Origin of the sequence: Humidesulfovibrio mexicanus (assembly GCF_900188225.1) — a bacterium.
GTDB classification, from domain to species: Bacteria; Desulfobacterota; Desulfovibrionia; order Desulfovibrionales; family Desulfovibrionaceae; genus Humidesulfovibrio; species Humidesulfovibrio mexicanus.
Genome location: NZ_FZOC01000006.1, coordinates 51,253 through 108,087, shown reverse-complemented (window position 1 = coordinate 108,087; position 56,835 = coordinate 51,253). Strand labels below are relative to the sequence as shown.

Below are 56,835 nucleotides of genomic sequence, written 5' to 3'. Positions count from 1 at the left end.
ACGGGGTGCGGCGCATTTGCGCCTACACTCTGCTGTCGGACCAGCCGGGCCGCGAGCTGTTTGTCCGGGTGGGCGTGCCGATGTCGGAGGCGCTCTCTCCGGCCAGGTCCAGCGCGCGGCGCAGCTACGTCGGCCTTGCGTTGGCCGGGCTGCTGGGGCTTGTCGGCGCGGCGCTTTTCGCCCGCCGCAGCATTGTGGCCCCGGCCCACGACATTCTTGAAGCCACCCGCCGCCTGGCCGAGGGCGAGCTTTCCCACCGCATCAACCGCCGCGGCTCCGACGAACTGGCCCTGCTGGCCCAGGGGGTGGACAGCATGGCCGCGTCCCTGGAGGCCTCCACCGAGGCCCTGCGCGAGGCGGGCCGCAAGGAGCGCCTGATCCTGGAGAACTCCGTGGCGGGATACTTCGTGACCACGGCGGCCGGGCGTTTTGTGGAGGCCAATGCCGCGCTGGCGCGCATGTTCGGTTACGAGAGCTTCGACCACATGCGCTCGGAGATCGGGGACATCGGCGGGCAAATTTACGCCCGCCCGGCGGAACGCGAGGCCCTTCTCGCCACGCTGGCGGAAAAGGGCCAGGTCAGCGGCATGGAGGTTGAGGGCGTTCGCCGGGACGGCAGCAGTTTCTGGACCACCATCGCGGCGCTGGCCCAGCGCGACGAGGCCGGGCGCATCGTGGGCATCCAGGGCTTCGCCGCGGAAATTACCGAGCGCAAACGGGCCGAACTCAATCTGGCCGAGGCCAACGAGCGCTTCCTGCGCGTGCTGGACAGCCAGCACGACCCGCTGTTCGTGGCCGATGCCGAGACCGACATCATTTTGTACGCCAACCGCGCCGCCCTTGAGCGCGTGGGGATGGACCTGGTGGGGCGGCCCTGCTGGGCGGCCATGCACGGTGGCAGGTCCAGGTGCGGCCAATGTCCGCGCAAGGCGTTGCTGGGGGAGGACGGCCGTCCTGCCGGGGTGTGCTCGCGCGAGATGCTCGAGCCCGCCACCGGGGGCTGGAGCCTGGTGCGTGTGCAGGCCATGCGCTGGGTGGACGGCCGCATGGTGCGCCTGGAAACCTCCGTGGACATCACCGAGATCAAACGCGCCCAGGAGGATCTGCGCGTCACCAGCGAGCATTTGCGCGGCATTCTGGACAACACGCCCCTGCACATCGCCATCCGCGACAGGGATGGCCGTTTTCTGGTGGCCAGCCGCCGCATGGCCGGGTCGGTCATCCCGCCCGAGGAGGCGCCCGGCCGCACCGTGGAGGAAATGTATCCCCCTGAGTTGGCCCGCACGGTGCGGGAAGAGGACGCCTCGATTCTGTCCAGCGGGCAGCCCATCAGCAAGGTGTCCAACCTGCCGCGCCCAGGCGGCGGCGTGCTGACCCTGCTGCTCAGCAAGTTCCCCCTGCGGGACTCCGCGGGCCGACCCGACCGGGTCTGCGTCATCGGCACGGACATTTCCGAGCGCGTGCGCCTGGAGCATGAGCTGCTCTCCGCCAAGCTCGCCGCGGAGAAGGCCAGCCAGGCCAAGAGCGAGTTCCTGGCCCGCATGAGCCACGAGATCCGCACCCCGCTCAACGCCATCCTCGGCTTTTCCGAACTGGCGGGCATGGCCGAATCCGATGCGGAGCGCCGACGCTTCCTGGTCTCGCTCAGGCAGTCCGGCCGGATGCTCCTGAGCCTGGTCAACGACTTGCTGGACCTCTCCCGCGTAGAATCCGGGCGGCTGGCGCTGGAGGAGATTCCCTTTTCACCGCGCGAACTGCTGGCCGGCATTCTGGAGCATCCCGGCCTGGAGGCCGCGTCCAGGGGCCTTCGGCTGGAGGCGCGCGTGGCCGATGATGTTCCGGCAGAATTGCTGGGCGACCCCACGCGCCTGGGGCAGATTCTCGCCAATCTGGTGGGCAACGCGCTGAAGTTCACGCACCAGGGCGGGGTGGACGTGGCCGTGGAGCGTGATCCCGAGGCGCCCCGCGCCCCTGGAGTCGCCGCGCTGCTGTTTTCCGTGCGGGACACGGGCATCGGCATTCCGCCCGAGGCGCAGCGCATCGTGTTCGAGAACTTCACCCAGGCGGACAGCTCCACCACGCGGCGCTATGGCGGCACGGGCCTTGGATTGGCCATTTGCCGCCAGCTTGCGCGCAGCATGGGCGGAGACATCCGGCTGGAAAGCGAGTCCGGCAAGGGCAGTTGTTTTGCCGTGGCCCTGCCCTTCCGTTTGTCTCTGGACGTTGGGACATCCTCCCCGGGAACGGAGGAGGGTTGGGAGGGAACCGCGTATTCCGGCGAACCGCTGCGCGTGCTCTTGGCCGAGGACACCCCGGCCAACGTGGTCATCGGCATGAATTTTCTTGCGCGCATGGGCCACCGCGCGCGCCATGCCGCCAACGGGACAGAGGCCCTGGCGCTGCTGGAAGCCGAGGACTTCGACGTTGTGCTCATGGACGTGGAGATGCCCGGCATGGACGGGCTGGAAGCCACGCGCAGGCTGCGCCAGGGGGAAGCCGGAGAGCGCAACCGCGCGGTTGCGGTGTTGGCCATGACGGCGCACGCCATGGACAGCTTCCGGGAGCAGTGCCGCGAGGCCGGGATGGACGGCTATCTGCCCAAGCCGGTGGGCTTTCGTGATTTGGCCGCCGCCCTGGCAGGGGCCTGCCGCCAGGGCCGGGGCGTGCGGTCCGGACCGGGGACGCACTGCGCCGGGGGGCAGGAGCAGGCAATGTTGGAGTCCTTGGTTGATTTGGATGCCGCCGCCGAGGCGCTGGGCGGGGACGAGGATTTGCTGCGCGAGGTGGTGGAGCTGTATTTGGCGGAGCTGCCGGAAAAACGCGCCGCCCTGTCCAGGGCCATGGCCGGAAGCGACATGGCCGGGCTGCGCCTGGCCGCGCATTCCCTCAAGGGAACCAGCGCCTCGGTTGGCGCCCTGGCCGCCAGCCAGGCGGCCAAGCGTCTGGAGGGGCTGGCCCGCGCGCTGCTGGAAGAGGCCCAGGAGGCGTGCGCTCCGCAGGAGTTGGCGCTGGCCCTGGCCGCCCTGGACGAGACGCTTGGCCGCACGGCCGAGGCCGTGGAGCGCGCCCTGAACGAACGCACCGCGCGGACATGACAAAGGCCCCGCCGCGCCGAAAGCTCCGGCGGCGCGCAGGGCCTTTGGTTGTGGCGGATGCGGGCGCTAGGACAGCGGCAGGCCCAGGGCGTCGGCGTTCAGCTCGCCGGAGAAGGTCAGCTCGGCCGCGCCCTTGAGGTACGTCCGGCCGCCCTCCAGGCTGGTGGTGAGCACCTCGCCGCCGGTGGTGGTGTTGGCCAGTTCGGCGTCCGCCATGCCAAGGGCGTGCAGCACCACCTGCACGGCGCAGGCCCCGGTGCCGCAGGCGTAGGTTTCGGCCTCCACGCCGCGCTCGTAGGTGCGCATACGCGTATGCGAGCGGTCCAGCACCTGCACGAAGTTCACGTTGGTCCCGGCGGGGGCGAAGCGCTCGTGGAAGCGCAGGGCCCGGCCCATGGCCGCCACGTCCTGCTCGTCCACGTCGTCCACCAGGACCACGGCGTGGGGCACCCCGGTGTTGACGCAATGCACCGTGGTTTCGTGTCCCAGCGCGCTGACCGTGATGCCCATGGCTAGGTCGCGGGGCGCGGTGAGCTGCACCTTCACCAGTCCGGCGGCCGGGTCCACGGCGATGGCCACCGGGCCGGCGTCGGTCAAAAGCACGTGCCGTTCGCCCGCCATGCCCAGGCTGTGGATGAGCCGACCCGCGCAACGGCTGGCGTTGCCGCACATCTCCGCGCGGGAACCGTCGGCGTTGTAGAAGTGCCAGCGGGCGTCCGCTCCGGACCCGGCGGGCGCGGGTTCGAGGAAGAACAGGCCGTCGGCCCCCACGCCGAAGGCGCGCGGGCATACCCGCCTGGCCCATTCGGCCATGCGTTCCTGGGGCAGCCGCAGCACGCGGTTGTCCATGGCCACGAAATCGTTGCCGCAGCCCTGCAGCTTGTAGAAGGGCACGCGCGCCCCGGACATTGTGCTCATACGTCGCTCCCTTTGGGCGGGTGTCGCCAGCGGCCACTAGAAGCCATGGCGGCCGGGTTCGTCAAGTGGTCCCTCTGCGGTCAGGTCGAAGGCCGGGTGGTGGGCCACCTCGCCTTCCGGCTCCGGCCCGGAGAGCGGCAGGCAGAGCACCACCTCCGGCGGCACGCCGGGATACACGAGTCGGCTGGCCTGGCGGAAGCCCCGGCGCGTGTAGTACTCCGGCGGGCCCACCAGCACGCAGCCCCGCGAGCCCAGGGCGCGCAAGGCGTCCAGTCCCGCGGCCGTGAGGGTCGAGCCCACGCCCCGGCGCTGCCATTCCGGCAGCACGGCCAGCGGGCCCAGCAGGTGCCAGCCCTGGTCGCGCCCGGCGATGCGCGCCGGGGAAAAGGCGATGTGCCCCACGGCCCGGCCGTCTTCCTCCGCCACCAGGGAGACGCTGAGCGCTCCGGCGCGGCGCAGGCCCTCCACGATGAACTGTTCGGTCTGCCTGCTCACCGGATGATCGGCGAAGGCGCGGATGTTGATGTCGCGGATGGCCGCGGCGTCAGCGGGGGTTTCCGGCCGTATGCGCATGGTGCTCCTTGGGCTGTGCAGGGGAAGGTTTTCGAAGCGCCTGACCGGGCCTGTGAAGGGAGTCAAGGCATGGCGGTGTGTCGGCCATGCCGAGACATTAGCCGAGCCATTCCTCCAGGGTGGGCGGCGGGCGCAGCTGGCTTGGAATCGTGGGCCACACCGGCGGCTTGGAGAGGTCCACGCCCTTTTGCACCACGGAAACCGGCCTGTCGCTGGAAACCACCACCACGATGAGCTCCGGGTGGGAGTGGGTGAAGCGCAGGGCCGAGTTGTAGCGCGCTCCGCGCGAGCGGTCCTCGCCGGGGAAGCTGGGTCCGTCCATGAGGCAGGCGAAGGCGCAGAGCTGGTTGCGCGCGGCAGAGAGGTGCAGGGCCCCGTCCACCCTGGCCAGCCCGGCCGCGAGCGCAAGGCGTTCCTCCCCGGCCAGGGGCATGGGCGTCTCCAGCGCGTGCCCGGAGAGCGACAGCAGCGGGGTGTAGGGGTCGATGATGAGCGCGCAGCCGTATTTCTGTTCCCCGGCATCGGTCACCAGCCGCGCCACCGAGGCGAACAGCGCGCCGCGCTGGGCATCGTCCAGCGGCCATTCCAGGAGCGCTTCCTCCAGCATCACCAGGTTGGGGCGGCGGTTGGTGGAGTGGAACGCGCCGTCGGAGAAGCTGCATACCGGGCCGCCGTCCAGGGAAAGCAGGCCGTGGCGGCCGTTGAACATGGCGCACAGGCTGCCCGGGGGCAGCTCCGAAAGGCCGGATTCTCCCGCGCCGCCCTGGGCCATGCCGATGATGCTTTCCCCGTCGCTCACCAGCAGGCGGCGGGAGCGTTCCACGCTTTGCAGCATCTTGCGCACGTGCTTGCCGTGGTCCAGGCGGGGGCGTTCGGACTTGGGCAGCTTGGCCAAGAAATGCACCTTGGGCAGTCGCGAGGGCTCCACAAAGGCCAGTCGGCCCCGCGCCCAGGCGCCTTCCTCCGGGGTCTTGGATATCTGGATGATGGCCGCGAGGATGTTGAACACGTGCAGCCGCGTGTCCGGCCCGATGGCCCGGGCTCGCTCGTCCACAATGTAATCGCGCACGGCCAGCGGCGCCATTTCCTGAAGCATGTTGGCCGTGGCGTCCAGGGAGACCACTTCATGGCTGCACAGGCTGGTGTTGAACTGGCGCAGGGCCAGTTCCAGCCAGCGGCGCGTGGGGCCGGGCGAGCACAGGTCCGGGTGCCGTTCGGTGAACCACATTTGGTAGGCCACGGTGTGCGACCGGCCGCCCAGGCTCACCAACCCTGCCAGCCCAAGGCGCCGGGCGTGGTACTGGTCGAAGAAGCGCACCAGCTCCGGCCGCGGCAGCCCCGCACGCCATTCGTCCGAGTCCAGGAAGTATTCCCGCAGGCGGGGTTCGTGCCCGCGCAGCAGGTTTTGCGGGTCCACCACGCGCAGGGGCTCGTCGGGGGTGTCGGCGTACACCAGCGCCGCGCGCGAAGGGCCGGAGAACTCGCACAGGCCCAGGCGCAGCCCCTCGTAGACCGTGTGCAGGCAGAGCAGGTGGTGGCGGTCCAGGCTCATGGGGCACGTCCTTGCGAGGGAGGCAGAGTAGATGGCGTACTACTATACGCAGTTTTCGCACGGCGCAACGGCAAAAGCAGCTTCGTGCGCGGCGCAGGCGAAGCACACCCCCGGCAGGGCGAGGTGCGGGTCAAAGTGCCGGGAGGGCGCCTGGAACATGGCGCGCCTACTTCTTGTCCAGGAACTCCAGGAATTTTTTGACTTCTTCGTGGTCCGGGTTCAGGCGCAGGGCCTCGCTCAGGTGCTCGCGGCACTTTTCCGTGTCGCCCTTTTCGAAATAGGCGCGGGCCACGTTGTAGTGCAGGTTCTCGTCCGTGGCTGTAAGGGCCAGCGCGCGCGTGTAGTACTCTATGGACTGGTCCACCATGCGGCTTTTGCGCAGGGAGATGCCGAACTCGTTGAACAGGTGCTTGTGCTCCGGGGCGAAGGCCGCCTCAAGCCCGACGATGCGCCCCAGGATGTCCTGGGCCTTGGCGGTCTCTCCGCGCTCCACGTAGGTGAGGCCCAGGCCGAAGTTGGCCCGCACGTTCTCCTCGTCGATGGACAGCGCGTTCTCGTATTCGAACTGGGCGCTGTAGAGCGCGCCGCGCTGGCGGCTTTCCTCTGCGCGGGTGACGGAGGAGGCCAGTTCCCGCATCTTGGGGAACACGGTTTTCAGGTACATTTCCGGCTCGGGGTTGTACTTGGCCAGAAAGTCGTCCAGGGGCACCTGGGTGCTGGGTCCGGCAGGAACCATGTTCTTGTTCAGCGCCTGCACGCCCACGGTGCCGTCGTCGCCCTGGACGCAGTACCAGTACATCTTGCTGATGGTCTTGCGCTGGGTGGTGCCGGTGCCGACCTTCTCCACGGTTTGGGTGGAGAAAAGCCCCTTGATGGTTTTGCCGCCCTCGGGCCGGTATACCTGGGCGTGCGGTTCCTGGGCGTGCGGTTCGCTCATGGTCTGCCCCTTGCGGGTGGGATTCTGTGTGGAATGTGATCCTTGCGCAAGGCTACACGCTTCCGTTCGGGCTGGCAAGGAGCGTTGGCCGCGGCGGGAGCAGCGGTCAAAGGGCTGTCGGCAGTCGACATTCGCGTAAGGATGGGGTAGTGTCCGCGCCACTCTGATGGTGGGCCGCGCAGGGCGGCGGAATGTCAACCGGGTGAACGAGGAGTGGACGGGGGCAGCATGGACAAGAGAGTGGGTGAGCGCATACGCGCGTTCCGTGAGAAGCAGAATTTGACCCTGGCCGACCTGGCCGGGCGCACCGGTCTGGACGAGAGTTTTCTCTCCGCAGTGGAGACCGAGGACCTGTACCCCTCCCTGGGGCCGTTGCTCAAGATCGCCCGCGCCCTGGGCGTGCGGCTGGGCACCTTCCTGGACGACCACGTGAGCCGCGACCCGCTCATTGTGCGTCTGGGCGAGCGCAAGGAAGAGTTCAGTATGCACCAGGACGGGGGCACCCCCGCCAGCCATACCTATTTCTCCCTGGGCAAGGGCAAGACCGACCGCCACATGGAGCCCTTCTTCATCATCATGAATCCGGAGCCGGCCAAGGAAAAGACGCTTTCGTCCCACGAGGGCGAGGAGTTCATCGTGGTGGTCTCCGGCGAGATCACCCTCACCTACGGCCGGGAGACCACCGTGCTCGGCCCCGGCGACAGCATCTACTACAACTCCGTGGTGCCGCACGACCTTTCCGCCACGGGCGACGGGCCGGCCAGCATCTACGCCGTGCTCTACTTCCCGGAGTAGGCCATGGTGCGCGAGAATCCCACCCGCGAGGCGACCCTGGGGCAACTGCTCGACGAGACCGTCGCCAAGTGGCCCAACCACGACGCCGTGGTCTACGTGGACCGCGATCTGCGGCTTTCCTGGCGGCAATTCTCCGATCTGGTGGACGAGGTGGCCATGGGTCTCATGGCCCTTGGCGTCAAGAAGGGTGAGAAGGTCGGCATTTGGGCCAACAACGTGCCCTACTGGGTGGTGCTCATGTTCGCCACGGCCAAGATCGGCGCCGTGCTCCTGACCGTGAACACCCACTACCGCAAGGCCGAGATCGAGTACCTGCTCAAGCAGAGCGACTGCGAGAACCTGGTGCTCATCGACGGCTTCCGCGACACGGACTACGTGGGCACCATGTATGAGCTGGCCCCGGAGCTCAAGACCATGGAGCGCGGCCGCCTCAAGTGCGAGCGCTTTCCGCACCTGAAGCGCGTCATCTTCCTTGGGGCCGAGAAGCACCGCGGCATGTACTCCATGCACGAGGTGCAGGCCATGAGCGTCATGACCGGCCCGGAGGAGTACGAGGCGCGGCAGAAGAGCCTTTCCCCGCACGACGTGGTGAACATGCAGTACACCAGCGGCACCACGGGCTTTCCCAAGGGCGTGCAGCTTACCCATTACAACATCGGCAACAACGGCTACTGGATCGGCGCGAACCAGCATTTTTCCGAGAAGGACCGGCTCTGCCTCACCGTGCCGCTGTTCCACTGCTTCGGCTGCGTGCTGGGCGTCATGGCCTGCATCAACCACGGCGTCGCCATGGTTTTGCTGGAGAACTTCGATCCGGTCATGGCCATGACGAGCATCGAGGAAGAGAAGTGCACCGCCGTGTACGGCGTGCCCACCATGTTCATCTCCATGCTGGAGCACAAGCTCTTCAAGCGCTTCGACTTCGGTTCGTTGCGCACCGGCATCATGGCCGGGTCGCCCTGCCCCATAGAGTTCATGAAGCGCGCCATGAACGAGATGAACATGCGCGAGATCACCATCTGCTACGGCCTGACCGAGGGCAGCCCGGTGATGACCCAGACCCGCATCGGCGACTCCATCCGCCAGATGACCGAGACGGTGGGCCGCGCCATGCCCGCCATCGAGGTCATGATAAAAGACCCGGAGACCGGCCAGGAGTCCCCGCGCAACGTCGTGGGCGAGATCTGCTGCCGGGGTTACAACGTCATGAAGGGCTACTACAACAATCCCGAGGCCACGGCCAAGGCCATCGACATGGACGGTTGGCTGCACTCCGGCGACCTGGGCGTCATGGACGAGGACGGCTACGTCACCGTCACCGGGCGGCTCAAGGACATGATCATCCGCGGCGGCGAGAACGTGTACCCGCGCGAGATCGAGGAGTACCTCTACCGCATGGAGGGCCTCCTGGACGTGCAGGTGGTGGGCGTGCCCAGCCGCAAGTTCGGCGAGGAAGTGGGCGCCTTCGTCATCCTCAAGCCGGATGTGCGCATGGAGCCGGAGGATGTGCAGGACTTTTGCCGGGGACAGATCGCCCGGTACAAGATTCCCAAGTACATCGCCTTTGTGGAGGCCTATCCCATGACCGCCAGCGGCAAGATCCAGAAGTACAAGCTGCGCGAACAGGCGGCCAAGATGTTCCCCGAGGCCATGCAGGAGCCCCCGAAGGTCTAAACGTTAAGGAGCGGAAGAGCGCTATGCACATGGAACAGGCACACAAGGACATCGCCCCGCGCTTGCGCGGCCTGCGCGACGCCCTGGACATGAGCGTTGAGGACCTGGCCGCCAAGACCGGCGTGACGCCGGAGCAGGCGGCCCTGTACGAGGCGGGCGAGACCGAGATCCCCGTGGGCTTTCTGATGAAGGTGGCGCAGGCCTGCCACGTGGACCTGACCGTGCTGATCAGCGGCGTGGAGCCGCACCTCAAGGGCTACTCCCTGGTGCGCCATGGCGAGGGTCTCTCCGTGGAGCGCCGCAAGGATTATGACTACAAGTCCCTGGCCTACCGCTTCTCCGGCCGCAAGATGGAGCCGTTTCTCATCACCGTGCCGCCCAAGAAGCCGGAGGACATGAACCTGGTGGTCCACTCCGGGCAGGAGTTCATCCACGTGCTGGAAGGCCGCCTGGAGCTGCGCCTGGGCGAGGACGTGTTGGCCCTGGATCCCGGCGACAGCCTCTACTTCGACTCGCAGACCCCACATGCCCTGCGCGGCCTGGACGACAAGCAGGCCGTGTTCCTCGACGTCATCCTCTGAACCGGGATGAGGAGCCGCACCATGACAGTGAAACGCTTCGACAAGATCCGCCCCGGCCGCTACCGCGACTTCATGAGCCAGTACCGGCTCGACGTGCCGGAAAAATACAACTTCGCCTACGATTTCCTTGATGTCCGCGCCGCGGAAGGCCCCGACGACCTCGCCCTCATCCATGTGGACAACGACCACGCGCGCCGCGAGCTCTCCTTCGGCTATTTTCGCCGCCAGTCCATGAAGCTCGCCAGCGCGCTGGCGGCCAAGGGCGTCAAGAAGGGCGACCGCGTCATGCTCATTCTTTACCGCCGCCTGGAATACTGGGTCACCATGCTGGCGCTCTCGCGCATCGGCGCGCTGCCCATTCCCTCGCCCTCGCTGTTGACCGCGCACGACATCGAGTTCCGCGTGAACTTCGCCAAGGTGTCCTGCGTCATCTGCGAGGACTCGCTCACCGCACGGGTGGAGGCCGCGGCGCACAAGTGCCCCACGCTGAAGCTGCTCGTCGACATCCCCTCCGGCACGGGACACGCCAAGGCCCCGGCCGGATGGGAGGACTTCGACGCCCTGCTGGAATCCGGCGCGGAGGATTTTCCCCGCACGGCGGAGACCCCCGGCGGCGACGACCCCATGTGCATCTTCTTCTCCAGCGGCACCACGGGGATGCCCAAGATGGTGCTGCACGCCCACACCTACCCCCTGGGCCATGTGACCACCGGCGTCTACTGGCACGACCTGGAGCCCGGCGACATCCACCTCACCGTGTCGGACACGGGCTGGGGCAAGAGCGTGTGGGGCAAGTTCTACGGCCAGTGGATCGCCGGGGGCGTCATCTTCGTGTGGGACTTCCGGGGCAAGTTCGAACCGGCGGAATTGCTGCGCGTCATGGCGGAGCACAAGATCACCACCTTTTGCGCCCCGCCCACCATCTACCGCTTCCTGGTGCGCGAGGACTTGAAAGCCTTCGACCTCTCCAACCTGCGGCACTGCACCACGGCGGGCGAGCTGCTGAACGACTCCGTGTTCCACGCCTGGCAGAAAACGCTCGGTCTGCCCATTTTCGAAGGCTACGGCCAGACGGAAACCGCCATGCAGGTGGGCACGCTGCCCTTCATGCAGCCCAAGCCCGGCTCCATCGGCAAGCCCATGCCCGGCTGGGACATCGTGCTTCTGAACGATGACGACCAGCCCTGCCCGCCGGGCGAGGAAGGGGAGATCTGCATCCGCCTGAAGGACGGCCAGACCACCAAGGGCGTGCCCGGCCTGTTCTGCGGCTACCTGGACGAGCCCGAGCGCACGGCCAAGGTGGTGCGCGGCGGGTTCTACCACACCGGAGACAAAGCCTGGGTGGACGAGGACGGCTACTTCTGGTTCCTGGGCCGCACCGACGACCTCATCAAGAGTTCGGGCTACCGCATCGGGCCTTTTGAGGTGGAAAGCGCGCTGGTGTCGCACGCGGCCGTGGTGGAGGCCGCCGTCACCGGCGTGCCCGACCCCGTGCGCGGCATGGCGGTCAAGGCCACGGTGGTGCTGGCCGCGGGCTTCACCCCGGGCGACGAACTGACCAAGGAGTTGCAGGACCACGTCAAGGCCGTGACCGCGCCGTACAAGTACCCGCGCATCATCGAGTACGTGGGCGAACTGCCCAAGACCATCAGCGGCAAGATCAAGCGCGCCGAGATCCGCGCTCGCGACCAGGAGCGCATGGACGTGTAGCCCCTTGCGGGTGTGGGAAAAAGAGACACAAGGCCCCGTCGGAGCGTTCCGGTGGGGCCTTTTTTCGTGCGCCTGGGCGCTACCTGCTTACCCAGAGGGCCGCGCCGGTGAGCTTGCGGAACAGGGCGTGGGTGACCGAGGTGGCGAAGAGCCGCGCCAGCGGCCCCTTGCGCATCCCTGTGCGGCCCACGGCCACGGCGGCGTATCTCCCCTCGTCGCTCTCGCGCATGATGGCCTCGGGCACGTCGTCCGCGACAACGAGCCGGGTGCGGATGAGCCGCGAGGGAAAGCCGTTTTCCTCCAGCAGGCCTATGGCGTCGCCGAAGAGCCCTTCGGGCCGGGCGTCGGCCTCTGCCTTCTTGACCACCCGCAGCAAGGTCACCGGGTGCGCGGTTTCCCCGCGCAGGATGAAGCCCACATGGTCGGCCATGCGGCGGAAGGCCTCGGAGTCGTCCACGCACAGAAGCACCCCGTGGCGCGTGTAGTCCACGTCGCGGCACAGCCACAGGGGAAAGGCGAACCTGGCCTCCAGCATCTCCTCGCTGGCGCTCTTGTCCAGAAAGTTCTCCAGCTTGAGCATGGCGCGTCGGCCAAAGACAACGGCATCGTACAGGCCGCTTTCGCCTTCTTTGATGATGTCGCCGATGCGGGAGAAGTTGCGCGCCACGATCTTGTCATCCACCTGGGCGGGGTTGAAGCCGCCGGTGACGAAAATCTCCCTGGCCTGAGACATGGCGCGTTTGCCGGAGCGGATTATGGCCTCGGCGTCGGCCTCGTTCTGGCGCAGGCTCTCGTAGCTGGCCTCCTCGCCCCAGACGGCCGGAGGCGCGGGAGCGGTGTTGAACAGGGTCAGGCGGACATCGTCCTTTTGCTTGAAAAAGGCGCACACGAAGCGCAGGCCGCGCTGGGCGCTGGAGTCTTCGGAGATGGTGACGAGCAGATGCTTGTTCATGCGCGGCTCCGGGAGCGTGGGATGAACGGCGGCCGCCGTTCCGGTGTTTTCGCGGCCGCCGTGGAGTGGGTGTCGGTCAGACGGCTTCCACGAGGCAGTTTTCCTCGTAGCTGGTGCTGACGCGGAAGTCCTTTCCGCCGGCGTTGACGATGAATTCGTTGCCCGGGAACAGCTGGCAGGCGGCGTTGAAGTCGTCGTTGAGCATGATGTCCTTGGCCTCTCCGCTGGTTTCGTAGCGGATGGTGGTGCCGTCGTCGAGCCGGACGAGATCCTCGGTGTGGATGTGGACCGGCAGGTCCTGCTGCGTGTACTCCGCCATGACTGGTCCTCCTGCGCGTTTAAAGGTGCCGGACGCCCGCCTCAGGACGCCCTGGTTTCTTTCGGTTTTTGCATACCGCAAAAACAGCAGGGTGTGAACCTGTTTGGCGAAGAATTTGGGAAAAAAAGCGCAAGGTCTACTTGGCGCCGGGCTCCTCCTCCAGGCCCTCCAGCACCAGGCTGGTGGACTGGTCGCCGCGCCGGGCTTTGAGGGTGTCGATCATCTGCCCCAGGCGCGAGCGGTCGCTGGCGGACAGAAGCGCCGTCTCCTCGGTGACGAGCCCGGCCTCGTAGAGCGTCAGGAAATGCTGGTCGAAGGTCTGCATCCCGAAGGCGGCCCCCTGTTCCAGCACGCCGTAGAAGGTCTTGTCGCCGCTCTCTCCCTGCAGGATGAGCTCCTTGATGCGCAGGGTGTTCTTCATCACCTCGAAGGCGGCCACGCGCCCGCCGCCCTCGCGGGGCAAAAGCCGTTGCGACACCACATAGCGCAGGCTCTCGGCCAGGCGCATCCGGACCAGGCGCTCCTCGGAGGGCGAAAAGAGCCCCAGGATGCGGTTCACCGTGGCGCCTGCGTCCGTGGTGTGCAGGGTGGAGAGCACCAAATGCCCGGTGCCCGCCGCTTGCAGCGCAATTTCCATGGTCTCGGGGTCGCGTATTTCGCCCACCAGAATGACCTTGGGCCCTTGCCGGAAGGCCGCGCGCAGGCCGGAGGCGAAGGTGTCGAAGTCGATGCCCAGCTCGCGCTGGTTCACCGTGCCTTTTTTATGCGGATGGGTGAACTCCACCGGGTCTTCCAGGGTGACGATGTGCCCGGCGCGGGTTTCGTTGATGCGGTCGATGAGCGCGGCCAGCGAGTTGGACTTGCCCGAGCCCGTGCCGCCGGTGACGAGAATGAGGCCGTTCTTCTCCACGGCCATGTCCCGGAAGGCCCCCGGCAGGCCCAGTTCTTCCATGCTGGGAATGCGCGAGGGCAGCCGCCGCATGACCAGGGCCAGACTGCCGCGCTGGCTGAAGATGTTCACGCGGAAGCGGCCCTTGCCCGGCAGGGCGTAGGAGAGGTCGCAGGAGCCCTTGGAGGCCAGGGCCTTTTGCAGGCGCGCGTTCTCGCCCATGAGGGCCAGGGCCATGGCCTTGGTCAAGAGCGGGGAGAGCCTGCCCAGGTCCGGCGCGGTGACGGCGTCCTTGAGCTCGCCGTGGACCTCGGCCTGGATGGCCTTGCCCGTGGTGATGATGATGTCGGCCACCTCCGGGTGCTGGTCCAGCACTTGGGTCATGAGGCCGTCGAACTGCTGCCGGGTCATGCCGCTCATGCCGCGCCTCCCAGCTTTTCTATCGCGGCCTGGACCTTCTCCTTGTTCTGGGCCTGGGCCAGGGCGTCCTCCGGCGCGATGACGCGCGTCTCCAGCAGGCGGCAGATCTCGTCGTCCAGGGTCTGCATTCCGGCCTCGCGCCCGGTTTGCAGCACGCTGGGCAGCTGGTGGGTCTTGGCCTCGCGGATCATGTTGCGCACGCTGGGAATGCCGATCAGGATCTCCTGGGCGGCCACGCGGCCGGGCTTGTCCACGCGGCGGAACAGGGTTTGGGAGACCACCGCGCGCAGCGATTCCGCCAGGCTGGCGCGCACCTGCGCCTGGGAGTCCTCGGGGAACACCTCGATGATGCGGTCGATGGTCTTGTGGGCGCTTTGCGTGTGCAGGGTGCTGAAGACCAGGTGCCCGGTCTCCGCGGCCTCCAGCGCCAGGCGGATGGTCTCCAGGTCGCGCATTTCGCCCACCAGGATGATGTCCGGGTCCTCGCGCAGGGCCCCGCGCAGGGCGGCCTTGAAGCTGTGCGTGTCGCGGCCCACCTCGCGCTGGTTTATCAGGCAGCCTTGCGGCTGGTGCACGAACTCGATGGGGTCCTCGATGGTGAGGATGTGGTCGCGCCGGTTCTTGTTGGCGTGGTCGATGATGGCGGCCAGGGTGGTGCTCTTGCCGCTGCCGGTGGGGCCGGTGACCAGCACCAGGCCCTTGTTCAGCATGGCCAGGTCGCGCAGCCGGTCGGGCAGGCCCAGCTGCTCCACCGTGAGGATGGTCTGCGGTATTTCGCGGAACACGGCGGAGATGCCCCGGTGCTGCATGAAGTAGTTCACGCGGTAGCGGGCCACGCCGGGCAGCTCGTGGGCGAAGTCCACGTCGCCGGTCTCCTCGAACTGCTTGATCTTGGGCTCGGGCGTGATCTCGTACAGCATGGCCTTGAGCTCCTCGTGCTCCAGGGCCTTGTACTTGATCCGGGTGAGCTGGCCGCGCAGGCGCAAGAGCGGCTGGGAGCCGCTGGCCAGGTGCAGGTCGCTGCCGCCGTACTCGTGCAACATGCTGAAGAAGGCGTTTATTTGCGCCACGGCTCTGCCCTCCGCGCCAGCTGCGGGTGATGGGGAAGTCTATGGGACCACCAGCTCCCTCTATACCCACGGGGGGCGGAAATCAAAGGAAAAGAGCGGCTGGCGCGGCCGCATGGCCATTGACGCGGTGCGGGGGCAACAGGTATGGTACACAATTCGATATGCAACACCACACTACAGGAGCCGCCGTGCCCCCACATGAACCCGGCCTTTTGCGCGACAGCCTGCGTTTCAGCTGGCAGGCCGTGCGGGACATCCCCCTCATGCGGATGACCGTGCTTGTGCCTGTGCTTGTGTCGACCCTGGTCTGCATTGCGCTTGCGGAGCTGGGGATTCCACGCGGCCTCAAGGGCCTGGAGGAGGCCAGCGTATGGAGCCCGCGCCTCTTCGGCCTCCTGTTTCTCCCCGCGGAGTTCTTGATTTACGACCTGGTGCAGGGCGCTCCGGACCCGCGTCTCACCTTCCGCAGGCTCTGGCTCGACTGGCGTTTCCTGCGCGACCTGTGGTCCTGGCTGCTGGCCGGGCTCGCCGTGTGGCTGCCCACCGCGGCCCTCTCCCTCGGCCTGGTTTTCGCCATGACCGGAAGTGGCGATGTCCAGAAGCTGTCCGCAGCGCGCGGCATCATGCTGGCGCTTGGCATCCTCGCCATCGCTTGCGCGTCGCTGTGCGTGTTCTTCCGCTTCGTGTACCTGAGCATGGCCGTGGCGCGGCGCGAAAAACAGCCGCTGCGCGCGGCCTTCCGCGAGACCAGGGGCCGGATGTGGCGCATCGGCTGGGCGCTGTTCCTGCCGTTCCTCGCCATGCTGGGAGCGGGCGTGGCCATGGAACTGCTGGGGGGCGTGCTGTTGCGCGCCCTGGGCAATGTGGTCCTGGCGCCCTGGTTTCTGCTCAGCGCCGGGCTTACGGGGTACCTCAGCTGCCTGTCGGCAACGGTGCTGGCCTTTTCGCGCCAGCGTCTGGTGCTTGCGCCGCAGGCCGCCGGGCTGGCGCAGGACGTGGCCGCCGCGTCCCCCGAGATCCCACCGGCGCAGTAGCCGCAGGAAACGGCCGCCGGGTCGCCCCTGCTGCCGGACGCGCCGGAATGCGTGGCCCCGGCCCGTTGCGGCCGTCGTCCGTGTGCCAGCGGCTCACAGCCCCCAGTCCAGCCACACGCGCCAGGCGCTCACGCGGCCTTCGCGCAGCCAGAGCACGATGAATTTGTCGAAGCCGGGCGTCGGGCAATAGCTGGTGCCGGGCACGGGCTTATGCTCCACGCCGGGGAAACCCCGTCGCGCAGCCTCCTCGCGGCTCATGGCCACGCTCACGCTCGCCGCATAGAACCACATGGTCCCCTGCAAGCCTTTCTGGATGTGCTGCGGCGTGCCCAGCACCGCCTCCACCTCCGCGCCCGTCATGCCGAGATGCAGGCCCGACTGCGTGGCGATGCCCGCATGGACGCCCGGAACCTTTGCGCACTTCGAAAGCACGCGCACCTCGCGCTTTCTGGCGCGAATCTGGATTTCGCTCACGCGCTGGCAGTTTTCCGGGCATTTGGAGAGCGTGAACAGCGCCACGGTGTCGTCGCCGGGGCGGGAGGACGCGTAGCAGAGCACGCGTTCCTCGTAGCCGCCCAGGTTCAGGCGCGTGGTTCTGCCGAGAGCTGCCTCCACATCGGCGCGCAGGCTCTCGTCCACGGTAAGCGTGGCGTCGCCCTCCGGCCCGAAGCCGATAAACCGGTCGTGCCGCTCGTCGAAGATGCGGTCGAAAGCCGCGTCTGAAACCAACGTATCTTTGTAACTATAGGTCCGTTTACCACCAATTAGGGCATAGTCAGAGTAAAAGGCAGACGGACTGGAAGGCCAGCGGTCTTTGTGTTCCGACCCGTGCGCCCAAAGCCCGGCCAAAGCCGAATTTGGGCAAACGAGCAGAGTGCACCACGCCACAAGCAGGATTCGTCTAGCGCACAACACGGATTTTCGCTCCTTGGAGTTCAATGATGGATTTCCTCACACTTTTCTCCATGATGATGCAACCCTGGGAGGCGCTTCGGTCATTGGGGTCCTTTTTTCCTGCGTGGATGTAAAACGTGTTCGGGTCGCGACCCATGGCCCGCACGCGCTCGGCCTGGTCCACATCCGCTGATCCGCACTGCCTGTTTCCATATCCGGCCTCCTTTGGTCTTTCAATGGAATATAGCATGTGCCGTATGTGGCGGACAAAAATGGCCCGTCTTTGACCGGGAAAAGGACAAGAATCCCCTGTTGACAGGCCGTGGCGTTGGAGCCGTGCCCGGGGCTGGCGTGGGAGCGGGCGTCACGGCGCGACAAGCCAAGGGCTTGCGCCTGGGAGTGTTGCACACAGGGCCGCCGCACCAGGGCAAAGCAAAAGGCCAGCGAGTCGCCCCGCTGGCCTTTTGCAATATCTATAAGAAGTGCGTACTGTTACAAAGCGCACCGCCAATCTGCCGGATGGCGAAGGCGGTGGGCGGCGTCCTGCAAGGCGATGCCTAGCGCAGGCCCTTGGAACGCAGGAACTCGGTGTACTTCTTGTCCGTGCCCATGATGTGCTTCACCAGCCAGTCCTTGAGGAAGCGCATGATGTCCATGGTGACCTTGGCCTTGCCGCTCTTGAGCCCGGCCTCGAAGTCCAGCACCTGCTGCACGAGTTTGGCGTGGATCTCCTTGTGGGCCTTGGTCTCCGGGTAGCCGTAACGGTCGAAGTACTCCTCCTCCTGGCCGAAGTGCTTCACCGTGTAGTCCTTGAGGCGCTCCACCACGCCCACGAGCACCGCGTCGGACTTGCGGGCGCGCATGGCCGCGTGCAGCTCATTGATGAGCCCAAGCAGCACCTTGTGCTGTTCGTCGATGAGGCGGATGCCCACGGAAAGGTCGTCGGTCCAGGTCATGAGCTGGTCGCTTGAGGCCACCCCGGCGAGCTTGCCGCTGGCCATGGCCTGGATGACGGAGTCCAGATCCTCCACCAGGCTGGAGATTTCCACCACCACGCGGGTGGAGTGCTCCACGCTCTGGGCCGTCTGCCGGGCCACCTGGTTCACCTCGGCCACGGAGCGGTTGATCTCCTCGCTGGTGGCGGACTGCTCCTCGCTGGCGGTGGCAATGGAGGCCACCTCCAGGGCGGTCTGCTGCACGATGCTGACGATCTCCTCCATGGCCCGGCCGGAATCCTCCGCCAGACGCGAGCTCTCCACGATGTCGCCCGCAGCCTCGTCCACGGCCACAACGTTCTCCCGCGCGCGGTCCTGGATGGAGCGCAGGGAGTCGCCCACCTGCTTGGTGGCGGTTTGCGTCTTTTCGGCCAGTTTGCGCACTTCGTCGGCCACCACGGCGAAGCCGCGACCGGCGTCGCCCGCGCGCGCGGCCTCGATGGCGGCATTGAGCGCCAGCAGGTTGGTCTGGTCGGCGATGTCGGAGATGACCCCCAGCACCTGGCCGATGCCTTCGGCCTGCGCGCCAAGGGAGGTCATGGTCTCCTTCAGGGCCAGGATGCGTTGCTTCACGCGGGCGATGCTGCCCACGGCCTCGCGCACGCCGCTGGCCCCGGCCTGGGCGTTGCCCTTGGAGCGCTCTGCGCTTTCGGCCGCGCTGCCGGTGTTGCGGGCGATTTCAAGAATGGCCTCGTTCATCTGGTCCATGGCCAGCGTGGTGGATTCCACCCGCTCGCGCTGGACCACCACGTCTCGGCCCACCTGCTCCATGTTGTCGTTCAGCTCGCGTACGGCGGAAAAAATGCGCGTGGCTGCGTCACCGGCCTTGCGCGAGGCGGCGTTCATGTCCTCCAGCAGCTGGCGCACGCTGGCCTCTGCCGTGCGGGTTTCGGCCAGGGTGCGCTCCATCTCGGCGGAACGCCGGTCCGCCTCGGCCTCTTTTTCGCGGGCGGCTGCCGCGGCTTCGTCCAGGTGCTGCACCACGCGGCGCAGGGCGTTGCGCAGTCCGGCCATTTCTTCAGGCATGGGGCCGTCCGGGCAGGAAGTCTGGCGGCCTTCAGCGATTTCGTCCGCATAGCGGCGAAGGGCGAGCAGGGGCCGCATGAGCCCTGCGAGCACGGTCCACGCCAGGTATGCGGCCGCAAGGGCCGTAAGGCAGAAGAGCAGGCTGTGGACCAGAACGGAGGAGTCCGTGGACAGCCCGTAGGCGAAGGACGCGGCGCCTCCGAGGGCCAGGGCCGCCGTGGAGGCCATGAGGCGGACCTGAATGCCGGTGGCGGAATCAGTGTGCATGAGAAGCTCCTGGGATTGTAGGGCAACGCGTGCGGGGGCCCGATGAAGTTGAAGTAATCAGGAGTTTTTATCACTTTGTATGGGAAAGCTCAATACAAAAGGGGCGGGGCTCCCTTGCGGGCTCTCCGCCTGCGGTGTATATGGACTGTTCCCATCTCCGTCTCCGCGCATGGAGGGATACGCGCCATGAGCACGCCCGCCAAGGCCGACAGGCCCATGCTGAGCATCCGCCAGAAGCTGCTGTTTCTGGTGGTGCTGGCCAGCCTGCCCGCCCTGGGCCTGGCCCTGTACACCGGCCTTCATGCGGAGCGGCACGCCCTGCGCGACGCCGAGTTGGAGGCAGGGCGCATCAGCCGCGACCTGGCCCAGCGGGAGCAGCACCTCACCGCCGGGGCGCGGCAGTTTCTGGCCACCCTGGCGCGGCTGCCCGCCGTGCGCCGGCTGGACGCCAGGGCCTGCGAGCCGCTGTTCCGGGAACTGCTTGCCGCCAATCCGCTTTACAGCGACGTGGTGCTTGCGAACCTTTCGGGCGATGTGCTGGCCTCGGCAAGCAGGACGCGCACCCCGGTCAACCTGCGCGACTCCGCCTACTTCGGCCGGGTGCTGTCCTCGCGCTTCTTCGCCGTGGGCGGTTACCGCAAGAGCCGCACCACGGGGCACGACGTGCTGGTGTGCGGGCATCCCGTGTTCGGCCAGGATGGCGCTCTGGCGGGCGTTGTGTCCACCGGGCTCAAACTCGATGTCTTCGAGGAGGCCGCGCGCGGCATCTCGCTGCCGCCGGGGTCCACGGTGTTCATGGTCGACCATGCGGGGTTGCGGCTGTTCAACCGCCATTTCCCCGATCCCAGGCCCGGGGTCTACCCACGGGGCGAGCCCGTGACCGAGCGCATATGGCGGCACCTGTCGTCGGGGGGCGGCTCCTTCAGCGATGTGGGGATCGATGGTCGGCAGCGGCTGTTTTTCGTGCAGCGGTCGCGGCTGGCGGACGGGGAGCCGCCGTATTTGTATGTGATGGCGACGCTGGTTGAAAGCGAGGTGCGCAAGGGCGCGCGCGCCATGCTGTATTGGAACCTGGTGAGCCTGTCCCTGGCGGTCGCCTTGGCTGCCGCCGCCGCCTGGCTCACGGGCAGGCGGGTCTTTGCCGAGCGCATTGAGCGGTTGGCCGGGGTGGCGGGCAGCTTCGCCAGGGGCGACCTTTCCGCACGCGCGGTCGTGCCGGGGCGCAAGGCCTCGCGCTGGCCGGACGAACTGGACATGCTGGCCCGCGCAGTGGACCGCATGGGCGAGGAGCTTTCCCGGCGCGAGGCCGAGCGCGAGGCCGTTCTGGAGCGCCTGGCCCGCACCCAGTTTGCCGTGGACAAGGCCGGGGACGAGATTTTCTGGGCTGATACGCAGGGACATTTGGTGTACGTGAACGAGCGTGCGGCCAAAAGCCTTGGCTACGAGCGCCAGGAGCTTGTGGGCAGGAGCGTGCTCGACTTTGACGCCGACCACCGCCCCGAACACTGGCGGGAATTGCTGGAGCACTTGTCCGGCCAGGGTCCGCTGACCCTGGAGACGCGGCACCGTCACAGCTCCGGCGCCATTGTGCCCAAGGAACTGACCATGAGCCTGGTGCGCGCTGGCGGGGGCGATCTCGTCTTCGGCACCGGCCGCGACATCCGCGAGCGCAAGCGCAACGAGGCCGTGCTGCGTTCCCTGCTGGACGACACCGCGACCGCCACCGGGCGGGAGTTCTTTGAAACGCTTACCGCGCGCCTGGTCGCCGTGCTGGACCTGCCCGCCGCCTTCGCCGGGGAATATCTGGACTCCCCGGCGGGCATGGTCAGGCCTCTGGCCTTGGCCGTGGGCGGGGCCATCGTTCCCGCGGGCGATTTCCCCCTGGCCGATTCGCCCGGACGAGACATTCCCCGCGACGGGTTCCTGCTCATCGAAGAGGAAGCCACGCTGCGCTTTCCGAAGAACCCGGCCCTGGCCGGGCAGGACATCCAGGGATACCTCGGCGTGCCCATCCTCGACGCCCACGGCGGGAAGATCGGGCATCTTTCCGTCATGAGCAGGCAGCCCATGGGGGCCGACGAGACCCTTGTGGCCATCTTGCGGCTGTTCGCCCTGCGTGCCTCGGCAGAGATTCTGCGTCTGCGCGCCGAGCGCGGCACCCTCGCCTCCCTGCGGGAAAAGGAGGTGCTGCTGCGCGAGATCCACCACCGCGTGAAGAACAACATGCAGATCATCTCCAGCCTGCTCAGCCTGCAGGCCAGGGACATCGACGATCCGGCCATGCAGGAGCTGGTGAGCGTGAGCCGGGCGCGCATCATGTCCATGGCCCTTGTGCACGAGGATTTGTACCAGTCCGAGAGCCTGGCCCAGGTGGACTTTCGCCGCTACCTGGAACGCCTGGCCGACCGCGTGCTTTCCGGCATGGCCGGGGCGGGGCGCGTGCGTTTTCAGCTGGACCTGGACGAGCTTTCCCTGCCCGTGGACCAGGCCGTGCCCCTGGGGCTGTTGTGCAACGAGCTGTTGACCAATGCGTTGAAGCACGCCTTTGCGGAGACCGTCTCGGGCATGGTGACCGTGACGGGCCGCGTGGCCGATGGCCTGGCGACCCTCACCGTGCGCGACAACGGGCGCGGTCTGCCGCCGGACTTCGATCCCGAGTGCGGCGGCACCCTGGGAATGCAGCTGGTCTGGTCCCTTGCCGACCAGCTGCACGGCCAGATCACAGCGGAAAGCAACTCCGGCGCGGTGTTCACCCTGCGCTTTCCCCTGCGCGCCGAGCGCGGCGTTGACGCCCCGGCGCGTTGACGCCTCCGCGTCCACCGGCGTAGGAGCAAGCCATGAGCGACACAGCCTTGCAGAGTGACGCCCAGGCCCAGCGCGAGAAGCACTCCGCCGCGCTGTCCTCGGTGGTGGCCGCCTTGGCCCTTACGGCCCTCAAGATTGTCGTGGGCGTCGGCTCCGGCAGTCTGGGCGTGCTCTCCGAGGCCGCCCACAGCGCGCTCGACCTGGTGGCCGCCGGCATGACCCTGTACGCGGTGCGGCTTTCCGCCCGCCCGCCGGACCACAGGCACCCATACGGACACGGCAAGGTGGAGAACCTTTCCGCCCTGGCCGAGACCCTGCTGCTGCTGGCCACCTGCGCCTGGATCGCCGTGGAGGCCGTGGAGCGCCTGCTGCACCCCGTCCCGGTACAGGCCAGCGTCTGGGCGGTGGGCGTCATGCTGGTGTCCATCGCGGTGGACTACACCCGCTCGCGCATGTTGCTGGCAGCGGCGAAAAAGCACAACAGCCAGGCGCTCATGGCCGACGGCCTGCATTTCGCCACGGACATCTGGTCCTCGCTGGTGGTGCTGGCCGGGCTGCTCGCCCTGGCCCTGGCGGAACGCCTGGACCCGGCCTCGCCGCTGGCCCCATGGCTGAACCGGGCGGATTCCCTGGCGGCGCTTGCCGTGAGCGGCATCGTGCTGTGGGTTTCGCTGCGCCTGGGCAGGCAGGCCGTGGATGTGCTGCTGGACGCCGGGGTTGAGGACGCCCAGGACGGCGTCGGGCGGGCAGTGGCCGCGCTGCCGGAGGTGCTTTCCGTGGGCCGGGTGCGCGTGCGCCAAAGCGGCCCCCAGGCCTTTGTGGACATGCTGCTTTCCGTGCGCGTGGGCCTTGGTGTGGAGGAAGCCCACGAGGTGGCGCGCCAGGCACGCGAGGCCGCGCAGGGCGTTGTTCCCGGCGCGGAGGTGCTGGTGGAACTTTCGCCCGGACAGGACGGCCCGGCGGGCCTGCTTGAACGCGCCCAGGCGCTGGCGGGCCGCTTCGGCCTTGCCGTGCACGATTTGGACCTGCGCACGGTGTCTGGCGAGCTGGTGCTGAATCTGCACGCCGAGGTGCCCGAGTCCCTTACCTTGGCCCAGGCGCACGAACGCGTCAGCGCCCTGGAGGACGCCATCCGGCGGGAGATGGGGGGCATGGGCCGCGTCACCACGCACATCGAGCCCGTGGGCGCGCACCCGGAGCCCGCGCCGGACGATCCGGAGAGCGCCGGGATTCTGCGCCGGGCCGTGGCCGAGGTGGTGGAGCAGACCCCTGGCGTGTGCGACATGCACGGCTTGAGCATCCTGCGTTCGGGCGCGCGTCTGTCCGCCTCCTTCCATTGCCGCATGGACGCGGACACGCCCATCGTCCAGGCGCATGAGCGCGCCAGCGCCCTGGAGGCCGCCCTGCGCACGCGTTTGCCGCAGCTGGTGCGCGTCACCATCCACATGGAGCCAGGCGAGTCCGCGTAAGGCCGCTCCGCAGCGTTTTTCCCAGGGGCAAGGCAGCGGGCCAAAAAAAGAGCCGACGGGCGAATCCCGTCGGCTCTTGCGTCAACTCGTGTGGCGCGGCTAGTCCCAGGTGCGCTTGTCCTCGATGGGCCGGATCTGCGGGGGCAGGGTGCCGGGGGCCAGGATCTTGAGCGTGGGGCGCAGCTTGATGCGCTCGCGGAAGGTGTGCAGCAGCTCGTCCTCGCGCTTGAAGGCGCCCGCCTCGATGGAGAGCACCATCTCGTCGATGCCGCCGGGGTTGGTGACTTCGATCTGCCAGCGTTTGATTTCCTCGAACCTGGCCATGACCTGCTCCACCTGGTGCGGGTACACGAACATGCCCTTGATGCGGGCGGTGGTGTCCACACGGCCCACGATGTTGCCCAGCCGCGGGCTGGTGCGGCCGCACTGGCAGGGCGCGCGGTCGATGTAGCCCAGGTCGCCGGTGGCCAGGCGGATGAGCGGGTAGGTCTTGTTGAAGGCGGTGACCACGATCTCGCCCACCTCGCCGTCCTTGAGCGGGATGCCGGTGTCCGGGTGGCAGATCTCCACGAAGGCGCGGTTGGAGAGGTGCAGGCCGCATTTGTGGAAGCACTCGTAGCCGATGCAGCCCACGTCCGCCGTGCCGTAGCCCTGGCGCATGACGCAGTCGAGCTTCTTCTCCAGCTGGGTGCGCATTTTCTCGGAGAATTTTTCGCCCGTGACGAAGGCCACCTCAAGGAACAGGTCCTTGCGCAGCGAAAGGCCCATTTCCTCGGCCTTCTGGGCCAGGTGCAGCAGGTAGCTGGGCGTGCCGATGTAGCCGGTGACGCGCAGCTTCTGCATGATGTCCAGCTGGGAGCTGGTGTTGCCGGGACCGGCGGGGATCACCGCGCAGCCCAGGTTTTTGAGCGGCTCTTCGAACATGAGGCCGGCCGGGGCCATGTGGTAGGGCAGGGTGATCTGCGCCACGTCGCCGGGGCGGAAGCCCACGGCGTAGAAGCCTTCGGTCCAGCCCCAGTAGTCGTCCATGCGGTCTTCGGGATCGAAGATGGGGCCGGGGGACAAAAACACGCGCCGCAGCTCGCCCAGGTCCTTGGTCAACAGACCGCCCAGGCGCGGGCCCATGCTCTGCAGGAAGATGAGCTCCTTCTTCTTGAGGATGGGCACGTGCTTGAGGTCGGAGAGCGCCTTGAACTTGTCCACGTTGAACTGGGCGCGGTCGAAGCGCTTTTTCACGTCCTCGGAATAGCGGTAGGCGTAGGACAGCAAGTCCTTGAGCTGAAGCTGGTAATATTGGCGGCGCTCGGAGTCGTCGAGCACCTCGCGACGGCTGTAGATGCCCTCGGTGCGGTCCTTGCGGGTCATTGGGAAGTCCTCCTCACAGAATGAACGCCGAAGCGGCGTGCAAATTCAGCGCGCTATTCGGCGAATAGCGCAGCATAGCGGATCGGCGGGCGGATTTCAAGCCCCTGGGGGGAGGGCGGCGGCGGTTCGCACAGTGCGTTGTCGCCTCATGCTGAGGTTGGCGCTTTTTCGGTTTGGATTTCTTTCAGGGTCTTGCCAGCCTTGTTTTTCCACTCCGTTCGTCCATTGGCTGACCGCCCCAAGACTACTCCTGCCGCACTGCTTGGAGACGGAAAAACGTAGTCTCGCGTGAAAGTATAATAATCGCTGGAATCAATAACGACACTGGCAGCGATTATGTCTTGACGAAGGGAATGAACAGAAGCTGGAATTGTATTTGTCTCTTCTTTTCGCATCATGGAATCCTTAAAAACAGTGAAACCTGTCAGCGACTCTTGTCCAGATGCTGTTATTGCCCCCTGTTCAGCGTAAAGGACGTTCTTCGATCTGCCCCGATCATCAGCCTTCTTGAAAACGCCAAGCCCGATAAGCGGGCAGACGTTAAGAATATCCTCGTGCAGAAGGCTGTCGAGGTCAGCTTTTTCTGCTTCAGTAAGGTTTGGCGAAGCCGACGAATTGGTGTTGTCCAGTGTCGCTTGTTTTGCCTCTTGGGCCATATCAATAAGTCGACTTTCAAGATATCTTACATGAGCTTTATTCAAGGAATTGTCTTTAGCGATAAAAAAGACGCCCCACGTCCAAAAGTCTTTCTTTGCATAGTGGTCGTTAAGCCTCGGCTTAACAGGATCTCCTTCCCCAATGTATATTATTGGAAGGTGACTCTTTTCGGACGGACCGACAAGAATATAAACACCGGTTTGCTGGAACTCGGGGCGCCGCTTGGCCGCATCCAGGAAATTGGCCCGAGAGAAAACAACGGCAGCCCCAGTTCTGTTGGACTTTTCTACTATTTTAAGTCCTTCCGGGTCGCCATCCGCCAGAAATATCCGCATGGAGAACGGGCGATTCGTGTTGTTCATTGCTGACTCCCAGTCCGAATGCGATGATGGATCCAATTCAGGCAGGCCAGAAATACCATACCAGCGGCGCCAGGGCCAGCCGGTACAGGGCGAAGGGAACGAGCGTCATGCGCGACACCAGCCCGATGAAGCCCTTCACCGCCACGATGGCCGAGATGAAGGACACCACGAAGCCCACGGCCAGAAAGCCCAGGTCTCCGTTTTCGAACAGCCGCCAGCTTTTCAGCAGATCGTAGCCCACGGCCGCGCACATGACCGGCACCGCCGCCAGAAACGAGTATTCGGCCGCGGTCCTGCGGTCCACGCCGAGCAGCATTCCGCCCATGATGGTGGCCCCGGAGCGCGAGAAGCCCGGCCACAGCGACAGGCACTGGAAAAAACCCACGCCAAGGGCCAGGCCGGGGTCGAGGGAGTCCAGCCCGCCCACGCGGCGCGCGCGGCTTGTGCGTGCGGCCAGGCGCTCGGCCAGCATCATCAGCAATGCGCCGACCACGAAGGCCAGGGCCACGGTGCGCGGCCCGAAAAGGTGCGCCTTGATGGCCTTGTGGGCGAAAAAGCCCAGCACCAGGGCGGGCAGGGAGGTCAAAAAGAGCAGGAGCACGCCCCGCAGGCCGGAGAAGTTCCGCGCCGGACTGCTTTTGAGGAGCCCGGCGAAGCGGTCGCGGTAGAGCACCGCCACGGAGAGGATGGCCCCCAGCTGGATGGCGATCTCGAAGCTTTCGGCCTTGGGGCCGGTGAAGTTCATGAGGTGCCCGGCCAGGATGAGGTGGCCGGTGCTGGAGACGGGAAGGAATTCGGTCAGGCCTTCCACGAGGCCCATGATGAGGGCGACATGCCAGGGTGCCATGGGGGGATCGAAAGCTCCTTGAACTGCGGGATTGACGCCGGGGGGCGGAAAATGAGTTGTGCGCCGCTGCCGGTTCACCCGGCGGGCTCCGGTCCGTTATGGTCTGGACCTCGAAGCTTTTTGTTGCGGCGCACTATTCGTTTTGTGCGAGGGGCGGCTCAATCCGCCAGATGTTTTTTGCTTTGCACACCGGTTTCGCCTCCCTCCTGTTTAGATTGTCATATCGCCTGGGGCGCATCGCCCCTTACACCTTTCACATAATCACGCCTGCGCCGCTGTAAAGGGGGCGGGAGAGGGAAAAACGCGCCCCGGCCGACGGTTGACTTTCCGCCACGGCCGAAGCACCATCAATCCATGAGCCTGTCGCTGGCCTTCATCGAACAGATCGCCGAGGAACGCATTCGCGCGGCGCAGGAACAGGGCGCGTTCGACGACCTGCCCGGTCGTGGAAAGACACTGGACCTGGACGACGACGCCCACGTGCCGCCGGAGCTCAAGATGGCCTGGCGGGTGCTCAAAAACGCGGGCTGCCTGCCCCCGGAGTTGGAGGCCGAGCGCGAGATCAACACCGCGCTGGAATTGCTCTCCGCCATGGACGACGAGGCCCAGCGCTACCGCCAGATGCAGCGCCTGAACCTGCTGGTGACGAAGCTCAACGAAAGCCGCCGCAGACCGGTCTTTTTGGAGGCCGAGCAGGTGTACTACGACAAGATCGTGGCGCGCGCGCCCGTGCGCAAGAAAACCCCCTGAGCGAGGTCCGCATGAAGCTGTACCGCTATCTTACCGGCCCGGACGACTCCTTCTTCAGCATCCGCGTAAGCGAGGCCCTGAACAACGGCTGGCAGCTCCACGGCGGGCCCACGCTGGCCTTCGACGGCAGCAGGGCCATCGCCGGGCAGGCCTTGGTGAAGGAAGTTCCCGGCGATTTTCGCCGCGACCTGGACCTGTCCAAGCTGTAGCCATGCGCCGCCCCGCCGTTTGGTGCGCCCTGTGGGCCTTGCCGCTGCTGGCCGCCTGCTCCGGGCAGGGCGCTTCCGCGCGCGATGCCGAACTGGCCGAACTGCGCGCCCGTGTGGAGCGCATGGAGCGCGAGTCGGCCGAGGAGCGGGCCCGCCTTGCCGAGGACCTTCGCGCCTTGCGGCAGTCCATGGACGAGGCCGGGCGCCGCGCCGACCGGTTGGGCCAGGACGGCGCGGGCGCCGCGCCGCAAGACGCCGAACGCCCGGGGAAATCGCCGCGCGCGGCCTTGAAGCAGTCCTTCAACGAGGCCTGGGAGGCCTCGCGCCAAGCCCTGGCACGGCTGAACAAAAGCCTTGAGGAGTCCTTGTCGCGCGGGGGCGTCCGGCGCGATGCCGAGCCCTTCGGACCTTCCGGCCCGGCAGCCCCTTCCGGCGGGGCCGAACCCAAACACCCGGAATAGCCCCTTCCCGGCGGCGCAAGAGGGTGGACGAAAGCCTTCGCCTTGGGGCATAGTCGCGCCCTGGCCGCCCTGCAACGCGGGCGAGTCCCCCTTGTCAAGGAGCCTTCATGCGCGCCCGCGTGTCCGCCGTATTCGCCGCCATCGTCCCTGTCCTGCTTTTTGTCGCGACCGCCGCGGCGTTTGTGGCCGCGCCTGTCCCGGCCTGGGCGGGGTCGCCCTATGTGGAGGGGCTGGACCTCTACCGCCAGGGCCGCTACGCCGAGGCGGCGAAGGTGCTGCGCGCCGCCCTGCCCGAGCAGTCGCCCGTCGGCGAGACGAACGCCCCGGAGTCCCTCGCGCCTTCCGCGTCTTTCGAGTCCCAGGGCGGCGAGTCCGCCCACGCGCGCGCGGTGTTGGGCTTCGCCCTGCTGCGCATGAACCTGCTGCCCGAGGCCGAGGAGCAGTTCGGCCGCATTCGCGCCGATGCCGCCCTTGGCAGCGTGGGCGCGCTGGGCGCGGGGTGGGCGCTCTACGCGCGCGGGGAGACCACGAGCGCCGTGGACGCCCTGAACGAGGCCCTGGACAAGAGCCGCACCGCACCAGCCTATCCGGACATGCTGCGCGAGAGCGTTCCGGCGGACGCGCGGCTGGCCCTGGGGCTCATCGCCCTGGGCCGGGGCCAGCCGCGCGAGGCCCGCGCCTTTTTGGAGGCCGCCGCGCCCGGTCCCGATGTGCTGGGCTCGCCCAAGGAGTTGTTGCTGGCCCTGGGCGACGCCCGCGCACAGCTTTCCGACCGTGCGGGAGCCCTGGCCGCCTGGGCCGAGGTGCAGCGCAGCAGTTCGACGTTTCCCGGCGATGCGCCGCGCGATGATTTGGCCAGGCTCAAAGCCGCGCGCCTGCACGAGTCTGCGGGCGAGGCCGAGGCGGCCTTGGCCCTGTATGCCGGGCTGACCGGCGGCAGGCACTACCGTTCCGAGGCGTTGCTGGGCCAGGCGCGCACGCTGCTTGCCCAGGGACGTCGCGAGGAGGCCCGTGCGCCGTTGCGGGGCCTGGTGTGCGCCGACCCGAACATGGCGGCCCCGCTTGAACGCGCCGTCATGGCCGATCCCGTGCTGCGCCCGGTGCTCAAGGACTGGGGCTTGGCCTTCTTCCACAAGGCCGAGTACATGGCCGCGCTGGAGAAGCTTTCCGCCTACCTGGACGATGTGGACCCCGGCGACGAGGCCTGCCTGCTGGGCATGGGCTGGAGCTTCCTGCGCCTGGGACACCTGGACCGCGCCTGGGAGTCCTTTTCCGACGCCGCCTCGCCCCGCCACGGCGCGGGCAAGGCCGTGGGCGGCGGTACGGGCGCGCAGGTGGGGCTGGCGGCCACCGCCCTGGCCCGCGGGCGTGCGGACCAGGCACGGGAACTGTTGGGCCGCGTGCTGGCCGCGGAGCCGAGGAACGCCCTGGCCCTGAACACCCTGGGACACCTTGAACTCGCCCAGGGCGACTCCCAGAAGGCGCTCGACGCCTTTCGCGCCGCTCTTTCCGCCCGGCCCGACTATGTGGACAGCCGCCTGGCCGCCGCGCGCATCCTCTACGACCGCGCCCAGTTCGACGCCGCGGCCGCCGAATACTTCCGCCTGGTGACCCAGGAGAAGCGCTCCACCACGGGCTGGAACGGCCTGGGCTGGGCGCGGCTGCGCCTGGGGCAGTACGACGACGCCCTGTCCGCCTTCGCCGAGGCGCGTCGGCAGAATCCCACGCTGCCCGCAGCCGCCTACGGCATGGGCATCACCCTGGCCCGGCAGGGCAGGGCGGAGCAGGCCAGCAAGCGTTTGGCCGAAGCCATATTCCTCAGCCCGGACTTCGCCGCCACGCCAGAGGTGCTGGAGCTCATGCGCTCGCGGCCGGAGTACCTGGACCTGTTCCTGGAGATGGGCGAGGCCTACGCGCGCAAGCTGTACCCCACCACCGCAGCGCCCTACCTTGAGGAATACCTGCGCCAGAATCCCAATAGCCGCCCCGGACGCCGCGCGCTGGCCTGGGCCAGCTTCTGGGCCGGGCAGGAGGACAAGGCCCATGCGCTGTTCCAGACGCTCATCACCGTGAACAAGGACGACGCCGATGCCCATCTGGGCGACGGTTTGTCGCTGCTTTCGCGTGGGCATTTGGACATGGCCGAGCCCCATCTGCGCGACGCCGTGCGCCTGGATCCCACCAATTCGCTGAACTGGCGCGCCCTGGTGCTGCTGCTCACCCGCCAGGGCCGCGACCGCGAGGCCGTGGCCGCCCAGCAGCAGGCCCCCAAGTCCCGCCACGAGCGCCTGGACCGCATGAGCGCCAGCGGCTTCGCCGCGCTCAACGAAGGCCGCGTGGCCGATGCCGTGCGCGATTTCCGCCGCGCGGTGGCCCTGGACAAGGGGCTTGCCGGGCCGCGCTATGGTCTGGCCTTCGCCCTGGTGGCCCAGGGCGAGCACGAGCAGGCCAGGGAAGAGCTCCTGGCCGGGTTGAATCTCGATCCCGCCTTTTTGGATGAGCAGGAGCTTTCGGACCTGCTTTCCCGCCATGCCGAACTTGGGGCCCTGGCCATGGACCTGAGCTGGAGCCAGCTGTACGCCTTGAATCTGCCCGCGGCCCGTTCCGGGTTCGAGCGCATTCTGGCGGGCGGTCCCGGCGGCCTGGAAGCGCTCTTCGGCCTTGGGGCCACGGCCTACCTGCAGGGAGACTGGGCCCTGGCCGAGAATTGCTTCGACAGGCTGCTGCCGCGCGCGCCCCTTACCGGGGCGTCCTGGGACAAGTGGAGCCACCTCATGGACAAGCTGGGCTGGAGCGCCTACCACCAGCACCAGTACGACAAGGCCCTGCAGTCCTTCGACTGGCTGCGCACCTATCACCCGGAAACGCCCTACGCCGCGGCTTTGGGCGGCATGGGCTGGGCCTTGCTGGCCAAGGGCCAGAACCAGGAGGCCCAGACCCTGTTTCTGCGTTCGTTGGGCATCTTTCCGCGCAACCTCACGGCCATGCAGGGCATGATCGCCCTCAAGAAGGCCCCGGAGACCGACGAGGAAGACATGGACGACGAGCCGGAGCCGCAAATCGCCCCCAAGCGCAAGGGCAAGAAGGCCAAGGCCGCCCTGCGCGGAGCCGACGGCGACGACGAGCCGAAGGTTTCCAAAAAGAAGGGTGCGTCCGCCAAGAAAACGAAGTCCGTGAAGAAGGCCAAAGCGTCGGGGAAAAGCTCCGAAAAAAAGAAAACGGGTTCCAAGGCCTCTGCGAAAAAAACAGGGAAGAAGGCTTCCGCCAAAAAGTAGCGCAAGAGCGCGGGGCCGGGAGCCCCCGCTTCCGGAAGGAGGAGCCGGGCCGTGGACATCGACATCCTGACTCCGGCCCTGCGAGCCGCGTCCCTGGCGGGCGGCGCGGCCTTCGCCCTGTCCGGCTTTTTGGCCGGGGTGCGCAAGAAGCTCGACCTCATGGGCGTGTTCATCCTTTCCCTGCTTACCGCCAGCGGCGGCGGGGCCATGCGCGATGTGCTCCTGGGACAGCCCGTGGCCCTGGTGCGCCAGGCCGAGCCGTTTCTTGTGGCGGGCGGCGTGGCGCTGCTGGCCCTGGCTCTGCGGCTGCACCGCCTGCCCCGGCTGGAGCGCCGCACCGGCTTCGTGGTCAGCGACGCCGTGGGCCTTTCGGCCTTCGCCCTTTCCGGGGCCCTGGCCGGGGTGGAGGCGGACGCGCCCTTTTTCGGCGTTTTGGCCCTGGCCCTGCTTACCGCGGTTGGCGGCGGCATTCTGCGCGACCTGCTGGTGAACGAAGTGCCCGAGGTGCTGCGCGGCGGCTTCTACGGCAGCGTGGCCCTGCTGGTGGGCGCGGCGGTGTTCGGTTTGAACGCCTTGCGGCTGTTGACGCCCGCCGCTCTGGTTGGCGTCTTCGCCTCCGGGCTGGGCTTGCGCTTGCTGGCCTACAAGCGCGGCTGGGGGCTGCCCCGGCCTTCCGGCGCGGGCGACTGACCCCGACCGGCGTCTTGACAGTGCGCCGCGCTCCGGGATAGCCAGCAATCTGCTCGAAAATCGCCAGACGCCCTTCGAGAAACGGAAGACGGTGCAAATCCGTCGCAGACGCGCTGCTGTGACCGGGAAACATGCCGGCTGTGCCCACTGGGTCCAAGGACCTGGGAAGGATGCGGCCACCACGGCAGGGGGAACGTGCCCCCGCCCGGAAGCCAGAAGACGCCTCGAAGCAGGACAAAGCCGCAGGCCCCGCGACTGGGCCAGAGAGGCACGGGCTTTCAAGCCCCCCACGACGCCGGGTCTCCCGGCGCGTCCTCCCGCACCCCCATGCGGTTTCTGCGTCCTTGTCCCCCGGTCCTGGCACAACCGCGACCACCGGAGGTAGCTTCATGCTGACGCACACCCTGGGCTTTCCCCGCATGGGCAGGGCCCGTGAACTCAAAACCGCGCTGGAGGCGTTCTGGGCAGGCACATCGAGCCGCGCCGCCCTGCTTGAGACCGCCAGAAGCCTGCGCCTGCGCCACTGGACCGCACAGGTTCAGGCGGGCGTCGACATCGTGCCCGTGGGCGATTTCTCCCTCTACGACCACATGTTGGATATGACCGTGCGCCTTGGCGTCGCGCCGCAGCGCTTCCGCCAGGACGGGCAGCCGCCCATGCCGGACGACCTCGACGCCTTTTTCCGCATGGCGCGCGGCGGCGAGGGCGTGGCCGCACTGGAGATGACCAAGTGGTTCGACACCAACTACCACTACCTTGTGCCGGAGCTGGAGCGCGGCCAGGTCTTCCGGCCCGACGCCTCCGGCCTGCTGGAGCAGTTGGCCGAGGCGCACGATGCGGGCCTGCGGGCCAAGGTGGTTCTGCCCGGCCCCTGCACCTTCCTGCACTTGGCCAAGTCCGTCGGCCCGGACTTTGACCGCTTTGAGCTTCTGCCCGAACTCACCCAAGCCTATGTCGAACTTGTCCAGGCCCTGGCCGACCCCAAACGCGGCGCGGCAGAGTGGATACAGCTGGACGAGCCCGTGCTGGCGCTGGACTTGCCCCAGGCCCTGCCCCGGCGCTTCCGCACGGCCATCGAAACCCTGGCCAGGGCGGCCAGGCCGGCCCGGTTCATGCTCACCACCTGCTTCGGCTCCATGGCCCAGAATGTGGATGTGGTTTCCGGCCTTGAGCTGGACGCCCTGCACCTGGACCTGGTGCGCGCGCCGGAGCAGCTGGACGGCGTGTTCGCCCACCTCGCCCCCGGAACCAGCCTGTCCCTTGGCGTGGTGGACGGCCGCAACGTGTGGCGGGTGGACGCGCGCAAGGCCCTGGCCCTGCTCTCCCGCGCGGTGGAGCGCCTGGGTGTGGAGCGCGTCCTGGTCGCGCCTTCGTGTTCGCTGCTGCATTGTCCCCTGGACCTGGGCGACGAGACCTTGCTCGACCCGGAGCTGCGGGGCTGGATGGCCTTCGCCTTGCAGAAGTGCGAGGAGTTGCGCAGACTGGCGGATTGCGCCGCCGGGCTGGAACACAGCGGCAAGGCGTCCTGCGCGGATTGGCTGGCCGAGAACGCACGGGCCCAGGCCGGGCGCGCGGCAAGTCCGCGCCTGCAAGACCCGGAGGTGCGGCGGCGCATGGCCGCGGCCACGCCGGAGATGCTCTTCCGCGCCCTGCCGTATCCCGAGCGGGCCGCGCTCCAGAGGCAACGGCTGGGCCTGCCGCTTTTGCCCACCACCACCATCGGCTCCTTCCCGCAAACCAGAGAACTGCGCCAGGCGCGCGCCAGATTCAAGCGCGGCGAGCTTCCCCTCCAGGCCTATGAGGAGGCCATGCGCGAGGCCATTCGCGACGTTGTGGCCCGGCAGGAAGGGCTGGGCCTGGACGTGCTGGTGCACGGCGAGCCCGAGCGCAACGACATGGTGGAGCACTTCGGCGAGCGGCTCTCCGGCTTCTGCTTCACGCAGAACGGCTGGGTGCAAAGCTACGGCTCGCGCTGCGTCAAACCGCCGGTGATCTTTGGCGACGTGAGCCGCCCCGCGCCCATGACCGTTGCCTGGGCGCGCTTCGCCCAGTCGCTGACGGACAAGCCCATGAAGGGGATGCTCACCGGCCCGGTGACCATTCTGTGCTGGAGCTTCGTGCGCGACGATCAGCCCCGCGCCGAGACTTGCCGCCAGATCGCCCTGGCCCTGCGCGACGAGGTGGCCGACCTGGAGGCCGCGGGCATCCGCGTCATCCAGATCGACGAGCCCGCCCTGCGCGAGGGCCTGCCCCTGCGCACGCGCGAGCACGACGCCTACCTGCGCTGGGCCGTGGACGCCTTCCGCCTGGCCGTGGGCGCGGCCGCGCCCGAGACGCAGATCCACACCCACATGTGCTACTGCGAGTTCAACGACATCGTGGAATGGATCGCCGCCCTGGACGCCGACGTGATCAGCATCGAGGCCAGCCGCAGCCGCATGGAGCTGCTGGACGCCTTCCGCCGCTTCCAGTACCCCAACGAGATCGGCCCCGGCGTGTGGGACATCCACAGCCCGCGCGTGCCCGGCGCCGACGAGATGCTGGACCTGCTCCGGCGCGCCGCTGCGGTCATTCCCGTGGAGCGCCTGTGGGTGAACCCGGACTGCGGGCTCAAGACCCGCGCCTGGCCCGAGACCATGGCCAGCCTGGACAACATGGTCCAGGCCGCCCGCAAGGCCCGCAAGGAGCTGGTCCCGGCCTAACCCGAAACAGCCGTCCCCCGGCGCGCCGTCCTGCCTTGGGCGGTGCGCCGGGCATTTGCCGGAGCATTCATGCCCCACCGTCTCTTGGAGCTGCTGCCGCGCTTCGGCCTAGAGCCCGGCCGCCCGGCCCCGGAACACTCCCTGCCTGGCAGCCCGCAACGCTGCATTGAGCGCTTCGCCCTGGCCGACGCCCAGGGCCGCCCCTGGATGCTGGAGCGCATCCGCCCGGAGGCCGCGCCCCGGCGCGAGCGGCTGGGCGCGCTCTTGCGGACCCTGGCGCGGGAGCCGGGCCTGGACGGGGTCATCCCGGCGTATCTGCCTGTCGGCGGGGCAGGACCGGAATGTGGGCCGGGGAGCGGGGCCGACGGTCGGACTGGCGTTGAGCCCGGCAGTCAGCCCGGTGGCGAGCGCTTCGTGCTGCGCCTGCCCGTGGAGGACTTGGCAGGGGAAGCCCTGGCCGGGTGCTGGATGCTTTCGCCCTTTGTGTCCGGCCCTGCCCTGCCCCAGCCCGGCTACCTGGACCACGCCTGGCGCGGCGCGGCGCTGGCGGGCTGCATTCTGGCCCTGCAGCGCGCCGGGGCGGCCCTGCCCGCGCTGCCCCTGGCACCGCAGTCCAGCCTGTCCGCCTTCCGCGACGATTTTTTCCGCAAGATTCTCGTCCACGCGCCGGACCTGGCCCCGCGCCTGGCCGCCGTCCAACAGGCCCTGGACGCCCTGGAGCAGGCCGTGGAGGCCATGCCCGCAGCCCTGGCCCACGGCGATTTGCACCCGCTGAACGTCATTTGGGGGCGGGAAGGGGCCCGCCCGGTCCACGGACTCATCGACTGGGAGTTCGCGGGCGCGCGGCCCAGGCTCTACGATGCGGCCAACGCGCTCGGCTGCGCGGGTTTCGAGCATCCCTCCGGCCTGGGGCGCGGCTTTGCCCTGGGCTTGGTGCGCGGCCTGCGCCAGGGGGGGATCCCGGAGCCGGAGCTGCGGCTTTTGCCGCTCTTCGCGCTGTTCACGCGGCTGGGCTGGCTGTCGGAATGGCTGCGGGCCGGGGACGCCGAGCTGCTGGCCCTTGAGCTGGACTACCTGGACATTCTGTTGGCCGAGCGCGAGGCCCTGGCCGGGCTGTGGAGCGCCGGGGCCTGAGGCCCTCCGGCCCTGCGCGGTTAGCCTTTCGCGTTTTTCCGGGCCCTCCGCCACATCCACCAGCGCAGGGCCGCGAAGCCCAGGCCCAGGGTCAGCAGGTGGTGCAGGGCCAGCCAGCTGTGCCGGGCGAAGCAGATGAACAGCCCGTACAGGGCGAAGGGCAGCAGGATGGACCGCCACTGGCGGAGCAGGGCGGCCAGGGCCCCGGCCATGGCGAATACGGCGTTGCTGGAGCCGTAGTCCACCTCGGCCAGGGTGGCGGCCCAGGCCTGCGGGGCGGACCAGCTGAGCAGCGCCCAGCACAGGGCGTGGGTGAGGGGGTTGGAGAGCCAGAGCCCGGCGGCCAGAAGCAGCAGGTAGGGCCGCAGGCCAAGCAGGGCCTCGATGACGGCCCCGAAAAGCAGAAAGGAGAGCTGGTCGCCCAGCAGATGCAGCCAGTGGTTGTGGAACAGCGGCCCCAGCAGCACGCCCTGCCAGGTGACCGCGCCGGGCACGTAGCCCGAGGCGTGGTACAGGGCGTCCAGGGGCGGCCAGGCAAGCCGGGCCAGGTGCAGGCCCATGAACAGCGGCGCCAGCAGGCAGGTAAGCCAGGTGCGGCGCAGCAGTTCCGCCGGACTGCCGGGGATGATCTCCGCTGGCGGATGGGCCAGCACGGGCAGGGCCTTGGGCGCAAGCTCCACCCCTCCGCTGGCGGCGGCCAGATGCAGGAAGGGGCGGAGCAGGCCTTGCGGGAAGTGGGCGCGCAGGGCGTCGCGAAGGGCCGTGCACAGCCTGGGGCAGGTGGAGGCGAGGAAGAGCGGCTCCCAGGCCGTGGGCGAGAACTTGTCCTTGAACTCCGCCAGGGAGCGGAAGTCGTAGCCCCAGGTCCAGCGGCGATGGAGCAGGGAGAGCAGGCGCGAGCCCGGCGCCTGCGGCGCGATGCGCGCCAGCGGGGCCATGCCCAGCCGCGCCTCGGCCACGCCCTCCGCGGCCAGCAGGCGCATGGTCTCGATGAGCAGCAGTTCCCCGGCCCCGGCCCTGGCGTCCGGCCTGCGGGGCATGTCCTGGAAGTAATAGGCCAGCACGCGGCCTTGTCGGCACACCGGCGCGGCGGCGATGAAGCCCTGCAGCCGCCCGCGCACGCGCAGCAGGAAGTAGCGCTTGGACTCCTGCTGGGCAAAGGGCTCCACCCGGGCCAGAAAGCCCAGGGGCAGGCAGCATTTTTGCGCCAGCCACAGCGCGGCCACCTCGTCCATCTCCGTGCGCAGGGTCTGGATTTCGGGCTTCGGCAGGGCGGAGAGCTCCAGCTCCGAGACCTCGGCCCCGCGCCGCGCCAGGGCCTGCGCCACCCTGTGCCGGGCGTAGGGATCCTGCCCGGGCGCGAAGTACTCGGCCAGGCGGAACACCGGCTCGCTGCCGATCTGCCAGACGTGGAAGCCCAGGCCGCGCAGTTGGTCCGCCAGGTCCTGGCCCAGGGGCAGGGCCGCCAGCCGCCTGCCCTCAAAGGCCGCTTCGCGCGCCAGCTCCGCCAGCATTGCGGCGCGGTCCTCCGTTGCGGCCAGGGGCTCGCTGGCCGCCACCAGCGCGGCGGGAAGCGTCACGACCCGGACCAGTCCTTGCCGCCCCTGGACGCGGCGCGTCTCGAACTGTGCGCCAAGGGTCGCCAGGGAGCTGGTGCGGTCGCCGAAGCGGCGGAAACAGTCGTGCGGCGGGGCGTCGGTGAGGGTGCGGTCCAGCATTGTTGCAACATACGTATACGCTGGCGACGACGCAAGGGGCCGGGCGGAAATTAGCCCGGTATCAAGAAGCGCTTGAGCGCGGCCTCCAGGCGGTCCAGGGGCACGGTGGTGTCCAGGCAGGGGCCGTTGGGCCGTTCGTTCAGCACGCCAAAGACCGGCAGGGGGTAGGTGTCCTGGATGCCGGAGGACAGGTCGCGGTAGCAGGCCACGGCGATGATGATGGCCGGGCGCTTCTGCACCACGATGCGCCGGGCGATGGTGCCGCCGGTGGCGATGGCCAGGTGCACGCCGTAGCGGTCGCGCAGGTCGATGAGCCCGGAGATGGGGCACAGGCCGCAGCGGCGGCAGTTGTCGATGTCGTAGGTGAGGCGCATGTCGCAGCGGCTGTTCTGCAGGCAGTGCGGCATGAGCAACAGGATGCGCGAGGGCTCGAAGCGGCCCAGCTCGCGCAGGACGAGTTCGTTGTTCACCTTGATGAAGGAGGTGTGGATGTCCTCCTTGGAGAAGCCGAGGCTGCGGCCGAGTAAGCTCATGAGGGGCAAAAGCAGCTTGACCGTCACCCCGCGCACGCGGCCCACCAGGGGCAGGGGCCGCTTTATGGCGATGCTGAGCAGCAGGCCCAGGCAGGCCCAGACCACCAGCAACAGCAGCAGGCCCACCACCGCGCCCAGCACCCAGGGCGCGGCCGGGTGGATGTTGGTGAGGCCCACATAGGGCACCACCCACAACAGCACCAGAAAGGCGCACACCAGGGCGCAGGTGCTGCAGATGAGCCCTACGAACAGGCGTTTGCGGGTGCCGATGGCGCCGTCCACGCGTCCCCCTGGCGGCCTGTGGGGCGCTAGCCCTGGCAGGTTTTGAGGTAGCCGCAGGCGAAGGCCTGGGCGTCCTGCGGTTTCTTGCCCCGGGGGGTGATGCGCGGGGTCAGGTACAGTCTGTCCGCGCAGGCGATGGCGAGCCTGCCCGCCACGACGCCCAGGATGCTCCCCGGTTTGGTTCCGGCCGGAACCTCCCCGCCGATGCTCCCCGGCTCGATGGACAGGCGCAGGGTCTTGCCCGGTGCCTGCTCCCAGTCGAAGAATGCGCCGGGCCAGGGGTGCATGGCGCGGATGTGGTTGTGCACGGCTTGGGCCTCGCGACCCCAGTCGATGCGGCCCTCGTCCTTGGTGAGCTTGGCCGCGTGGGTCACGCGCGTTTCGTCCTGGGGCAGCAGCATGAGCCGTCCCAGGGGCAGGCGCGAGAGGGCCTCGATGAGGGCATCCGCGCCAAGCTGCGCCAGCTCGTCGTGCAGGGTTCCCGCGTGGTCGGCCTCGGCGATGCGCAGGGCGCGCTGGAGCAGGATGGGCCCGGAGTCGAGGCCGAGCTCCATTTTCATGATGGTGATGCCCGTCACCAGGTCGCCCGCCTCCAGGCAGCGCTGGATGGGCGCGGCCCCGCGCCAGCGCGGCAGCAGCGAGGCGTGCACGTTCATGGGCATGAGCCTGGGCGCGTCCAGAACGCTTTGCGGCAGAATGAGCCCGTAGGCCGCCACGGCCAGCACGTCGAAGGAGAGCGCCCGCAGGGCGTCCACATCGGCCTGGGCCTTGAAGTTCAGGGGCTGGCGCACCTCTATGCCCGCGGCCTGCGCGGCCAGCTTTACGGGCGAGGGCTTGCACTCCTGGCCGCGTCCGCAGGGGCGGTCGGGCTGGGTGTACGCGCAGACCACCGTGGCGCCGGGCCAGGCCAAAAGCGCGTTCAGGCTGGCGGCGGCGAAGTCCGGCGTGCCCATGAACACCACCTTGAGCGGCGGCGAGGGCACGGGGAACTCCGGCGCGGATTCCGGCACGAGGTTGTCCTCGTAGGATTCCAGGCCGTTTAGTCCTTGCGCCATTTCTTGACCTTGGTTTCGTACATGGTGCGCTTGAGGCGGCTGGCGTGGTCCAGCAGCGTCCTGCCGTCCAGGTGGTCGATCTCGTGCTGCAGGATGATGGCCAGCAGGCCCTCGCCCGCCACTTCCACCTCTTCGCCCTTTTCGTTCAGCCCGCGCACGGCGACGCGCTCATAGCGTTTGAGCTTGCACGAGAAGGTCGGCAGCGACAGGCAGGACTCCTCGGAATCGCGCTGGCCCTCCCGCGTGACGAACACCGGGTTCACCAGCACCATGGGCTTCTTGCGCTCCTTGGGGCCGGTCTCGTCCAGGGTGATGATGCGCAGGCTCTTGTTCACCTGGGGCGCGGCAAGGCCCACCCCGTCGCCTTCGTACATGGTTTCCAGCATGTCGGCGATGAACTGGCTGATCTCGGGCGTGATCTCGGCCACGGGGTCGGCCACGCGGGACAGCACCGGATGGGGATAGGTGACGATGGGCAGCTTGGCCATCTACGCCTCGCTCTTTTGCTGCTCTGCCGGGGCTTCCGCAGGCTTTTCCCTGAGCTGTATGCCCAGCTCGCGCAGCTGCTTTTTGCCCACGACGTTGGGGGCCTCGGTCATCAGGCAGGTGGCCTTCTGGGTCTTGGGGAAGGCGATGACGTCGCGGATGCTCTTGGCCCCGGTGAGGATCATGATAATGCGGTCCAGGCCGAAGGCAATGCCTCCGTGCGGGGGCGCGCCGAATTTCAGGGCCTCGATGAGGAAGCCGAACTTCTCCTCGGCCTCCTCGTCGCCGATGCCCAGGGCCTGGAACATGGCTTTCTGCGCGGCCGGGGTGTGGATGCGGATGGAGCCGCCGCCGATCTCGGAGCCGTTCAGCACCAGGTCGTAGGCGCGCGCCAGGGCCCCGCCCGGATCGCTGGCGATGGTCTCCATCTGGCCCGGCTGGGGCGAGGTGAAGGGGTGGTGCTTGGCCACCCAGCGCTTGTCCTCGGGGTCGTATTCCAGCAGGGGGAAGTCCGTCACCCAAAGCGGGGCGAAGGCCTTTTCGTCGATGAGGCCGAAGCGCTCGCCCAGTTTCAGGCGCAGGTTGCCCAGCGCCGCGTTGGCCACGTCTTCGGGCGCGGCCTGGAAGAACACGATGTCGCCGTTCTGCATTCCCAGGCGCTCGGCCAGGGCCTTCTTTTCATCCTCGGAGAAGAACTTGACGATGGGCGACTGCCACTCGCCGTCCTCCTTGACCTTGATCCAGGCCAGCCCCTGCGCGCCGTAGATCTTGACGAACTCGGTGTAGTCGTCGATCTCCTTGCGGGAGAGCTCCAGCCCACCCGCCACGCGCAGGGCCTTCAGGCAGGGCGCGGCCGCGAAGACCTTGAAGCCGCCGCCCGCGAAGATGTCCTTCACGTCCACCAGCTTGAGCTCGAAACGGATGTCCGGCTTGTCCGAGCCGTATTCGTCCATGGCCTGCCTGTAGGTCATGCGCGGGAAGGCCTCGGGCAGCGCCGCGCCGATGGTCTCCTTGAAGAGCGTGCGCACCAGCCCCTCGGCCATGCCCATGATCTGCTCCTCGTCCGGGAAGCTCATCTCGATGTCGATCTGGGTGAATTCGGGTTGTCTGTCGGCGCGCAAGTCTTCGTCGCGGAAGCACTTGACGATCTGGAAGTAGCGGTCGAGCCCGGCCACCATCAAGAGCTGCTTGAAAATCTGCGGGCTCTGCGGCAGGGCGTAGAACATGCCCTGGGACAGGCGGCTGGGCACCAAAAAGTCGCGCGCGCCCTCCGGGGTGGACTTGGTGAGCACGGGCGTCTCGATTTCGAGAAAGCCCAGGGAGTCCAGATAGCGGCGCGCGGCTTGGGCGGCCTTGTTGCGCAGGATGAAGTTCTTGGCCAGGCGCGGACGGCGCAGGTCCAGATAACGGTATTTCAGGCGCAGCATCTCGGCCGCGTCCACCCGGTCCTCGATGGGGAAGGGCGGCGTGTCGGAGGTGTTGAGGAGCTTCCATTCGTTGGCGTAGATTTCCACCTCGCCGGTGGCCATGCCGGGGTTGGCCATGCCCTCGGGCCGGGCACGCACCACGCCCTTCAAGGCCACCACGTACTCCACGCGGATGGCGTGGGCGCGTTCGTGGGCCTCCGGGGCCACCTCGGGGCTGAACACGCATTGGGTCAGGCCTTCTCTGTCGCGCAGGTCGATGAAGATGAGGCCGCCGTGGTCGCGGCGGAACTGCACCCAGCCCATGAGGGTGACCTCGCTGCCGATGTCGGCGGCGGTGAGCTGGTTGCAGGTGTGGCTGCGCCGCCAGCCTCCCAGGTCCTGGATGACCCGGTACTCGTCGTAGTCGCGTTCCTCGCCTTGGGTGATGCTCTGCTCGGTCATTGGCTGTTCCTTATTGGGGACAATGTCGCCGCCGGTCTGCGGCGCGGTTTCGCTGTGGGGGCCGGTGCGGCTAGTCGAAGGCGGCCCTTTCGATCTGGATCTGGCCGCCGCCGTCCATGTCCTTGATGGTGACCGTGCCGGAGTCGAACTCCTCGGGTCCGATGATGTAGCACTTTCTCGCCTTGATGCGGCCGGCGTGGCGCAGGCGGCTTTTCATGCTGCCCGCGGAGTAGTCGCACTCGCCCACAAGCTGCCGGGCCCGGAGCTTGTGCGCCAGCAGCACGGCCGCGTCCACGGCCCCGCCGCCCTCGCGCGCATCGGTGACGGCCAAAAAGAAGTCCGGGCGCTTGGCCTCGGGCTTTTCCATGAGCATGGCCAGGCGCTCCATGCCGCAGGCGAAGCCCACGCCGGGCGCGTCCGGCCCGCCCAAGAGCTGCACCAGGCCGTCGTAGCGGCCGCCTCCGGCCACGGCGGTCTGCGCGCCGATGGCCCCGCTGGTGACCTCGAAGGTGGTGCGCTGGTAGTAGTCCAGCCCGCGCACCAGGCGGGGGTTCAGCGCATAGGCGAGGCCAGAGCTGTCCAGCAGGCGGAGCACGGCGTCGAAGTGGCTGCGGCAGTCGCCGCAGAGGTGCTGGCCGATGGCCGGCGCATCGGCCACCAGGGCCTTGCAGCCGGGAACTTTGCAGTCCAGCACGCGCAGGGGGTTGGTATGCATCCTTCTGCGGCAGTCCTCGCAAAGCTGCTGCGCGTCGAGCTTCTCGAAATAGGCGGTGAGGGCGGCGCGGTAGTCCGGGCGGCAGTTGCGGCAGCCGAGCGAGTTCAGCTCGAAGGCCAGCTCGCCGATGCCCAGCTCCTCCAGGTAGTCGCGCAGCATGAGGATGACTTCCACGTCGGCGTGCGGCTCCGGGCTGCCCAGAAGCTCGGCGTCGATCTGGTGGAACTGGCGCATCCGGCCTTTCTGCGGGCGCTCGTAGCGGAACATGGGGCCGAAGGCGTACAGGCGCGTGGCTTTGCCCGGCTCCACCGCTCCCGCCTCTATGGCCGCGCGCAGGGCACCGGCCGTGGCCTCCGGGCGCATGGTCAGGGAGCGTCCGCCCCGGTCGGTGAAGGTGTACATCTCTTTGCCCACAACGTCCGTGTCCTCGCCGATGCCCTTGGCGAAGAGCTCCGTGCGTTCGAGCACGGGGATGCGCAGCTCGCCGAAGCCGTAGCGGCCGAAGATGTCGCGCGCGGCGTCCTCCATGCGGGTGAAGGCGCGGGAGTCCTCGGGAAAGAGATCGGCGAAGCCCTTGATCTTCTGGATGGCGCTCATTGCCTGGCCTTGCTGGTTGAGGTTCGGAAAGGCGGGGAATATACCTTCCGCAAACACCGTTGTCAAAACAGCAAACCGTCAGCCATCTGGCGCAGTTGGAGGAGCCCCCATGCCCTACGTCAACATCAGGATCACCCGCGAGGGCGCAAGCGCGGAGCAAAAGGCCGCGCTCATCCGCGGCGTCACCGAGCTCTTGCGCGACACCCTGGGCAAGAACCCGGCCACCACGGTCGTCGTCATCGACGAGGTGGACACGGACAACTGGGGCATTGGCGGCGAGAGCGTGACCGTGCGCCGGAAGTCGGGAAGGTAGCCGCGTCTATTCCTGCCGGGCCAGGCGCAGGGCCTCCGGGATGTGCGGCATCAGTTCGGCCACGGAGGTCGCAGGGGTGGGCCGCGCCAGCGCGCCCAGCAGGCGGTTGGCCCTGGCCGCCAGGGCGCAGGCCTCGGGCAGGGGGATGTTTGCCATGAGCAGGGCGGAGGCCATGCCCGCAAGGGTGTCGCCGGTGCCGCCGATGGCCTCCATGGCGGGCGTGTCCGGCCCGTCGATGCGCGCCAGCACCTTGCCTGCGCATATGACCTGGTCGCTGGCCCCCTTGACCAGGAGGTGCCGGGCCGCACCGCCGGTGTCCCAGGCGCGGCGCGCCAGCTCCAGGGCGGAGGCGTCCGCGCCGCCAAGGAATCCCCGCGTGTAGAAGGGGTGCGGGGCCAGCTCGTCGGCCAGGAAGGCCAGCTCGCCCGCATCGGGCGTGAACAGGTCGTACTCGGCCGCCTGGCCGCTGGCCTTGGCCGCGTACATGAAGCCCGCATCGGCCATGAGGAGCGGGCGCTCCGGCAGGGCCAGGGCGGAGAGCAGCACCCGGTCGTGCCCGGCCAAGTCCGGGAACAGATAGTGGAAGGTGAGCCCGCGCGGGACCAGGGCGGCCAGCTCGCGCTCAAGGCGTTCGTAGGCCAGCGCGCTGCCCTGGCCGCTTCCGGCGTCTCCCGCAAGCAGGGCCAGCGGCAGCGGCGCGCCCAGGGCCTGGCAGGCCTGGCAGCATGCGGCCAGCAGCGCCGGGGTGCCGCGGCGCACCGGGGCGCAAAGGCCGTCCACGGCGAGTGCGGCCCCGTCCCATTGGCACGGCCCCAGCGCCAGGCCGAAGCCGTTGTCCGGCACGGTGCCAACAATGAGCCAGGGGCCGCTCACGGGTGTTCCCCCTCTGGCGGCAGCAGCCGAACCGCTTCCTGGAAGGCCAGCTCCAGTGCGTAGGAGCACAGCGTCTGGCCGTGTTCGCGCGGGGGCGGGGCCTCGTCCAGGGTGCGCCCCACCATGAGCTCCGCCAGGGCGGGCACGTCTGGGCAGCCCCCGCCGGACACGTTGACGATGACGCGGCTGCGCCGGTCCACGGTGATCTTCATGTTGGCCGCGCGCACCATGAGCCAGGGCCCGAAGTCCACCGTCTGGAACAACGACACCGGCTCAAGCATTCCGGCGCGGACAGGGGCCACGGCCAGCGGGCTCAGTCCTTCCGCCTCCAGCGAGCGCCTGGCCGCCAGTTCGCGCACCAGTTCGAACTCCACCACCATGTCGCAGCCGGTGCGCATATCCGGCGGCGGACCCATGACGCGCACCGCAAAGCCCGCGGCCTTGAGGGCGGCCTCGGCGCGGATGACCTCCGCCGTGTGGGCGAAGGCCATGACCCCGCGGGAGCGATCGGGGCCATGGCCCGCGCCGGTGGCCTTGGGCGTGCGGCCCAGGCCGAAGGGCAGCCTCACGGTTTTTCGAACACCTGGCGCACCGCGCCGGCCTCATCCGTGGTGGACACCAGCCGCCAGCCCTTGGCCCTGGCGGCGCGGCCCACGTTTTCCGGGCTCGCGCCGCAGTCGGTGAGCACCTCGATGCGGCCGGAGGCCATGGCGTCCATCTCGTCCCCTGCCGCAAGCACGGGCTGCGGGCAGGAAAGCCCGCGCGCGTCCACGATCTTCACGTTCTCGGCCATGTTGCGCCTCCTCTTATGCCGTTTTGCGGTTCATGAAGCCCACCAACAGGCAGAAGGCCAGCGCGCCGAAGGTGGCGGCCATGCCGTTGGGGCCAAGCCCGGCGGGCGAGCTGGCCCAGCCGAAGTTGTGCGCCAGGCCAGCGCCGGTGAGCATCCCCAGCACGAACACGGCCGCGTCGCCGTCGCCCTCGCCGGAGAGGATGAGCTGGCGGCCGGGGCAGCCGCCGGCCAGGGCGAAGGCCAGGCCGGACACCGCCATGCCCAGGAAGTTCCACAGCCCGGCGGTGTGCGCCACGGGCTGGCCCTCGAAGCCGGGCTTGAACTGCCCAAGGACCAGGTTGGCCGCGAAGGCCACTGCCAGGAAGGCCAAAACGCCGGTGAACAGGTGCGTCTGGCGGAAAAGGAACACGTCGCGCAGGGAGCCCATGGTGCAGAAGCGGCTGCGCTGCGCCAGCACGCCGATGAGCAGGCCCGCGCCCAGGGAGATCAAGAACGGGGCGCGCGCCGCGCCGGGGCCTTTCACCGAGGCCCAGACCCAGCCCAGGCTTCCGGTTTCGGCGTCGGGCATGAGCAGCAGGCGCGCGGCCAGCAGGGCCACGGCGGCCAGGGCGAGCATGGCTCCGGCGGACCAGGGCTGCGACTGGGAGCGGCTCAAGGAGTACCCGGCGCGGAAGAAGCGCGTGCCCGCGTACACCCCGGCGCACAGGCCAAGCAGGCCCAGGATGGCGTTGCCGTCGCCGCCGGCCAGGCGCAGCAGCGCGCGCCAGGGGCAGCCCAGGAACACCAGCGCTCCGGCCATGGCGCTCATGCCCAGGAAGAAGCGCGTGGCCGGGGCCGAGCCGGAACGGGCGCGGAACTCGCCCGTGGCCAGCGCCGCGGCGAAGGAGCCCAGCACGAAACCCGGAATCTCCGGCCGCAGGTACTGCACCACCCCGGCGCGGTGCAGGCCCAGACCGCCCGCGATGTCGCGCACGAAGCAGGCCACGCAGATGCCCATGTTGGCCGGATTGCCCGCGTACTGCAACAACGCGGCGACCAGCCCGATGATGCCGCCAGCGGCGATGATGCCCCCGCGCCCGGCGAAAACGTTTGCCATTCCCGACCCCTCCGTTTTGTTAAAGTCCCCTTCCATGCTGAAGAAAAAACGTGAGACCACGGTGCAGTAGCACGACTCATCTAGCGAGACAAGCTATTTGAAAAATAGAAAAGGTTGATACAAAACAGCCCGGCGGCTATGGTGCCGGGAAAGGGGTTTCCCGCGGGCATTGTGCAGGATCGGAAGCAGGGCTACAGTTTGGATGGCCTGCTGGCCCAAGGAGCGCCCCCATGTCCCCCCACGCCCGCCCGCATCCCGTCCGCGCCGCCGCGCTCATCCTCGCAGCGGGGCTGTCCTCGCGTTTGGGCGCGTTCAAGCCCCTGGAGAAGATCGGAGGACTCAGTCTGCTGGCCCGTGTGGCGGACCTGTTCCGCCAGGCTGGGGTGGCGGACGTGCTGGCCGTGGCCGGGCACTGCGCGGAGGAAACCCTGGCCGAGGCCGCGCGCCTGGGCATTCGCGGCGTGGCCAATCCGGACTACGAACGCGGCATGTTCACCTCGGTTGCGGCCGGGCTGCGCCACCTGACCAGTGCCGCCGCCATGCCGCCGGACGCCCTGTTCGTCCTGCCCGTGGACATCCCCCTTGTGCGGCCGCACACCCTGCGCCTGCTGCTGGACCGCTTCGCCGCGTCAGCCTCGGCATCATCCCCGGCCGTGCTGCATCCGTTCTTCGCCGGGCTGCGCGGGCATCCGCCCCTCATTCGCGCCGCGCATCTGCCGGATATTCTGGCCTGGACCGGCCCCGGCGGGCTGCGCGGCGCGCTGGAGCGCCTGGAGGCCAGCCACGGCGCGGAGGATGTGCCCGTGGCCGACGGCTGCATCCATTTCGACATCGACACCCCGGCCGACCTGGACACGGCCCGGCTGCTGCTGGCCAGGCGGGACATCCCCACCCCGGTCGAGGCCGAGGCCCTGCTGCGTCTGTACGACACCTGCGGACGCGGCCTGGGCCACGGGCGCGGCGTGGCCGATGCGGCCCTGGCCATGGCCGGGGCGCTGGCCGCCACGGGCGTGGCGCTGGATCTGGAACTGGTGGAATCCGCCGCGCTTGTGCACGACATCGCCAAGGGCCGGCCCCGGCACGAGGCCGCGGGCGCGGCCCTGCTGGATTCCCTCGGCTTTGGCCGGGTTGCGCGCATTGTGGAGGTCCACCGCGATATTGCGCCGGACGCAGCGCCGCGCATTGCCGAGCGGGAGTTGGTGTACCTGGCGGACAAGCTCGTGCGGGGCGCGACGCCGGTCAGCATCAGCGCGCGCTTTCAGGAAAAGCTCGACCGCTACGCCCAGGACCCGGAGGCCTGCGCGGCCATTCGCCGCAGACTGGGCAATGCCCTGGACATGGCGCGGCGCATCGAGGCTGCGGCGGGAGCGCCTCTGCACCGCATCGTTCCCGGCGTGCCGGAGCAGCCGTGAGCCTGCTGCTCTTGCGCCACGGGCAGATTGTGCAGCAGAGCCCCTCGCGCTTCGTGGGCCAGCGGGACCTGCCGCTTACGGAGCATGGCCGCGCACAGGCCTTGGCGTGGGCCGATCTTCTGGCCGCCGCGCCTCTGGCCTCGGCGTGCTGCTCGGACCTGTCCCGCTGCCGCGACACCGCCGCCCTGGCGCTCTCGGGCACGGCGCTTCAGGCCACGCCGTTGCCCGGCCTGCGCGAAATCCACCTCGGCGCCTGGGAGGGCCTCACCGTGCAGGAGGTGCGCGAGCGGTTTCCGGGCGAGCATGAGCGGCGCGGGGCTGACCTGGCCCATGTCGCGCCCACGGGCGGGGAAAGTTTTCTGCAGGCGCAAGAACGCTTCTGGAACGCCTTGACCGCCATCGCCGCCCAGGGGCCGGGCCTGCACCTGGTGGTGGCCCACGGCGGGGTCATCCGCGCCGCCCTGTGCCGCGCGCTGGGCCTGCGGCTCGATTCCCTGTTCCGCCTGGGACAGGACTATTGCGGAATGACCATCCTGGACATGGATTCGGGCGGGGCGTCCCTGGTGCGCGCCATGAATCTGGCCCCGGCCGACGCGCGCGACGCCCTGGCCGGGCTGGGGCGTCTGTTCGGGACGAAATGAGCCGGGGGCCAGCGTTTCAGGAGTGAATCAGGGGCGCTGCCCCTGCTCCCCCGCCGGGGGGCTGCGCGCCCCCCGGAGCCCCTGCGCACGCGGCGCAAATCCAGCGGGCCAGAGCCCGCGGGAATCACGCCGTGAGCATGGCCCCCAGAAACGGGAGCGTCTTGGGTACAGCATCTGGAGCCGCCGCCGCTCCCTAGACCGTATCCTCTTTCGCCAGAACCCTTCCCGAACGGGACGGGCCGGGCGGCGTCCAGCCCTTACGCTGGCCTCATGACAGACCGGCGCGCTTGAGCTTGCGCCACAGCGAGGCCCGGTCGATGCCGAGCACTTCGGCGGCGCGGGTCTTGTTGCCCTCGCACTGCTCCAGCACCCAGAGCATGTGCTGGCGTTCGTTTTCCTCCAGGGTGGCCAGCCCGCCGTGGCGCGTGGTTCTGAGCTGGGACTGGCCTTGCCGCAGGTCCGGCGGCAGGTGGGCGGGCTCCACCACGCCGCCATCGCAGAGCACCACGGCGCGCTCCATGAGGTTTTCCAGCTCCCGGATGTTTCCGGGGAACGGGTAGGCCAGAAGCAGGGCCAGGGCCTCGGGCGAGAGTTCGCGCACTTCGCGTCCCAAGGCGTCGGAGTACTTGACGAGAAAGTGCCTGGACAGAAGCGGAATGTCCTCGCGCCGCTCGCCCAGGGCGGGCAGGCGCAGGGTGATGACGTTGAGGCGGTAGAAAAGGTCCAGGCGGAAGGTGCCTGCCTCGGCCTCCACGGCGAGATCCTTGTTGGTGGCGGCGATGACGCGCACGTCCACCGGGATGTCGGCCGTGCCGCCCACGCGCATGAGCTTGCGCTCTTGCAGCACGCGCAACAGGCGCACCTGCATGGCCGGGGTCATCTCTCCCACCTCGTCCAGAAAGAGGGTGCCGCCGTCGGCGGCCTCGAAAAGCCCCGCCTTGCGTTCCGTTGCGCCGGTGTAGGCCCCCTTTTCGTGGCCAAAGAGCTCCCCCGCGAGCAGTTCCTCGCTGAAGGCCCCGCAGTTGACGGCCAGGAAGCGTCTTGCGGCGCGTTGGCTCTGCTGGTGGACGGTGCGGGCCACAAGCTCCTTGCCTGTGCCGGTTTCGCCCAGCAGCAGCACGGTGGACGCCGTGGGGGCCACGCGGGCGATGGTCTTCAGCAGCGCGGCCATGGCCGGGCTTTTGCCCACAAGCAGGGGCGGGGCGTTGCGGTCGCGCAGGCGCTGGCGCAGCTCCTGCACCTCCTGGCGCAGGCGGCTTTTTTCAATGGCCTTGGCGGCCAGGGCGCGCACCTCGTCCAGGTTCAGCGGTTTGGCCAGATAGGAGAATGCGCCCCGGTTCATTGCGTCCACGGCGCCGGGAATGGTGGCGTAGCCGGTCATGACCACCACCTCCAGGGCCGGGTGCAGCTTGCGGGCCCGTTCCATGAGGCCGATGCCGTCGGCATCGCTCCGGTCGCCCAGCTTGAGGTCGGTCAGCAGCAGTTCGTAGGGCTTGCGGGCCAGCTCCGCCAGGGCGGTTCTGGCGTCGCCCACGGCTTGCGCCTCGTATCCGGCGCGCGCCAGTGCGTGGGCCAGATTCTCGCGGGCGATCTCCTCGTCGTCCACCACAAGCACGCGGCCCGCGTTCACGCGAAGCCCTTTTCAACGGCTTGGCCGGTTTCGGCGCCGAGCGGAAGGCGGATGACGAAGCGCGCGCCGCAGCCCGGCTCGCTCTCCACGCAGATTTCCCCTTGATGCTGCTCCACGATGCCGAAGACGATGGACAGTCCGAGGCCCGTGCCCTTGCCCACCTCCTTGGTGGTGAAGAAAGGATCGAAAATGCGTGTGGCGTCCTCCGGGGCGATGCCCTCGCCCGTGTCGGACACGGTGATGACCGCCTGGCCCGAATCTGTTTCGCGGCGAGCTTCCACCTCAATGCGGCCGGCTCCCCCCTTGATTGCCTGCAGGGCGTTGATGAACAGGTTGATGAACACCTCCTGCATACGCTGGGCGTCCATGGCCAGAAGCAAATCCTCGGGCACACGCTGCACAAGCTCCACCCCGGCGGGCACTTGGCTCGACACAAGCCGGGCCGACCTCGCCACCACTTCGGCGAGTTTTGTCGGCTTGCGTTCGAATTCCTTGGCGCGGGAGAATTCAAGCAGCCCCTTGACGATGTCTCGGGCCCGCGCCACCTCGCCGTCGATATTCTTGAGAAGCTTGGCCGCGAACGCGGGGTCGGCCTCGCCGCCCTCTTCCATGAGGATTTGGCAGGAGGTGCTGATGTTGTTGAGCGGGTTGTTCAGCTGGTGGGCAACGCCACTGGTCAGCACGCCGATGGAGGACAGCTTCTTTTCCCGCACCAACTGGTCCTGTCGTTTTTTCAACTCTGCGGTCATGTGGTTGAAAGCGTCCATCACGCGGCTCACCTCGTCGTCGGTGTCCGGCGCGGCCAGGGGGGCGAAGCCTCCCCGCGCCACCTCGCGCGTGGCTTCCTCTATGCTTTTGAGGGCGGCGATGGTCTTTTGCCCCAACACCAGCAGAAAGCCGCCGCCCAGGCCCAGAAAGGCCAACACCGAGAGGAACAGCTGCCGCTTGAGGGACTGGACGATGGTGAGCATTCTTGCGCGCTCGTGCGCCACCAGCATTTGGGAGAGGTCCACCATCTGCTTGCCGGTGTCGCGCAGCTTGTCCCCGTCCGCCGGGCTGATCTGCGGGCGTCCCGGCTCCAGTTTTTCCGAAAGGTTCTCGTACATGGTCAGGGCGCGCTTGAGGGCGCTGTGCTCCTGGGCCAAGCCGAATTCAGCGGCGTTGCCCTCCAGCTTGACCAGGATGCCACGCGCCTTGCCCGCGTATTCGCGGCTGGCCTGGTAGTCCTCCTCGTGCTCGTAGAGCATATAGTTCTTCTCGTAGCGCCGGATCTCAAGAATGGTGTTGCCGAGGTCGTCGATGACCTCGATGAAGCCCATCTTGCGTTCTATTTGCGCCAGCGAGTGGTAGGAGACGGTGCCGATGAGCCCGACCGCGAGCACCGAGAGCAGCATTCCCAACAGAATGCGGCGGCGGATATTGAGGTGGAAGATTGATCTGGGATCAGGCACTGGCGTTCCTCATGTTCCTGTGGTCGTGCACGGGCGGCGGCGTGGCGGCCGCACCTGCATATTCCCTGCGGGAAACGGGCGTCAACCCGGATGCAGGCTATGCGGTTGGTTCGGTCGTGGCTTTCGGGGTCTGCAGCACCACGTCCGCTAGTTCCGAGGCTTCCCGGGCCAGCACCAGCCTGATGGCGGAGTGCAGCTCCGGTTCCAGGGCCTCCACTTCGGGGCGGTTGCCCTCGGGCAGGCACACGGTGTCCACGCCGCCGCGCAGGGCGGCCAGGATTTTTTCGCGCACGCCGGAAACCGGCAGCAGCATTCCGCCCAGCGACATTTCTCCGGTCAGGGCCACGCCGGGTCGGGCGCGGCGGCCGGTCAAAAGCGAGAGCAGCGCCATGAGGATGGTGATCCCCGCCGAGGGGCCGTCCTTGGGGATGGCCCCCGCAGGGATGTGGATGTGCAGGTCCATGGCCGCGAAGAAGTCCGGGTCGAGCCCGAAGGCCTCGGCGTTGCCGCGGATGTAGGACAGGGCCGTCTGGGCGGATTCCTTGAGCACCTCGCCCAGCGATCCCGTGAGGATGAGCTGGCCCGCGCCTTTCATGCTCGCGGCCTCCACCAGCACGATTTCGCCGCCCGCATCGCTCCAAACCAAACCGTGGACCACGCCGGGGCGTACATGCTCCTGCGCGGCCGAGTGGGTGAAACGCCGCGGCCCCAGCAGGCTTGTGGCCAGGGCCGTGTCCACCCGTGACGGGTACCGGGCGCCGCCATCGGCCAGGGCTATGCGCGCGAGCTTGCGGCACACCGCGCCGATCTCCCGATCCAGTCCGCGCACTCCGGCCTCGTTGGTGTAGTCGCGGATGATGCCGCGCACGGCCTCTGGCGCGAATTCCGGCAGCGGGTGGACCAGGCCATGCTCGGCGCACTGGCGGGGAATGAGATGTCGTGTGGCGATGGCCAGTTTTTCGGCCTCGGTGTAGCCGGGGAAGTTGACGATCTCCAGCCTGTCGCGCAGCGGGGCGTCGAGCTTGGAAAGGTCGTTGGCCGTGGCGATGAACATTACCTGAGAGAGGTCGAAGGGCGCGTCGATGTAGAGGTCCAGGAATTGGCGGTTTTGCTCCGGGTCCAGAATCTCCAGGAAGGCCGCGCCGGGATCGCCCCGGAAGTCTTGGCCGACCTTGTCGATCTCGTCGAGCATGAGCACGGGGTTGTTGACCCCCAGCCGCCGCATGGCCTGGATGATCTTGCCCGGCATGGCGCCCACGTAGGTGCGCCGGTGCCCCCGGAGCTCGGCTTCGTCGCGCAGGCCGGCCATGGACATGCGGTGGAATGTGCGGCCCAGCGCCTCCGCAATGGCCATGCCGATGCTGGTCTTGCCCGTGCCCGGCGGCCCCGTGAAGCACAGCACCGGCCCGCGTGAGGGGACCAGAGCCTTTCTGCCGCCAAGCAGTTCGCGCACGGTCTGCCTCAGCTCGTCCAGGCTGATGGGCTTGGTGAGATAGTGGGCCGCGCCGGTGCGCATGGCCTGCACGGCCGACTGCACCGTCGCGTAGCCGGTGACGATGACGATCTGCGTCGCGGGGGAGAGCTTTCCGGCCTCGGACAAGAGCGTCATGCCGTCCATTTTGTCCATCTTGAGGTCGGTGACGATGAGGTCGAAACTCCACTGGCGCACCAGGTCCAGCGCCTCCTGGCCGTTGGCCGCCGTGCGTACGGCGTAGCCCTCCTTTTTCAGCACATGCTCCAGGTTCATGCGGGCGATCTCCTCGTCGTCCACCACCAGCACGTGGGGAGGCGCGCCCGCAGCCAGCGTGCGCCCGGCCAAAAACTCCAGCAGCCGTTCCTTCACGTGGAAAAGGCCCGCATGGCTGCCGGAAAGGATGCGCTCCACCCTGGCGAAATCCAGGCTGTCCTCCGTGGAGGCGTTCCAGGGAAGGGCGCACAGCCAGTCCACGTAGCCCTGGCCAATGGCGTGCTCGGCCACGGAAGGGTCGGTGCGGGAGAGTTTTTCCAGCTCCTTGTCCACAATGGCGGCGATGTGCTCCGGCAGGCTCAGCGTCTTGGCTCGTCCGCGAAGTTCTTCCAGCTCCTGGGGTTTGGCCGGGGCCGGGTTCTCCTCGTCGCTTCGCTTGAAGAAGATCATGTTCGCTCCCTTCGCATCCGGCGTGCCCGCCGTGTATGGCCTGCGGCCGGTTTTCTTCGTGTGATCCGCATACGCTGGCCCTGTCGCTGTTGTCAAAACGGCTGGCTCCGTTTGCTCTGGCAACGGTGGTCTGTTGCACTTTGCAACGTCTTGCGCCCTTGCTGTTGAATTACTTTATTTTACTGATTTAACATACTTTTTCCGCTTTTTAGGAGCATGGTGTTGCATTTCGCAACGTGGTCTTGGCCGCATTTTGCCTTTCTGCGGCAATATAAAGTCTGAAATTCCAACTGGATGTGTCCACGAAGCCTCTGGGCATGAGCCTTGAAATAACCGGGCCAACACAAACGCCAACCATGGAGACAGCCATGAACAGCCTGCGCGACATGATGGAGACGACCTTCGCCGCCGCCGCCTTCGGCGAGCGCGGCCTGCGCGACGAAGCCCAGGAAGTGGCACGCGGGGTCAAACGTGCCGCGGAAGCCAAGGCAAAGGTCAAGGGGCAGGGTCAGCGCCGCCGTCCTGGCCTCAACGCCTAGCACCGAGGACCACCGTGCCCAAGCGTCAGCAGACCAATACACCGCCCCTGCCGCCGCGTTTCTCGCTGGTTCAGCGCGGCGCGTGGCGCGAAGCCTTCGAGGCCTACGGAACCGCTCTTTCCATGGCCGAGGCCGGGGAAGGGGACTTGGCCCGCCAGATTTTGGGAGAGTTTCATGCGGAGCACCGCAAGATTCTGGTGCTGGCGCAAAGCGGGGGGGTGCCCCAGCCCCTGGCTGAATACAGCGTGAACCTGGCCGAGCGCCTGGGCTTCGATTTGGTGCTGTTGAGCGTGGGGAGTCCTGGCCGCGGCGGACAAGACGCCTTCGAGGCCGCCGCGAGGACCGGAGCGGAGCTGCTGATGGAGCAGGCGGCGCGGCGCGGGGTGGCCTGCGCCCACATGATCCGCCTGGGCGGACGCGACGAAGTGCTCAACGCCGTGAGCATTGAGCTGCGGCGGGTGGAGTTCGTCATTACCGACCGGCTGGAGTGCGAGCGGCGGCAGGCGGCGCTTCTTGTGCCCGAATTCTCCTTCCGCTGCTAGGCGCACGAAAAAGACGGTACGGGCGGAAATTTCGGCGGCACGCCGCCAAACAAATGAAGGAATGGAGGTTTTCATGGCTCAGGAAGTGACCAAAAAGCAGGCCGTGGTGCGGATGATCGGCTTTGGCGCGGCCACAGCGGCGCTGTATGCCGCGGTGTTTCAGCACGCCAACGCCGTTACGGAGTTGTTTTCCCGTGGGGGCATGTACGCCGCACTGCCCATCGCCACCGTGTTTCTGGTTTCGTACGTGCATGGCGGATTCGCCAGCAATCTGTGGAGCGCGCTCGGCATTACCGCCAAGAGCCCGGCAAAGGCCGTGAAGACCGCTCAGCCCGCGAAGACCAAGCGCCCCGAAGCGCGCGCAACCCTGAACGCCTAGCGCGCCGCCCCAAAGGAGTTACACCATGGATGTCGCCCTTGATACGCTCAAGTTCATCGACCTGTCCGCGTCTTCCATCGCCTTCCTGTTCATCGTCGGCTTCATAGGCGGCCTGGTGAGCGGATTCATCGGTTCCGGCGGGGCCTTTGTGCTCACCCCGGGCATGATGAGCCTGGGCGTTCCCGGCACGGTGGCCGTGGCCAGCAACATGTGCCACAAGTTCCCCAAAGCCCTTGTCGGGGCCATCAAGCGCTTCCGCTACGGCCAAGTGGACGTGAAGCTGGGGCTTGTCATGGCCGCCAGCGCGGGCGTGGGCGTCCAGGTGGGCATCAAGGTACAGAACGCCATTTTGGAGTCCTGGGGCCAGGCGGGCTCGAACCTGTACGTGAGCCTGTCCTTCGTGGCCGTGCTGGTCATTGTGGGCGGCTACGTGTTTTATGACGCCATGACTAGCGGCAAAAGCGACGAGGCGGACAAGGCGGGATCGCTGGCGCTCAGGCTGCAAAAGATCAATCTCTGGCCCATGATGACCTTCAAGACCGCCGGCGTGCGCATCTCCTTCTGGTTCACGGTTCCCGTGGGTTTCGCCACAGGCATGTTGGCCGCCACCATCGCCGTGGGCGGTTTCATCGGGGTTCCGGGAATGATCTACGTCATGGGCGTGGGCGGCTTGGTGGCCTCTGCATCGGAATTGGTCATCGCCTTCGCCATGGGCCTGTGCGGCACCATCAATTGGGCCATGCACGGCATGGTGGACATCCGCCTCACTCTCATCATCCTGGCCGGCTCCCTGCTGGGCGTGCAACTGGGAGCCATCGGCACCACCCTGGTGCGCGAATCCATGATCAAGGTGGTCATGGGCTCCATCATGCTCATCGTCGCCGTTTCCCGCGCGCTGGCCGTGCCCAAGTACCTTGCGCAACTCGGCCTCATGGAAATCGCCCCGGAGCGGGTGGAGTTCATGGACCAGGCCAGCTTCCTCATCATGTGCGCCGCGCTGCTCTTGGGCGCGGTGATCATCCTGGGCAGCATGTACAAGGCCCGCAAGGCCGAGGCGCGCCAGTCCACGGCCTACGGCCAAGCCTAGATCCTTTTACGCCTTCCCGCACACGGGCCCGCGCAGCGTTTCCTTACCGGGACGATGCGCGGGCCCTTTTGTGTGTTGCGTCTGGCGGCAACGGTGCACTGGCAGCAGGGCGGGGGACCATGGCTGTGGCTCAAGCCGGGCCTGAGTCCGTGGCAGCCTGCGTTCCGGGGCGTCTGTTCGGGACGAAATGAGCCGGGGGCCAGCGTTTCAGGAGTGAATCAGGGGCGCTGCCCCTGCTCCCCCGCCGGGGGGCTGCGCGCC

Annotated in this window: 48 protein-coding genes and 1 riboswitch (1 of these 49 only partly in view); of the genes, 22 read left to right on the top strand and 26 right to left on the bottom strand. The window is 67.9% G+C overall.

Features of this window, described 5'->3' with window-relative positions; genetic code table 11:
• Positions 1–3,095: the 3' portion of a PAS domain S-box protein gene (locus CHB73_RS12750; RefSeq protein ID WP_089274981.1), read on the top strand. 748 nt of this gene lie to the left of the window's left edge; the window shows 3,095 of its 3,843 coding nt (coding positions 749–3,843); its start codon lies off the left edge, out of view; it ends in the stop codon at positions 3,093–3,095.
• Between the two features lie 66 nt (positions 3,096–3,161).
• On the opposite strand, the gene dapF is transcribed toward CHB73_RS12750, so the two are convergent.
• From dapF to CHB73_RS12730, 4 genes are all read right to left on the bottom strand, one after another.
• Positions 3,162–4,004 (bottom strand): diaminopimelate epimerase, encoded by an 843-nt coding sequence (gene dapF / locus CHB73_RS12745; RefSeq protein WP_089275078.1) that lies wholly within the window; start codon positions 4,002–4,004, stop codon positions 3,162–3,164.
• Between the two features lie 45 nt (positions 4,005–4,049).
• Positions 4,050–4,586: a GNAT family N-acetyltransferase gene (locus CHB73_RS12740; RefSeq protein ID WP_089274980.1), complete on the bottom strand. Its 537-nt coding sequence runs from the start codon at positions 4,584–4,586 to the stop codon at positions 4,050–4,052.
• A 97-nt stretch (positions 4,587–4,683) separates the two neighbouring features.
• Entirely contained in the window at positions 4,684–6,138 is a 1,455-nt protein-coding gene (locus CHB73_RS12735) for a DNA integrity scanning protein DisA nucleotide-binding domain protein (RefSeq protein ID WP_089274979.1), read from the bottom strand.
• Between the two features lie 166 nt (positions 6,139–6,304).
• A complete protein-coding gene (locus CHB73_RS12730) occupies positions 6,305–7,075 on the bottom strand; it encodes a tetratricopeptide repeat protein (protein ID WP_089274978.1) in 771 nt (256 codons plus the stop codon).
• Between the two features lie 228 nt (positions 7,076–7,303).
• Here CHB73_RS12730 and CHB73_RS12725 point away from each other — a divergent pair, with 228 nt between their 5' ends.
• From CHB73_RS12725 to CHB73_RS12710, 4 genes are read left to right on the top strand one after another with little or no spacing between them, the layout of a single operon-like run.
• Positions 7,304–7,870 (top strand): helix-turn-helix domain-containing protein, encoded by a 567-nt coding sequence (locus CHB73_RS12725; RefSeq protein ID WP_089274977.1) that lies wholly within the window; start codon positions 7,304–7,306, stop codon positions 7,868–7,870.
• A gap of 3 nt (positions 7,871–7,873) precedes the next feature.
• Positions 7,874–9,544: an AMP-binding protein gene (locus CHB73_RS12720; RefSeq protein ID WP_089274976.1), complete on the top strand. Its 1,671-nt coding sequence runs from the start codon at positions 7,874–7,876 to the stop codon at positions 9,542–9,544.
• A 29-nt stretch (positions 9,545–9,573) separates the two neighbouring features.
• Positions 9,574–10,125, top strand: a complete 552-nt coding sequence (locus CHB73_RS12715) for a helix-turn-helix domain-containing protein (protein WP_407656630.1) — start codon at positions 9,574–9,576, stop codon at positions 10,123–10,125.
• Between the two features lie 21 nt (positions 10,126–10,146).
• Complete coding sequence (locus CHB73_RS12710; protein WP_089274974.1) at positions 10,147–11,835, top strand: AMP-binding protein; 1,689 nt, start codon at positions 10,147–10,149, stop codon at positions 11,833–11,835.
• Positions 11,836–11,914: 79 nt separating this feature from the next.
• On the opposite strand, the gene CHB73_RS12705 is transcribed toward CHB73_RS12710, so the two are convergent.
• The 4 genes from CHB73_RS12705 to CHB73_RS12690 form a co-directional block, all read right to left on the bottom strand.
• On the bottom strand, positions 11,915–12,787 hold the full coding sequence (locus CHB73_RS12705) for a universal stress protein (protein ID WP_089274973.1): 873 nt from the start codon (positions 12,785–12,787) through the stop codon (positions 11,915–11,917).
• 76 nt (positions 12,788–12,863) lie between these two features.
• Complete coding sequence (locus CHB73_RS12700; protein WP_089274972.1) at positions 12,864–13,106, bottom strand: hypothetical protein; 243 nt, start codon at positions 13,104–13,106, stop codon at positions 12,864–12,866.
• Positions 13,107–13,242: 136 nt separating this feature from the next.
• Complete coding sequence (locus CHB73_RS12695; RefSeq protein ID WP_235641600.1) at positions 13,243–14,415, bottom strand: type IV pilus twitching motility protein PilT; 1,173 nt, start codon at positions 14,413–14,415, stop codon at positions 13,243–13,245.
• Complete coding sequence (locus CHB73_RS12690; RefSeq protein ID WP_089274971.1) at positions 14,412–15,485, bottom strand: type IV pilus twitching motility protein PilT; 1,074 nt, start codon at positions 15,483–15,485, stop codon at positions 14,412–14,414. Before CHB73_RS12690 ends, CHB73_RS12695 begins: the two co-directional genes overlap by 4 nt.
• A 188-nt stretch (positions 15,486–15,673) precedes the next feature.
• On the opposite strand from CHB73_RS12690, the gene CHB73_RS12685 reads away from it, so the two are divergent.
• A complete protein-coding gene (locus CHB73_RS12685) occupies positions 15,674–16,519 on the top strand; it encodes a hypothetical protein (protein WP_089274970.1) in 846 nt (281 codons plus the stop codon).
• A 93-nt stretch (positions 16,520–16,612) separates the two neighbouring features.
• On the opposite strand, the gene CHB73_RS12680 is transcribed toward CHB73_RS12685, so the two are convergent.
• Together CHB73_RS12680 and CHB73_RS12675 are read right to left on the bottom strand one after the other, a co-directional pair.
• Positions 16,613–17,248 carry a hypothetical protein gene (locus tag CHB73_RS12680; RefSeq protein ID WP_089274969.1) on the bottom strand — a complete coding sequence of 212 codons (636 nt, stop codon included), beginning with the start codon at positions 17,246–17,248 and terminating at the stop codon, positions 16,613–16,615.
• 722 nt (positions 17,249–17,970) lie between these two features.
• Positions 17,971–19,701, bottom strand: a complete 1,731-nt coding sequence (locus tag CHB73_RS12675; RefSeq protein WP_089274968.1) for a bacteriohemerythrin — start codon at positions 19,699–19,701, stop codon at positions 17,971–17,973.
• Positions 19,702–20,955: 1,254 nt separating this feature from the next.
• Here CHB73_RS12675 and CHB73_RS17355 point away from each other — a divergent pair.
• On the top strand, positions 20,956–22,506 hold the full coding sequence (locus CHB73_RS17355; RefSeq protein ID WP_407656631.1) for a sensor histidine kinase: 1,551 nt from the start codon (positions 20,956–20,958) through the stop codon (positions 22,504–22,506).
• Positions 22,507–22,538: 32 nt separating this feature from the next.
• Complete coding sequence (locus CHB73_RS12665; RefSeq protein WP_089274966.1) at positions 22,539–23,975, top strand: cation-efflux pump; 1,437 nt, start codon at positions 22,539–22,541, stop codon at positions 23,973–23,975.
• Positions 23,976–24,074: 99 nt separating this feature from the next.
• Here CHB73_RS12665 and CHB73_RS12660 read toward each other — a convergent pair whose 3' ends face one another.
• The 3 genes from CHB73_RS12660 to CHB73_RS12650 form a co-directional block, all read right to left on the bottom strand.
• On the bottom strand, positions 24,075–25,340 hold the full coding sequence (locus CHB73_RS12660) for a phenylacetate--CoA ligase family protein (RefSeq protein ID WP_089274965.1): 1,266 nt from the start codon (positions 25,338–25,340) through the stop codon (positions 24,075–24,077).
• 146 nt (positions 25,341–25,486) lie between these two features.
• Positions 25,487–26,359, bottom strand: a complete 873-nt coding sequence (locus CHB73_RS12655) for a GIY-YIG nuclease family protein (protein ID WP_089274964.1) — start codon at positions 26,357–26,359, stop codon at positions 25,487–25,489.
• A 37-nt stretch (positions 26,360–26,396) separates the two neighbouring features.
• Entirely contained in the window at positions 26,397–27,206 is an 810-nt protein-coding gene (locus CHB73_RS12650) for an undecaprenyl-diphosphate phosphatase (protein WP_089274963.1), read from the bottom strand.
• Positions 27,207–27,560: 354 nt separating this feature from the next.
• Between CHB73_RS12650 and CHB73_RS12645 the strand changes: the two genes are divergently transcribed.
• The 7 genes from CHB73_RS12645 (at position 27,561) to CHB73_RS12615 (ending at position 36,427) form a co-directional block, all read left to right on the top strand.
• Positions 27,561–27,956, top strand: a complete 396-nt coding sequence (locus CHB73_RS12645; RefSeq protein WP_089274962.1) for a DnaJ family domain-containing protein — start codon at positions 27,561–27,563, stop codon at positions 27,954–27,956.
• A gap of 11 nt (positions 27,957–27,967) precedes the next feature.
• Positions 27,968–28,165, top strand: coding sequence for a DUF1737 domain-containing protein (locus CHB73_RS12640; protein WP_089274961.1), 198 nt, complete (start codon positions 27,968–27,970; stop codon positions 28,163–28,165).
• A 2-nt stretch (positions 28,166–28,167) separates the two neighbouring features.
• A complete protein-coding gene (locus CHB73_RS12635) occupies positions 28,168–28,626 on the top strand; it encodes a hypothetical protein (RefSeq protein ID WP_089274960.1) in 459 nt (152 codons plus the stop codon).
• Between the two features lie 107 nt (positions 28,627–28,733).
• Positions 28,734–31,901, top strand: coding sequence for a tetratricopeptide repeat protein (locus tag CHB73_RS12630; protein WP_089274959.1), 3,168 nt, complete (start codon positions 28,734–28,736; stop codon positions 31,899–31,901).
• 51 nt (positions 31,902–31,952) lie between these two features.
• Positions 31,953–32,591, top strand: a complete 639-nt coding sequence (locus CHB73_RS12625) for a trimeric intracellular cation channel family protein (RefSeq protein WP_089274958.1) — start codon at positions 31,953–31,955, stop codon at positions 32,589–32,591.
• A gap of 83 nt (positions 32,592–32,674) precedes the next feature.
• Positions 32,675–32,812, top strand: a riboswitch (cobalamin riboswitch).
• Positions 32,813–32,980: 168 nt separating this feature from the next.
• A complete protein-coding gene (gene metE / locus CHB73_RS12620) occupies positions 32,981–35,293 on the top strand; it encodes a 5-methyltetrahydropteroyltriglutamate--homocysteine S-methyltransferase (protein WP_089274957.1) in 2,313 nt (770 codons plus the stop codon).
• Between the two features lie 69 nt (positions 35,294–35,362).
• Positions 35,363–36,427 (top strand): phosphotransferase, encoded by a 1,065-nt coding sequence (locus CHB73_RS12615; protein WP_089274956.1) that lies wholly within the window; start codon positions 35,363–35,365, stop codon positions 36,425–36,427.
• A 20-nt stretch (positions 36,428–36,447) separates the two neighbouring features.
• Here CHB73_RS12615 and CHB73_RS12610 read toward each other — a convergent pair whose 3' ends face one another.
• The 6 genes from CHB73_RS12610 to hisS all read right to left on the bottom strand — a co-directional run bounded on the left by CHB73_RS12610 (position 36,448) and on the right by hisS (position 43,681).
• Positions 36,448–38,145, bottom strand: a complete 1,698-nt coding sequence (locus tag CHB73_RS12610; protein ID WP_089274955.1) for a DUF2156 domain-containing protein — start codon at positions 38,143–38,145, stop codon at positions 36,448–36,450.
• Positions 38,146–38,195: 50 nt separating this feature from the next.
• Entirely contained in the window at positions 38,196–38,960 is a 765-nt protein-coding gene (locus tag CHB73_RS12605) for a DUF116 domain-containing protein (RefSeq protein WP_089274954.1), read from the bottom strand.
• 26 nt (positions 38,961–38,986) lie between these two features.
• Positions 38,987–40,015 (bottom strand): methionyl-tRNA formyltransferase, encoded by a 1,029-nt coding sequence (fmt, locus tag CHB73_RS12600; protein WP_089274953.1) that lies wholly within the window; start codon positions 40,013–40,015, stop codon positions 38,987–38,989.
• A complete protein-coding gene (def, locus tag CHB73_RS12595; protein WP_089274952.1) occupies positions 40,000–40,503 on the bottom strand; it encodes a peptide deformylase in 504 nt (167 codons plus the stop codon). Before def ends, fmt begins: the two co-directional genes overlap by 16 nt.
• Positions 40,504–42,369 carry an aspartate--tRNA ligase gene (gene aspS, locus CHB73_RS12590; RefSeq protein WP_089274951.1) on the bottom strand — a complete coding sequence of 622 codons (1,866 nt, stop codon included), beginning with the start codon at positions 42,367–42,369 and terminating at the stop codon, positions 40,504–40,506.
• 70 nt (positions 42,370–42,439) lie between these two features.
• On the bottom strand, positions 42,440–43,681 hold the full coding sequence (gene hisS / locus CHB73_RS12585) for a histidine--tRNA ligase (RefSeq protein WP_089274950.1): 1,242 nt from the start codon (positions 43,679–43,681) through the stop codon (positions 42,440–42,442).
• 109 nt (positions 43,682–43,790) lie between these two features.
• Here hisS and CHB73_RS12580 point away from each other — a divergent pair, with 109 nt between their 5' ends.
• Positions 43,791–43,994, top strand: a complete 204-nt coding sequence (locus tag CHB73_RS12580) for a 2-hydroxymuconate tautomerase family protein (protein ID WP_089274949.1) — start codon at positions 43,791–43,793, stop codon at positions 43,992–43,994.
• A 6-nt stretch (positions 43,995–44,000) separates the two neighbouring features.
• On the opposite strand, the gene CHB73_RS12575 is transcribed toward CHB73_RS12580, so the two are convergent.
• From CHB73_RS12575 to yedE, 4 genes are read right to left on the bottom strand one after another with little or no spacing between them, the layout of a single operon-like run.
• A complete protein-coding gene (locus CHB73_RS12575) occupies positions 44,001–44,867 on the bottom strand; it encodes an NAD(P)H-hydrate dehydratase (RefSeq protein ID WP_089274948.1) in 867 nt (288 codons plus the stop codon).
• Positions 44,864–45,436, bottom strand: coding sequence for a DUF3343 domain-containing protein (locus CHB73_RS12570; RefSeq protein ID WP_327438387.1), 573 nt, complete (start codon positions 45,434–45,436; stop codon positions 44,864–44,866). Before CHB73_RS12570 ends, CHB73_RS12575 begins: the two co-directional genes overlap by 4 nt.
• Positions 45,433–45,660, bottom strand: coding sequence for a sulfurtransferase TusA family protein (locus CHB73_RS12565; protein ID WP_089274947.1), 228 nt, complete (start codon positions 45,658–45,660; stop codon positions 45,433–45,435). The genes CHB73_RS12570 and CHB73_RS12565 overlap by 4 nt, the downstream gene beginning before the upstream one ends.
• A 13-nt stretch (positions 45,661–45,673) precedes the next feature.
• Entirely contained in the window at positions 45,674–46,756 is a 1,083-nt protein-coding gene (gene yedE / locus CHB73_RS12560) for a YedE family putative selenium transporter (protein ID WP_089274946.1), read from the bottom strand.
• Between the two features lie 230 nt (positions 46,757–46,986).
• Here yedE and CHB73_RS12555 point away from each other — a divergent pair, with 230 nt between their 5' ends.
• Together CHB73_RS12555 and CHB73_RS12550 are read left to right on the top strand one after the other, a co-directional pair.
• Positions 46,987–48,168, top strand: a complete 1,182-nt coding sequence (locus tag CHB73_RS12555; protein ID WP_089274945.1) for a DVU_1551 family NTP transferase — start codon at positions 46,987–46,989, stop codon at positions 48,166–48,168.
• On the top strand, positions 48,165–48,809 hold the full coding sequence (locus tag CHB73_RS12550) for a histidine phosphatase family protein (RefSeq protein WP_089274944.1): 645 nt from the start codon (positions 48,165–48,167) through the stop codon (positions 48,807–48,809). Before CHB73_RS12555 ends, CHB73_RS12550 begins: the two co-directional genes overlap by 4 nt.
• 268 nt (positions 48,810–49,077) lie before the next feature.
• Here CHB73_RS12550 and CHB73_RS12545 read toward each other — a convergent pair whose 3' ends face one another.
• The 3 genes from CHB73_RS12545 to CHB73_RS12535 all read right to left on the bottom strand — a co-directional run bounded on the left by CHB73_RS12545 (position 49,078) and on the right by CHB73_RS12535 (position 54,027).
• Positions 49,078–50,439, bottom strand: coding sequence for a sigma-54-dependent transcriptional regulator (locus CHB73_RS12545; protein WP_089274943.1), 1,362 nt, complete (start codon positions 50,437–50,439; stop codon positions 49,078–49,080).
• On the bottom strand, positions 50,436–51,890 hold the full coding sequence (locus CHB73_RS12540) for a sensor histidine kinase (RefSeq protein WP_235641599.1): 1,455 nt from the start codon (positions 51,888–51,890) through the stop codon (positions 50,436–50,438). Before CHB73_RS12540 ends, CHB73_RS12545 begins: the two co-directional genes overlap by 4 nt.
• A gap of 97 nt (positions 51,891–51,987) precedes the next feature.
• Positions 51,988–54,027 (bottom strand): S16 family serine protease, encoded by a 2,040-nt coding sequence (locus CHB73_RS12535; protein ID WP_089274942.1) that lies wholly within the window; start codon positions 54,025–54,027, stop codon positions 51,988–51,990.
• A gap of 368 nt (positions 54,028–54,395) precedes the next feature.
• On the opposite strand from CHB73_RS12535, the gene CHB73_RS16535 reads away from it, so the two are divergent.
• The 4 genes from CHB73_RS16535 to CHB73_RS12520 all read left to right on the top strand — a co-directional run bounded on the left by CHB73_RS16535 (position 54,396) and on the right by CHB73_RS12520 (position 56,574).
• Positions 54,396–54,566, top strand: coding sequence for a hypothetical protein (locus CHB73_RS16535; RefSeq protein WP_179217037.1), 171 nt, complete (start codon positions 54,396–54,398; stop codon positions 54,564–54,566).
• A 14-nt stretch (positions 54,567–54,580) separates the two neighbouring features.
• Complete coding sequence (locus CHB73_RS12530) at positions 54,581–55,108, top strand: hypothetical protein (protein ID WP_089274941.1); 528 nt, start codon at positions 54,581–54,583, stop codon at positions 55,106–55,108.
• Positions 55,109–55,181: 73 nt separating this feature from the next.
• Positions 55,182–55,487 carry a hypothetical protein gene (locus tag CHB73_RS12525; RefSeq protein ID WP_089275074.1) on the top strand — a complete coding sequence of 102 codons (306 nt, stop codon included), beginning with the start codon at positions 55,182–55,184 and terminating at the stop codon, positions 55,485–55,487.
• A gap of 25 nt (positions 55,488–55,512) precedes the next feature.
• On the top strand, positions 55,513–56,574 hold the full coding sequence (locus tag CHB73_RS12520; RefSeq protein ID WP_089274940.1) for a sulfite exporter TauE/SafE family protein: 1,062 nt from the start codon (positions 55,513–55,515) through the stop codon (positions 56,572–56,574).
• The last annotated feature ends 261 nt before the right edge of the window (positions 56,575–56,835 follow it).

Coding starts and splice junctions, on each gene's coding strand:
- dapF (WP_089275078.1), bottom strand. CDS start 4,004: ATGTCCGGGGCGCGCGTGCCCTTCTACAAGCTGCAGGGCTGCGGCAAC.
- CHB73_RS12740 (WP_089274980.1), bottom strand. CDS start 4,586: ATGCGCATACGGCCGGAAACCCCCGCTGACGCCGCGGCCATCCGCGAC.
- CHB73_RS12735 (WP_089274979.1), bottom strand. CDS start 6,138: ATGAGCCTGGACCGCCACCACCTGCTCTGCCTGCACACGGTCTACGAG.
- CHB73_RS12730 (WP_089274978.1), bottom strand. CDS start 7,075: ATGAGCGAACCGCACGCCCAGGAACCGCACGCCCAGGTATACCGGCCC.
- CHB73_RS12725 (WP_089274977.1), top strand. CDS start 7,304: ATGGACAAGAGAGTGGGTGAGCGCATACGCGCGTTCCGTGAGAAGCAG.
- CHB73_RS12720 (WP_089274976.1), top strand. CDS start 7,874: ATGGTGCGCGAGAATCCCACCCGCGAGGCGACCCTGGGGCAACTGCTC.
- CHB73_RS12715 (WP_407656630.1), top strand. CDS start 9,574: ATGGAACAGGCACACAAGGACATCGCCCCGCGCTTGCGCGGCCTGCGC.
- CHB73_RS12710 (WP_089274974.1), top strand. CDS start 10,147: ATGACAGTGAAACGCTTCGACAAGATCCGCCCCGGCCGCTACCGCGAC.
- CHB73_RS12705 (WP_089274973.1), bottom strand. CDS start 12,787: ATGAACAAGCATCTGCTCGTCACCATCTCCGAAGACTCCAGCGCCCAG.
- CHB73_RS12700 (WP_089274972.1), bottom strand. CDS start 13,106: ATGGCGGAGTACACGCAGCAGGACCTGCCGGTCCACATCCACACCGAG.
- CHB73_RS12695 (WP_235641600.1), bottom strand. CDS start 14,415: ATGAGCGGCATGACCCGGCAGCAGTTCGACGGCCTCATGACCCAAGTG.
- CHB73_RS12675 (WP_089274968.1), bottom strand. CDS start 19,701: ATGCACACTGATTCCGCCACCGGCATTCAGGTCCGCCTCATGGCCTCC.
- CHB73_RS17355 (WP_407656631.1), top strand. CDS start 20,956: ATGCTGGCCCGCGCAGTGGACCGCATGGGCGAGGAGCTTTCCCGGCGC.
- CHB73_RS12665 (WP_089274966.1), top strand. CDS start 22,539: ATGAGCGACACAGCCTTGCAGAGTGACGCCCAGGCCCAGCGCGAGAAG.
- CHB73_RS12660 (WP_089274965.1), bottom strand. CDS start 25,340: ATGACCCGCAAGGACCGCACCGAGGGCATCTACAGCCGTCGCGAGGTG.
- CHB73_RS12655 (WP_089274964.1), bottom strand. CDS start 26,359: ATGAACAACACGAATCGCCCGTTCTCCATGCGGATATTTCTGGCGGAT.
- CHB73_RS12650 (WP_089274963.1), bottom strand. CDS start 27,206: ATGGCACCCTGGCATGTCGCCCTCATCATGGGCCTCGTGGAAGGCCTG.
- CHB73_RS12645 (WP_089274962.1), top strand. CDS start 27,561: ATGAGCCTGTCGCTGGCCTTCATCGAACAGATCGCCGAGGAACGCATT.
- CHB73_RS12640 (WP_089274961.1), top strand. CDS start 27,968: ATGAAGCTGTACCGCTATCTTACCGGCCCGGACGACTCCTTCTTCAGC.
- CHB73_RS12635 (WP_089274960.1), top strand. CDS start 28,168: ATGCGCCGCCCCGCCGTTTGGTGCGCCCTGTGGGCCTTGCCGCTGCTG.
- CHB73_RS12630 (WP_089274959.1), top strand. CDS start 28,734: ATGCGCGCCCGCGTGTCCGCCGTATTCGCCGCCATCGTCCCTGTCCTG.
- metE (WP_089274957.1), top strand. CDS start 32,981: ATGCTGACGCACACCCTGGGCTTTCCCCGCATGGGCAGGGCCCGTGAA.
- CHB73_RS12615 (WP_089274956.1), top strand. CDS start 35,363: ATGCCCCACCGTCTCTTGGAGCTGCTGCCGCGCTTCGGCCTAGAGCCC.
- CHB73_RS12610 (WP_089274955.1), bottom strand. CDS start 38,145: ATGCTGGACCGCACCCTCACCGACGCCCCGCCGCACGACTGTTTCCGC.
- fmt (WP_089274953.1), bottom strand. CDS start 40,015: ATGGCGCAAGGACTAAACGGCCTGGAATCCTACGAGGACAACCTCGTG.
- def (WP_089274952.1), bottom strand. CDS start 40,503: ATGGCCAAGCTGCCCATCGTCACCTATCCCCATCCGGTGCTGTCCCGC.
- aspS (WP_089274951.1), bottom strand. CDS start 42,369: ATGACCGAGCAGAGCATCACCCAAGGCGAGGAACGCGACTACGACGAG.
- hisS (WP_089274950.1), bottom strand. CDS start 43,681: ATGAGCGCCATCCAGAAGATCAAGGGCTTCGCCGATCTCTTTCCCGAG.
- CHB73_RS12580 (WP_089274949.1), top strand. CDS start 43,791: ATGCCCTACGTCAACATCAGGATCACCCGCGAGGGCGCAAGCGCGGAG.
- CHB73_RS12565 (WP_089274947.1), bottom strand. CDS start 45,660: ATGGCCGAGAACGTGAAGATCGTGGACGCGCGCGGGCTTTCCTGCCCG.
- yedE (WP_089274946.1), bottom strand. CDS start 46,756: ATGGCAAACGTTTTCGCCGGGCGCGGGGGCATCATCGCCGCTGGCGGC.
- CHB73_RS12555 (WP_089274945.1), top strand. CDS start 46,987: ATGTCCCCCCACGCCCGCCCGCATCCCGTCCGCGCCGCCGCGCTCATC.
- CHB73_RS12535 (WP_089274942.1), bottom strand. CDS start 54,027: ATGATCTTCTTCAAGCGAAGCGACGAGGAGAACCCGGCCCCGGCCAAA.
- CHB73_RS16535 (WP_179217037.1), top strand. CDS start 54,396: ATGAACAGCCTGCGCGACATGATGGAGACGACCTTCGCCGCCGCCGCC.
- CHB73_RS12525 (WP_089275074.1), top strand. CDS start 55,182: ATGGCTCAGGAAGTGACCAAAAAGCAGGCCGTGGTGCGGATGATCGGC.
- CHB73_RS12520 (WP_089274940.1), top strand. CDS start 55,513: ATGGATGTCGCCCTTGATACGCTCAAGTTCATCGACCTGTCCGCGTCT.